The 54987-nt window shown below is 64.9% G+C and carries 60 protein-coding genes, 1 tRNA gene and 4 pseudogenes (1 of these 65 only partly in view); 36 read left to right on the top strand and 29 right to left on the bottom strand.

Annotated elements, in window-relative coordinates:
* The 13 genes from rpsM to GTW51_RS14995 all read left to right on the top strand — a co-directional run.
* Positions 1–319 carry the 3' portion of a 30S ribosomal protein S13 gene (gene rpsM, locus GTW51_RS15055; RefSeq protein ID WP_163044852.1) on the top strand. It extends 50 nt beyond the left edge of the window, so 319 of the gene's 369 nt are visible here — the last part of the coding sequence; the start codon falls outside the window, past its left edge; its stop codon occupies positions 317–319.
* 80 nt (positions 320–399) lie between these two features.
* Positions 400–789, top strand: coding sequence for a 30S ribosomal protein S11 (rpsK, locus tag GTW51_RS15050; RefSeq protein WP_163044851.1), 390 nt, complete (start codon positions 400–402; stop codon positions 787–789).
* 204 nt (positions 790–993) lie between these two features.
* On the top strand, positions 994–2022 hold the full coding sequence (locus tag GTW51_RS15045) for a DNA-directed RNA polymerase subunit alpha (RefSeq protein ID WP_163044850.1): 1029 nt from the start codon (positions 994–996) through the stop codon (positions 2020–2022).
* Positions 2023–2162: 140 nt separating this feature from the next.
* Positions 2163–2585 (top strand): 50S ribosomal protein L17, encoded by a 423-nt coding sequence (rplQ, locus tag GTW51_RS15040; RefSeq protein WP_163044849.1) that lies wholly within the window; start codon positions 2163–2165, stop codon positions 2583–2585.
* Positions 2586–2707: 122 nt separating this feature from the next.
* A complete protein-coding gene (locus GTW51_RS15035; protein WP_163044848.1) occupies positions 2708–3730 on the top strand; it encodes an NAD-dependent epimerase/dehydratase family protein in 1023 nt (340 codons plus the stop codon).
* Between the two features lie 249 nt (positions 3731–3979).
* Positions 3980–4153, top strand: coding sequence for a hypothetical protein (locus tag GTW51_RS15030; protein ID WP_163044847.1), 174 nt, complete (start codon positions 3980–3982; stop codon positions 4151–4153).
* Between the two features lie 119 nt (positions 4154–4272).
* Positions 4273–5835, top strand: coding sequence for a Do family serine endopeptidase (locus GTW51_RS15025; protein ID WP_163044846.1), 1563 nt, complete (start codon positions 4273–4275; stop codon positions 5833–5835).
* A 1-nt stretch (position 5836) separates the two neighbouring features.
* Complete coding sequence (locus GTW51_RS15020; protein WP_163044845.1) at positions 5837–7186, top strand: replication-associated recombination protein A; 1350 nt, start codon at positions 5837–5839, stop codon at positions 7184–7186.
* Positions 7187–7428: 242 nt separating this feature from the next.
* Positions 7429–9036 carry a BCCT family transporter gene (locus GTW51_RS15015; protein ID WP_163044844.1) on the top strand — a complete coding sequence of 536 codons (1608 nt, stop codon included), beginning with the start codon at positions 7429–7431 and terminating at the stop codon, positions 9034–9036.
* Between the two features lie 224 nt (positions 9037–9260).
* The gene (locus tag GTW51_RS15010; protein WP_163044843.1) at positions 9261–10241 is read left to right on the top strand and encodes an RluA family pseudouridine synthase; all 981 of its coding nucleotides are present in this window, start codon (positions 9261–9263) and stop codon (positions 10239–10241) included.
* Positions 10241–10948 (top strand): HAD-IA family hydrolase, encoded by a 708-nt coding sequence (locus GTW51_RS15005; protein ID WP_163044842.1) that lies wholly within the window; start codon positions 10241–10243, stop codon positions 10946–10948. Before GTW51_RS15010 ends, GTW51_RS15005 begins: the two co-directional genes overlap by 1 nt.
* A gap of 71 nt (positions 10949–11019) precedes the next feature.
* On the top strand, positions 11020–11745 hold the full coding sequence (locus tag GTW51_RS15000; protein WP_163044841.1) for an ATP12 family chaperone protein: 726 nt from the start codon (positions 11020–11022) through the stop codon (positions 11743–11745).
* A gap of 83 nt (positions 11746–11828) precedes the next feature.
* The gene (locus GTW51_RS14995) at positions 11829–13361 is read left to right on the top strand and encodes an acyl-CoA carboxylase subunit beta (protein WP_163044840.1); all 1533 of its coding nucleotides are present in this window, start codon (positions 11829–11831) and stop codon (positions 13359–13361) included.
* Between the two features lie 15 nt (positions 13362–13376).
* Here the strand turns inward: GTW51_RS14995 and GTW51_RS14990 are convergent, their stop codons facing one another.
* Positions 13377–14336: a sensor domain-containing diguanylate cyclase gene (locus GTW51_RS14990; protein WP_163044839.1), complete on the bottom strand. Its 960-nt coding sequence runs from the start codon at positions 14334–14336 to the stop codon at positions 13377–13379.
* Between the two features lie 233 nt (positions 14337–14569).
* A complete protein-coding gene (locus GTW51_RS14985; protein ID WP_425483258.1) occupies positions 14570–15025 on the bottom strand; it encodes a YaiI/YqxD family protein in 456 nt (151 codons plus the stop codon).
* A 78-nt stretch (positions 15026–15103) separates the two neighbouring features.
* Between GTW51_RS14985 and GTW51_RS14980 the strand changes: the two genes are divergently transcribed.
* Positions 15104–16057 (top strand): DMT family transporter, encoded by a 954-nt coding sequence (locus tag GTW51_RS14980; RefSeq protein ID WP_163044837.1) that lies wholly within the window; start codon positions 15104–15106, stop codon positions 16055–16057.
* 9 nt (positions 16058–16066) lie between these two features.
* Here GTW51_RS14980 and GTW51_RS14975 read toward each other — a convergent pair whose 3' ends face one another.
* Positions 16067–16423: a helix-turn-helix domain-containing protein gene (locus tag GTW51_RS14975; protein WP_246233167.1), complete on the bottom strand. Its 357-nt coding sequence runs from the start codon at positions 16421–16423 to the stop codon at positions 16067–16069.
* 159 nt (positions 16424–16582) lie between these two features.
* Here GTW51_RS14975 and GTW51_RS14970 point away from each other — a divergent pair, with 159 nt between their 5' ends.
* Entirely contained in the window at positions 16583–18595 is a 2013-nt protein-coding gene (locus GTW51_RS14970; RefSeq protein WP_163044835.1) for an acetyl-CoA carboxylase biotin carboxylase subunit, read from the top strand.
* Here GTW51_RS14970 and lipB read toward each other — a convergent pair.
* The gene (gene lipB / locus GTW51_RS14965; RefSeq protein ID WP_163044925.1) at positions 18579–19349 is read right to left on the bottom strand and encodes a lipoyl(octanoyl) transferase LipB; all 771 of its coding nucleotides are present in this window, start codon (positions 19347–19349) and stop codon (positions 18579–18581) included. The two genes, GTW51_RS14970 and lipB, sit on opposite strands and share 17 nt — an antisense overlap.
* 165 nt (positions 19350–19514) lie before the next feature.
* Here lipB and GTW51_RS14960 point away from each other — a divergent pair.
* Positions 19515–19599 (top strand) — tRNA-Leu (locus GTW51_RS14960).
* An 80-nt stretch (positions 19600–19679) separates the two neighbouring features.
* Here the strand turns inward: GTW51_RS14960 and GTW51_RS14955 are convergent.
* The 9 genes from GTW51_RS14955 to GTW51_RS14915 form a co-directional block, all read right to left on the bottom strand.
* A complete protein-coding gene (locus GTW51_RS14955) occupies positions 19680–20708 on the bottom strand; it encodes a tyrosine-type recombinase/integrase (RefSeq protein ID WP_163044924.1) in 1029 nt (342 codons plus the stop codon).
* A gap of 193 nt (positions 20709–20901) precedes the next feature.
* Positions 20902–21180 carry a hypothetical protein gene (locus GTW51_RS14950; RefSeq protein WP_163044834.1) on the bottom strand — a complete coding sequence of 93 codons (279 nt, stop codon included), beginning with the start codon at positions 21178–21180 and terminating at the stop codon, positions 20902–20904.
* Between the two features lie 10 nt (positions 21181–21190).
* On the bottom strand, positions 21191–21376 hold the full coding sequence (locus GTW51_RS14945) for a hypothetical protein (RefSeq protein ID WP_163044833.1): 186 nt from the start codon (positions 21374–21376) through the stop codon (positions 21191–21193).
* A complete protein-coding gene (locus tag GTW51_RS14940) occupies positions 21373–21615 on the bottom strand; it encodes a hypothetical protein (RefSeq protein WP_163044832.1) in 243 nt (80 codons plus the stop codon). The genes GTW51_RS14945 and GTW51_RS14940 overlap by 4 nt, the downstream gene beginning before the upstream one ends.
* Positions 21612–22295, bottom strand: a complete 684-nt coding sequence (locus tag GTW51_RS14935; protein WP_163044831.1) for a hypothetical protein — start codon at positions 22293–22295, stop codon at positions 21612–21614. Before GTW51_RS14935 ends, GTW51_RS14940 begins: the two co-directional genes overlap by 4 nt.
* Positions 22292–22582, bottom strand: coding sequence for a hypothetical protein (locus GTW51_RS14930; RefSeq protein ID WP_163044830.1), 291 nt, complete (start codon positions 22580–22582; stop codon positions 22292–22294). The genes GTW51_RS14935 and GTW51_RS14930 overlap by 4 nt, the downstream gene beginning before the upstream one ends.
* Before the next feature lie 11 nt (positions 22583–22593).
* Positions 22594–22746 carry a hypothetical protein gene (locus GTW51_RS14925; RefSeq protein ID WP_163044829.1) on the bottom strand — a complete coding sequence of 51 codons (153 nt, stop codon included), beginning with the start codon at positions 22744–22746 and terminating at the stop codon, positions 22594–22596.
* A gap of 722 nt (positions 22747–23468) precedes the next feature.
* On the bottom strand, positions 23469–24173 hold the full coding sequence (locus GTW51_RS14920; RefSeq protein ID WP_163044828.1) for a S24 family peptidase: 705 nt from the start codon (positions 24171–24173) through the stop codon (positions 23469–23471).
* Between the two features lie 7 nt (positions 24174–24180).
* On the bottom strand, positions 24181–24393 hold the full coding sequence (locus tag GTW51_RS14915; RefSeq protein ID WP_163044827.1) for a hypothetical protein: 213 nt from the start codon (positions 24391–24393) through the stop codon (positions 24181–24183).
* Between the two features lie 240 nt (positions 24394–24633).
* Between GTW51_RS14915 and GTW51_RS14910 the strand changes: the two genes are divergently transcribed.
* Positions 24634–25236, top strand: a complete 603-nt coding sequence (locus GTW51_RS14910; protein ID WP_163044826.1) for a hypothetical protein — start codon at positions 24634–24636, stop codon at positions 25234–25236.
* A gap of 48 nt (positions 25237–25284) precedes the next feature.
* On the opposite strand, the gene GTW51_RS14905 is transcribed toward GTW51_RS14910, so the two are convergent.
* Positions 25285–25512, bottom strand: a complete 228-nt coding sequence (locus tag GTW51_RS14905; protein WP_163044825.1) for a hypothetical protein — start codon at positions 25510–25512, stop codon at positions 25285–25287.
* A gap of 166 nt (positions 25513–25678) precedes the next feature.
* Between GTW51_RS14905 and GTW51_RS14900 the strand changes: the two genes are divergently transcribed.
* Together GTW51_RS14900 and GTW51_RS14895 are read left to right on the top strand one after the other, a co-directional pair.
* Positions 25679–27004, top strand: a complete 1326-nt coding sequence (locus GTW51_RS14900; RefSeq protein WP_203566106.1) for a DUF7146 domain-containing protein — start codon at positions 25679–25681, stop codon at positions 27002–27004.
* The gene (locus GTW51_RS14895) at positions 27004–28815 is read left to right on the top strand and encodes a DNA primase family protein (RefSeq protein ID WP_163044824.1); all 1812 of its coding nucleotides are present in this window, start codon (positions 27004–27006) and stop codon (positions 28813–28815) included. The genes GTW51_RS14900 and GTW51_RS14895 overlap by 1 nt, the downstream gene beginning before the upstream one ends.
* A gap of 420 nt (positions 28816–29235) precedes the next feature.
* On the opposite strand, the gene GTW51_RS14890 is transcribed toward GTW51_RS14895, so the two are convergent.
* Entirely contained in the window at positions 29236–29787 is a 552-nt protein-coding gene (locus tag GTW51_RS14890; RefSeq protein ID WP_163044823.1) for a hypothetical protein, read from the bottom strand.
* Between the two features lie 155 nt (positions 29788–29942).
* Here GTW51_RS14890 and GTW51_RS14885 point away from each other — a divergent pair, with 155 nt between their 5' ends.
* The 5 genes from GTW51_RS14885 (at position 29943) to GTW51_RS14865 (ending at position 35401) form a co-directional block, all read left to right on the top strand.
* Positions 29943–30785 (top strand): hypothetical protein, encoded by an 843-nt coding sequence (locus GTW51_RS14885; RefSeq protein WP_163044822.1) that lies wholly within the window; start codon positions 29943–29945, stop codon positions 30783–30785.
* A 94-nt stretch (positions 30786–30879) separates the two neighbouring features.
* Positions 30880–31461 (top strand): hypothetical protein, encoded by a 582-nt coding sequence (locus GTW51_RS14880; protein WP_203566105.1) that lies wholly within the window; start codon positions 30880–30882, stop codon positions 31459–31461.
* Between the two features lie 228 nt (positions 31462–31689).
* Entirely contained in the window at positions 31690–33093 is a 1404-nt protein-coding gene (locus tag GTW51_RS14875; protein ID WP_343034023.1) for a site-specific DNA-methyltransferase, read from the top strand.
* 29 nt (positions 33094–33122) lie between these two features.
* Positions 33123–33692 (top strand): hypothetical protein, encoded by a 570-nt coding sequence (locus tag GTW51_RS14870; protein ID WP_163044821.1) that lies wholly within the window; start codon positions 33123–33125, stop codon positions 33690–33692.
* Positions 33692–35401 carry a terminase gpA endonuclease subunit gene (locus GTW51_RS14865; protein ID WP_163044820.1) on the top strand — a complete coding sequence of 570 codons (1710 nt, stop codon included), beginning with the start codon at positions 33692–33694 and terminating at the stop codon, positions 35399–35401. The genes GTW51_RS14870 and GTW51_RS14865 overlap by 1 nt, the downstream gene beginning before the upstream one ends.
* 636 nt (positions 35402–36037) lie before the next feature.
* Here the strand turns inward: GTW51_RS14865 and GTW51_RS14860 are convergent.
* Positions 36038–37339: a PRC-barrel domain-containing protein gene (locus GTW51_RS14860; protein ID WP_163044819.1), complete on the bottom strand. Its 1302-nt coding sequence runs from the start codon at positions 37337–37339 to the stop codon at positions 36038–36040.
* Between the two features lie 447 nt (positions 37340–37786).
* Here GTW51_RS14860 and GTW51_RS14855 point away from each other — a divergent pair, with 447 nt between their 5' ends.
* A complete protein-coding gene (locus GTW51_RS14855) occupies positions 37787–38314 on the top strand; it encodes a hypothetical protein (RefSeq protein WP_163044818.1) in 528 nt (175 codons plus the stop codon).
* Positions 38315–38754: 440 nt separating this feature from the next.
* Here the strand turns inward: GTW51_RS14855 and GTW51_RS14850 are convergent.
* Together GTW51_RS14850 and GTW51_RS14845 are read right to left on the bottom strand one after the other, a co-directional pair.
* A pseudogene (locus GTW51_RS14850) lies at positions 38755–39495 on the bottom strand (ATP-dependent DNA ligase); the annotation flags it as partial.
* A gap of 79 nt (positions 39496–39574) precedes the next feature.
* On the bottom strand, positions 39575–39904 hold the full coding sequence (locus GTW51_RS14845; protein WP_163044817.1) for a hypothetical protein: 330 nt from the start codon (positions 39902–39904) through the stop codon (positions 39575–39577).
* 68 nt (positions 39905–39972) lie between these two features.
* Here GTW51_RS14845 and GTW51_RS23980 point away from each other — a divergent pair, with 68 nt between their 5' ends.
* From GTW51_RS23980 to GTW51_RS23975, 3 genes and pseudogenes are all read left to right on the top strand, one after another.
* Entirely contained in the window at positions 39973–40302 is a 330-nt protein-coding gene (locus tag GTW51_RS23980) for a WGxxGxxG family protein (protein WP_246233162.1), read from the top strand.
* 226 nt (positions 40303–40528) lie between these two features.
* Positions 40529–41287 carry a TerC family protein gene (locus GTW51_RS14835; protein WP_163044919.1) on the top strand — a complete coding sequence of 253 codons (759 nt, stop codon included), beginning with the start codon at positions 40529–40531 and terminating at the stop codon, positions 41285–41287.
* Positions 41288–41343: 56 nt separating this feature from the next.
* Positions 41344–41806, top strand: a pseudogene (locus GTW51_RS23975) (SOS response-associated peptidase family protein); the annotation flags it as partial.
* Positions 41807–41826: 20 nt separating this feature from the next.
* On the opposite strand, the gene GTW51_RS14825 reads toward GTW51_RS23975, so the two are convergent.
* The 4 genes and pseudogenes from GTW51_RS14825 to GTW51_RS14810 form a co-directional block, all read right to left on the bottom strand.
* The gene (locus GTW51_RS14825; RefSeq protein ID WP_163044815.1) at positions 41827–42636 is read right to left on the bottom strand and encodes a M48 family metalloprotease; all 810 of its coding nucleotides are present in this window, start codon (positions 42634–42636) and stop codon (positions 41827–41829) included.
* A 135-nt stretch (positions 42637–42771) separates the two neighbouring features.
* The gene (locus GTW51_RS14820) at positions 42772–42942 is read right to left on the bottom strand and encodes a hypothetical protein (protein WP_163044814.1); all 171 of its coding nucleotides are present in this window, start codon (positions 42940–42942) and stop codon (positions 42772–42774) included.
* A 292-nt stretch (positions 42943–43234) separates the two neighbouring features.
* Positions 43235–43441, bottom strand: coding sequence for a hypothetical protein (locus GTW51_RS14815; protein ID WP_163044813.1), 207 nt, complete (start codon positions 43439–43441; stop codon positions 43235–43237).
* Between the two features lie 167 nt (positions 43442–43608).
* Positions 43609–44931: pseudogene (locus GTW51_RS14810) on the bottom strand (ATP-binding protein); the annotation flags it as partial.
* Between the two features lie 18 nt (positions 44932–44949).
* Between GTW51_RS14810 and GTW51_RS14805 the strand changes: the two are divergent.
* Positions 44950–46115, top strand: a protein-coding gene (locus GTW51_RS14805; RefSeq protein WP_163044811.1) for an IS3 family transposase whose coding sequence is annotated in 2 segments (ribosomal slippage) — positions 44950–45214 and positions 45214–46115 — 1167 coding nt in all. Because the reading frame shifts where the segments join, the coding sequence is not laid out codon by codon here.
* Between the two features lie 55 nt (positions 46116–46170).
* Complete coding sequence (locus tag GTW51_RS14800; protein ID WP_203566104.1) at positions 46171–46347, top strand: hypothetical protein; 177 nt, start codon at positions 46171–46173, stop codon at positions 46345–46347.
* Between the two features lie 322 nt (positions 46348–46669).
* On the opposite strand, the gene GTW51_RS14795 is transcribed toward GTW51_RS14800, so the two are convergent.
* The 4 genes from GTW51_RS14795 to GTW51_RS14780 form a co-directional block, all read right to left on the bottom strand.
* Positions 46670–47038 (bottom strand): MarR family winged helix-turn-helix transcriptional regulator, encoded by a 369-nt coding sequence (locus tag GTW51_RS14795; protein WP_246233180.1) that lies wholly within the window; start codon positions 47036–47038, stop codon positions 46670–46672.
* A gap of 151 nt (positions 47039–47189) precedes the next feature.
* Positions 47190–47504 (bottom strand): hypothetical protein, encoded by a 315-nt coding sequence (locus GTW51_RS14790; RefSeq protein WP_203566103.1) that lies wholly within the window; start codon positions 47502–47504, stop codon positions 47190–47192.
* Positions 47505–47685: 181 nt separating this feature from the next.
* Complete coding sequence (locus GTW51_RS14785; RefSeq protein ID WP_203566102.1) at positions 47686–47940, bottom strand: hypothetical protein; 255 nt, start codon at positions 47938–47940, stop codon at positions 47686–47688.
* A 196-nt stretch (positions 47941–48136) separates the two neighbouring features.
* Positions 48137–48712 carry an SH3 domain-containing protein gene (locus tag GTW51_RS14780; RefSeq protein ID WP_163044807.1) on the bottom strand — a complete coding sequence of 192 codons (576 nt, stop codon included), beginning with the start codon at positions 48710–48712 and terminating at the stop codon, positions 48137–48139.
* 172 nt (positions 48713–48884) lie between these two features.
* Here GTW51_RS14780 and GTW51_RS14775 point away from each other — a divergent pair, with 172 nt between their 5' ends.
* Positions 48885–49121: an acyl carrier protein gene (locus tag GTW51_RS14775; RefSeq protein ID WP_163044806.1), complete on the top strand. Its 237-nt coding sequence runs from the start codon at positions 48885–48887 to the stop codon at positions 49119–49121.
* 94 nt (positions 49122–49215) lie between these two features.
* Positions 49216–49851 carry a hypothetical protein gene (locus tag GTW51_RS14770; RefSeq protein ID WP_163044805.1) on the top strand — a complete coding sequence of 212 codons (636 nt, stop codon included), beginning with the start codon at positions 49216–49218 and terminating at the stop codon, positions 49849–49851.
* Between the two features lie 316 nt (positions 49852–50167).
* Here the strand turns inward: GTW51_RS14770 and GTW51_RS14765 are convergent, their stop codons facing one another.
* Positions 50168–50707 (bottom strand): hypothetical protein, encoded by a 540-nt coding sequence (locus tag GTW51_RS14765; protein ID WP_163044804.1) that lies wholly within the window; start codon positions 50705–50707, stop codon positions 50168–50170.
* 228 nt (positions 50708–50935) lie between these two features.
* Here GTW51_RS14765 and GTW51_RS24335 point away from each other — a divergent pair, with 228 nt between their 5' ends.
* The 4 genes and pseudogenes from GTW51_RS24335 to GTW51_RS14755 all read left to right on the top strand — a co-directional run bounded on the left by GTW51_RS24335 (position 50936) and on the right by GTW51_RS14755 (position 52899).
* Complete coding sequence (locus GTW51_RS24335; RefSeq protein WP_281354610.1) at positions 50936–51058, top strand: hypothetical protein; 123 nt, start codon at positions 50936–50938, stop codon at positions 51056–51058.
* A 4-nt stretch (positions 51059–51062) separates the two neighbouring features.
* The gene (locus GTW51_RS23970) at positions 51063–51641 is read left to right on the top strand and encodes a hypothetical protein (protein WP_281354609.1); all 579 of its coding nucleotides are present in this window, start codon (positions 51063–51065) and stop codon (positions 51639–51641) included.
* Between the two features lie 10 nt (positions 51642–51651).
* Positions 51652–51909: pseudogene (locus GTW51_RS23965) on the top strand (hypothetical protein); the annotation flags it as partial.
* 600 nt (positions 51910–52509) lie between these two features.
* Positions 52510–52899, top strand: coding sequence for a four-helix bundle copper-binding protein (locus GTW51_RS14755; protein ID WP_163044803.1), 390 nt, complete (start codon positions 52510–52512; stop codon positions 52897–52899).
* 179 nt (positions 52900–53078) lie between these two features.
* Here GTW51_RS14755 and GTW51_RS14750 read toward each other — a convergent pair whose 3' ends face one another.
* On the bottom strand, positions 53079–53852 hold the full coding sequence (locus GTW51_RS14750; RefSeq protein WP_163044802.1) for an isocitrate lyase/PEP mutase family protein: 774 nt from the start codon (positions 53850–53852) through the stop codon (positions 53079–53081).
* Positions 53849–54889 carry a bifunctional transcriptional activator/DNA repair enzyme AdaA gene (locus GTW51_RS14745; protein WP_163044801.1) on the bottom strand — a complete coding sequence of 347 codons (1041 nt, stop codon included), beginning with the start codon at positions 54887–54889 and terminating at the stop codon, positions 53849–53851. The genes GTW51_RS14750 and GTW51_RS14745 overlap by 4 nt, the downstream gene beginning before the upstream one ends.
* Positions 54890–54987: the final 98 nt, after the last annotated feature.

Here is a 54987-nt window from a genome sequence, read left to right as displayed (position 1 = left end):
CGCTCTGCAGTACATCCATGGCATCGGCTCGACGTTCGCGAAAGAGATCGTCGAAAAGGTCAATCTCGGCGAAGAGCGCCGGGTGAACGACCTCACCGATTCCGAGGTTCTGCAGATCCGCGAGATGATCGATCGCGACTATCAGGTCGAGGGCGATCTTCGCCGCGAGACCGCGATGAACATCAAGCGTCTGATGGATCTCGGCTGCTACCGCGGCCTGCGCCATCGCCGCGGCCTGCCGGTGCGCGGCCAGCGCACCCATACCAATGCCCGCACCCGCAAGGGTCCGGCAAAGGCCATCGCAGGCAAGAAGAAATAATTCGCGGCGCGCCTTCGGGCGCGCTGTCGGTGTAGCCGCTGGAATAACGGCGGTGTCGATATCAACAGGACCGAGTTTATATGGCTAAAGAAGCACAGCGCGTTCGTCGCCGCGAACGCAAGAATATCACGTCGGGCGTCGCCCATGTGAGTTCGACCTTCAACAACACGCTGATCACCATCACCGACGCGCAGGGCAATACGATTGCCTGGTCCTCGGCCGGTGCGCAGGGCTTCAAGGGGTCGCGCAAGTCGACGCCGTTCGCCGCGCAGACCGCGGCTGAAGACGCAGCCAAGAAGGCCCAGGAACACGGCATGCGCACTCTCGAGGTCGAGGTGTGCGGACCAGGTTCGGGCCGTGAGTCGGCGCTTCGCGCGCTGCAGGCAGCGGGCTTCACGATCACGTCGATCCGCGACGTTACGCCGATCCCGCACAATGGCGTGCGTCCGCGCAAGAAGCGCCGCGTTTGATCTGATCCGGCTGCGACGGGCTTCGGCCCGTTTCGCGGCCGGTCGAGGTTGCGGCGGTCGGCGCGCGCCTCTCGGGCTGCGCGCCGAAGCATAATTCAAGCCGAGAAGCCGGGTCCGATCGCCCATGCGATCCGACCGACAGGCTCCGGTATCAGAACCATCGCCACGATTGGATAGTGGCGAGGAAACTGGAAGGCATCCGTCATGATTGCTAGCAATTGGCAAGACCTCACCAAGCCGAACCAGGTCGTCTTCAAGAACGGTGGAAGCCGGACGAAGGCGTCGCTGACCGCTGAGCCGCTGGAGCGCGGTTTTGGCCTGACGCTTGGCAACGCGCTCCGCCGCGTTCTCCTGTCGTCGCTTCAGGGCGCGGCCGTCACGGCCGTCCAGATCGACGGTGTCCTGCACGAGTTTTCGTCGATCCCGGGCGTCCGCGAAGACGTGACCGACATCGTTCTGAACGTGAAGGAAATCAACATCGGCATGCAGGGCGAAGGCCCGAAGCGGATGGTCCTTCGCAAGTCCGGCCCGGGCGTCGTTCGCGCCGGTGACATCCAGACCGTCGGTGACATCGAGGTCCTCAACCCGCAGCACGAGATCTGCACCCTCGACGAGGGCGCCGAGATCCGCATGGAATTCACGGTCGACACCGGCAAGGGCTACGTCCCGGCCGATCAGAACCGCGCTGAAGACGCGCCGATCGGGCTGATCCCGGTCGACTCGCTGTTCTCGCCGGTCAAGAAGGTGTCCTACAAGGTCGAGGCCACCCGCGAGGGGCAGGATCTCAACAAGGACAAGCTGACCATGTCGATCGAGACCGATGGCTCGATCACGGGCGAAGACGCGGTGGCCTATGCCGCCCGTATTCTCCAGGATCAGCTGGCGGTGTTCATCAACTTCGAGGAGCCGCAGCGCGACCAGCGCGCTGGTGCCGGCGCCGACGAGCAGATCGCCGAACTGGCCTTCAACCCGGCGCTTCTCAAGAAGGTCGACGAACTAGAGCTTTCGGTTCGTTCGGCCAACTGCCTGAAGAACGACAACATCGTCTACATCGGCGATCTGATCCAGAAGACCGAAGCCGAGATGCTCCGCACCCCGAACTTTGGTCGCAAGTCGCTGAACGAGATCAAGGAGGTTCTTGCCTCCATGGGTCTCCACCTCGGCATGGACGTCACCGATTGGCCGCCGGAGAACATCGACGATCTGGCCAAGCGCTACGAAGACCAGTACTGAGCATGCACTGCCGCTCCCGGCCTCGACGGTCGGGAGCGTTTTCAATCATTTAAAGGAACGGCGGCCTGTCGCTAGTCGGCAGGGACGCAAAGATCCCGACCCCCGGCCCTGGAGCCGGTAGACTTCCCGAGGAAAATCCCATGCGCCACGGCAAAGCCGGACGGAAACTAAACCGAACCGCCAGTCATCGTAAGGCGATGTTCGCCAACATGGCGGCGTCCCTGATCCTGCATGAGCAGATCGTCACCACGCTGCCCAAGGCGAAGGACCTGCGTCCGATCGTCGAGAAGCTGGTGACGCTCGGCAAGCGCGGCGATCTCCACGCGCGCCGCCAGGCGCTCTCGAAGGTTCGCGACGGCTCGGTCATTCCGAAGCTGTTCGACACGCTCGCACCGCGCTACGCGGACCGCCAGGGCGGCTATTGCCGCGTCCTGAAGGCCGGCTTCCGCCGCGGAGACAATGCGCCGATGGCCGTGATCGAGTTCGTCGATCGTGATCCAAACGCCCGCGGCGCCATCGACCGCGATCGTCTCGAGGACGAGGGCCAGGACGACGCGTCCTGATCCATTCGGTTGATCCGAAAATCGCTATCGACGGAGGGGCCCCAGCGGCCCCTTTTTCATGTCCGCAGATCGGCGATCATCCCGCAAAGCTGTTCGACATCCGGGCACATGAGGAACTGAGCATGGCGAGCGACACAGTCCTGATCACGGGCATTTCTGGCTTCATCGCCAAGCATGTGGCCCTGATCCTGCTCGAACGGGGCTACACCGTCAGGGGCACCGTGCGGTCTTCCGCCAAGGGCGAGGAAGTCCGGGTGACGCTGGCCCGCCACGGCGCAGCCGTCGACCGGCTCGAAATCATCGAAGCTGACCTTCTCTCGGATGCGGGGTGGGCCGAGGCCGCCGCCGGATGTCGCTTCGTCGTCCACATGGCATCGCCTTTCCCGATGGCGCAGCCGCGCGACCGGTTCGCGCTGGTGCCTGCCGCACGGGAGGGGACGCTGCGGGTGATCGGCGCCGCGCGGGACGCCGGGGTCGAGCGCGTGGTGATGACCTCGTCTATCGTCGCCGTCTATCAGGGCCACGGGAGCCGCGCCGACGCGCGCTACGGCGATGCGGACTGGTCGAACACCAACGATCCCTCCGTCGGTGCCTACGCCGTGTCCAAGACCGTCGCCGAGCGGGCCGCCTGGGAGGCGACGCGCGGGACAGGCCTGGAACTTGCCGTCATCAACCCCGCCTTCGTTCTAGGCCCGCTGCTCGACGCCGATGCCGGCACCTCGGCGATGCTCATCGCCATGATGATGCGCGGGCGCACGCCGGTCGTGCCGGATGTCAGCTTCGGCATCGTCGATGTCCGGGATGTGGCACAAGCTCACATGGCGGCGATGGAGACGCCGGCGGCCGCTGGGCATCGCTTCATCCTGTCGGCAGGGACGCGATCGCTGATCGAGATCGGCCGCCATCTTGCCGCGGCCGATCCCACCTTGCGGCGGCGGGTGCCGCGATTCGTCCTGCCCGACTACGTGGTCAGAATGGCGTCGAAAGTGTCCGCGCAGGCTCGTCTCCTGGTGCTGGAGCTTGGCCGCGCGAAGGATCTCGATGCCGATCCTGCCCGGACAAATCTCGCCATTGTGTTCCGGACGCCGGAGGAGGCCATCGCCGCGACGGCTGCCAGTCTGCGCGAATACGGTCTCGTGCGTTAAGGCGTTGAAAACGTGGAGGGTCTGACGCGGTCTAGTGCGTTAACTGCTCAGCGCGCGAAAGCCGTGAGTGTGGCGCAAAAGTCATCGTTGGCGCCGGCTTGGCGTGCCATACGAGCCACACGGTTCGAGGAATTCTGAAAATTCGGCGGAAACACGGCAACCAAATGGCCGCCCGGGCATTTTCGACCCCAACATAGGGACGTGCGCTGCGTCACAGTGGCGAGCTTTTACACGGGTTAAACTACTTCCATGCACGATGTGACCACGAACAACCTCAAGGGGCCTTCCACCATGCGCCGGACATTGCTGACGCTTCTCGGTGCGGTCGCCGCATTCGGCGTGCTGACGGCCAGCTACGCGACGGCAGAACTGCCGGAGCAGGCGCCGAGCGCCATCACCACCGGCACGACCGATCTGCGATAGCAGCCACAAAATCGACCAAGCTTGTGATAAGGGGCCCTCGTGGCCCCTTTTTCGTTGTCGGTCCCGCGTAATCCGCCGGGCCCAGACGACGCGGGGCGCTGTATAACGACAGGCGGGTCATGCGTCCGAACCAACTTTTCAGAATACTCCTGGTCACGCTCGTCGCCATTCCTTCGCTGCCGCAGGGCGCGGTCGCAGAGGAGGGGTGGAGCCTGCGCGGCCTCGTCCAGAGCCTCTTCGGCGAGGGCGATGATCCCGCTACTGGCGAAGGGCCGTACCCAGATCCAACCGTACCGCGCCAGCCTGACGCAGCAAGCCCGGTTCCGGCTGTGCCGGTTCCTGGAGACGCGGTCGGCGCGGACCGACGCGTTCCCGGCGGCAATGCCGAGATCCAGCTGTCATTCGCCCCGCTGGTCAAGGAGACGGCGCCCGCTGTCGTCAACGTCTATGCCGCCCGCGCCGTGCCGGCGCGCCAGTCGCCCTTCGCCAACGATCCGTTCTTCGGCCAGTTCTTCGGTCAGCGCTTCGATTCGCGCCCGCGCATGGAATCTTCGCTCGGCTCCGGGGTGATCGTCGATGCGACGGGTCTGGTCGTCACCAACAACCACGTGGTCGCCGACGCCGACGAGGTGAGGATCGCCTTCGCCGACGGGCGCGAATTCCAGACCACCGTTCTCCTCAAGGACGACAAGGTCGATCTGGCAGTGCTGAAGATCGACGGGGAGGGCCCGTTCCCGATGCTGGCCATGGCCAATTCCGACGGGCTGGAGATCGGCGACCTGGTCCTGGCCATCGGCAATCCCTTCGGGATCGGCCAGACCGTCACCAACGGCATCGTCTCGGCGCTCGCCCGCACGCATATCGGCGTCAATGATTTCGGCTTCTTCATCCAGACCGACGCGGCGATTAATCCCGGCAATTCCGGCGGCGCGCTCATCGACATGCAGGGGCAACTGGTCGGGGTGAACACCGCCATCTTCTCCCGGTCGGGCGGGTCCAACGGAATCGGATTTGCTATCCTCTCCAACATGGTAGCGAGCTTCGTTCGTGCAGCCCGCGAAGGCGATCGCTTTGAGCAGCCGTTCCTCGGCGCGGGCTTCGCGCCGGTCACGCCGGACATCGCCGAGGCGCTGGGGCTCGATCGTCCGACAGGTGCTCTCGTTCATGAGGTCGGCGGCGGCACGCCCGCTGCCGAGGCGGGGCTGGAGGTCGGAGACGTCATTCTGACGGTCGGCGACGTCGCCATCGACAGTCCCGATGCGCTCGGCTATCGTCTTGCGACGACGGGCATCGGCGGTGTCGCGAAGCTGCAGATCCTGCGCGGCGACGAGCGCCTTGCGTTGGATCTGCCGCTGCAGCCGGCACCCGAGACGCCGCCCCGCGACGAACGCGTCCTCGGCGGAGACACGCCCTTTGCCGGCACGACCGTGCTCAACCTCTCGCCGCGCGTCGCTTCCGAACTGGACCTGCCGATGAACAAGACCGGCGTCGTGGTGACGGCGGTCGCCCGGGGCTCCTACGCCGCGCGGTTCGGCCTCCGTCCCCGCGACATCCTGCTGACGCTGAATGGCGAGACGATCGAGTCGACAGAGGCGCTGGAAACGATGCTCGGTGGCCGTTTCCTGGGCTGGCGCTTCGAACTCGAGCGGGACGGTCGCCGCATGGCGCAGATGGTGCGCTGAGATGAGTGATCTTTTCGGCGATGCCCCCGCCGCACCCCACGGCTCTCCACGCGCTGCCGTCGCGTCGGACGACCGGTCGCGCCCGCTTGCCGACCGGCTGCGGCCTCGGACGCTGGGCGAGGTGGTCGGGCAGGAGCATCTGACCGGCCCGGACGGGGTGCTGTCGCGCATGCTGGATGCGGGAAGCCTCGGCTCGATGGTGTTCTGGGGCCCGCCCGGGACCGGCAAGACCACCGTCGCCCGATTGCTGGCGAGCGAGGTCGACTACGCCTTCCAGCAGATTTCGGCGATCTTCTCCGGCGTCGCCGACCTGAAGAAGGTCTTCGAGGCGGCGCGGCTCAGGCGGACCAACGGTACCCGGACCCTGTTGTTCGTCGACGAGATCCACCGCTTCAACCGGGCCCAGCAGGATTCGTTTCTGCCGGTGATGGAGGACGGCACCGTCGTGCTCGTCGGCGCGACGACCGAAAACCCTTCGTTCGAGCTCAACGCGGCGCTGCTGTCGCGCGCCCGTGTCCTGACCTTCCGGTCGCACGGACCGGAAAGCCTGACGCGGCTGTTGGAACGGGCCGAGGAGGCCGAGAGACGCAAGCTGCCGCTCGACGACGAGGCACGGCTGGCGCTGGTGAGGATGGCGGACGGCGACGGCAGGGCGATCCTGACACTCGCCGAGGAGGTCTGGCGCGCGGCGAAGACTGGCGAAATCTTCGACGCAGCGACCGTCCAGGACGTCGTGCAGCGCCGCGCGCCGGTCTATGACAAGAGCCAGGATGGCCACTACAACCTGATCTCCGCCTTGCACAAATCGGTGCGCGGCTCCGACCCGGACGCCGCCCTCTACTGGCTCTGCCGCATGCTGGATGCCGGCGAGAACCCGCTCTATCTCGGCCGCCGGCTCGTCCGCATGGCGTCGGAAGACATCGGCCTCGCCGACCCGAACGCCTTGAATGTCGCCCTGGCCGCCAAGGACGCCTACGATTATCTCGGCTCGCCCGAGGGCGAACTCGCGCTGGCAGAGGCGACGGTGTATCTGGCCGCCGCACCCAAATCGAATGCCGTCTATGTGGCGTACAAGGCGGCGATGCGCGCCGCGCGCGAGCACGGATCGCTCCTGCCGCCGAAGCACATCCTCAACGCGCCCACCCAGCTGATGCAGAGCGAGGGCTACGGTTCGGGCTACGCCTACGACCACGACGCGCCGGAAGCGTTCTCTGGCCAGGATTATTTCCCAGAGGAAATGGGCCGGCAGGCGTTCTACCGTCCCACCGATCGCGGCAGCGAAGCACCGATAGGCGAGAGGATGGCGCATTGGGCCCGGCTGCGCGAGACGGTGAAAAACAACCGTCGTTAGACCTATGGCCAGGATTTTCTTGCCGTCTCATGCAGAAAAAGTCGCCGCCGGGCCACAATCTTGCCTGAAATCGTGTATGACGCGATGGGAGGCCGGGTCTTTGCGCCGCCTCTAGACGCGCGCGCCACCACGACCGCCACCAATTTTTCGGCCGAATGCACCGCGCTGCCTCTGGCAGGCGGTCGCTTGCCGTGGCCTCGGGCACTGCCCGGCTGCACTGCCAGAACCGAGACGAGGAACCGATGAGCACCGAAGAGACGCAGATTCCTGAGGAATCAGTGACCGAATATGAGGTTGGCCAGGATAACCTCCAGCGGTTCGGCCTCGACATCCACAACCCGGTATTCCCCATCTCGGCTGCGGTGATCATCACCTTCGTCGCGCTGACGCTGCTGTTTCCTGAAGCTGTCGACGGCTTCTTCGGCTGGCTTCGCCCGGCGATCACCTCGACCTTCGACTGGTTCTTCATCCTGGCCGGCAACATCTTCGTGCTGTTCTGCCTCTATCTCGTGCTGTCGCCGCTCGGAAAGATCCGTCTCGGCGGCAAGGATGCGCGTCCCGAATTCACCTATTTCGGTTGGTTCTCGATGCTGTTCGCTGCGGGCATGGGCATTGGCCTGATGTTCTACGGCGTTTCCGAGCCGATCACCCATTTTACCGCTTCGCTGGAAGGCGGCAGTGCCGCGCCGCTTGGCGGTGCCGTCGGCAACGAGCTGGCATCGCGCCGCCTCGGCATGGCCGCCACGATCTATCACTGGGGCCTGCATCCCTGGGCGATCTATGCGGTCGTCGGTCTGGCGCTTGCTTTCTTCAGCTACAATTGGGGCCTGCCGCTGACCATGCGCTCGGCCTTCTATCCGCTGCTCGGTGAGCGCGTCTGGGGCTGGCCTGGCCACATCATCGACATCCTGGCGGTTTTCGCCACGCTGTTCGGTCTCGCCACCTCGCTGGGGCTCGGTGCCCAGCAGGCCGTCGCCGGCCTGAACTATCTCTTTGGGATACCGGACACGCTGTTCAGCAATATCGTGCTGATCGTCCTCATCACCGGCGTCGCGCTGCTCTCGGTGCTCGCGGGTCTCGATGCCGGCGTGAAGCGGCTGTCGCAGATCAACATGGGCCTGGCGCTGCTGCTTCTGGCCTTCATCTTCGCGGTCGGCCCGACCCTCGTGCTGGTGCGCGGCTTCTTCGGCAATGGCTGGGAGTACATCAGGGAGCTCATCCCGCTGTCCAATCCGTTCGGCCGCGGCGACGACGCCTACCGCACCGGCTGGACAACCTTCTACTGGGCCTGGTGGATGAGCTGGTCGCCCTTCGTCGGCATGTTCATCGCCCGGGTTTCCCGCGGCAGGTCGGTGCGCGAGTTCATCACCTGCGTTCTCCTGATCCCGACGATCGTGTCGGTGATCTGGATGACCGTCTTCGGCGGCACGGCGCTGACCCAGACGATCGCCGGCTTCGATGGCATCGTCGATGCCGCGCTCGAGGTGAAGCTCTTCGTCATGCTCGACCAGCTGCCGCTGTCGATGATCAGCTCGTTCGTCGGCATCGTGCTGGTGATCGTGTTCTTCGTCACCTCGTCGGATTCCGGCTCGCTGGTGATCGATACGATCACCGCGGGTGGCAAGATCGACGCGCCGGTGTCTCAGCGGGTGTTTTGGGCATCGTTCGAAGGACTGGTGGCGATCGCACTACTTGCCGGCGGTGGCCTGGCGGCCCTGCAGGGAGCGGCCATCACGACCGGCTTCCCGTTTGCCTTCCTGCTCATCGCGCTGTGCTGGTCGACCTTCCTCGGCCTGCGCGCCGAGCGCCGCAAGCCGTTCCTGGAAAACGTCCGGGCGGAAGCAAGCTAGCCCCGGAGCCGCCACGTCGGCGGGGCACGGTCGGCGCTTGCGTGCCGACTATCCCCGCCGGGCGGCTGACGGTATAGAGGCGCAATGATGGAATAGCCCGGTCGCTATCGGCGGAGTGCTCTTCGCACCGCCGGCGTCCGGGTGTCGCGGCCCCGCTTGCGGGGCCGCTTTGGCGCATGTGGCGGTATGATCCGTCCGAGGCGCCGGGAAGGATTAGCCGGATCATGGCATCGGTCGAACAGAAGCGCGTGGAAGACGACGAGGCGGGCCTGCGCCTCGACCGGTGGTTCAAGCTGCATTATCCGGGCCTCGGCTTCGGTCATCTTCAGAAGCTGTTGCGGTCGGGGCAGGTCCGCGTCGACGGCGGTCGCGTGAAATCCGATACGCGGGTTGCGCCGGGCCAGATGATCCGAGTCCCGCCGATCGGCAGCGACGCCGCGCGCCGGGTCGGACCGCTGACACCCAACACGATGCGCGATCGCAACGACACCGACGTGTTGTCGCAGATGCTGATCTACGAGGACGACAAGGTCCTGGTATTCAACAAGCCGGCGGGCCTGGCGGTGCAGGGGGGCTCGGGCGTGTCGCGCCACGTCGACAAGATGCTCGAGGCCTGGCGCAGCCGGAAGGGCGAGAAACCCCGCCTGGTACACCGGCTCGACCGCGACACGTCCGGCGTCCTGGTGGTCGCCCGCACGCGCGGCGCGGCGACCGCGCTGACCCGCTCGTTCCGCGAACGCGACACCAAGAAAACCTACTGGGCGATCGTAAAGGGGGTTCCGGTCCCGCATGACGGCCGTATCTCGACCTACCTGGTCAAGGAGCAGACCGAGGACGGCGACCGCATGCGCGTCGCCAAGCACGGCGAGGAGGGCGCGGACCACGCGCTGACGAACTACCGCGTGATCGAGAACCTCGCGCAGAACTTCGCCTGGCTGGAGATGGAGCCCTATACCGGCCGAACCCACCAGCTGCGCGTCCACGCCCTGCATCTCGGCCATCCGATCCTCGGCGATCCGAAATATTTCGAGCACGACACCAATTGGGACTTCCCGGGCGGCGTCCAGAAGAAGCTGCATCTCCATGCGCGGCGGATCGTGATCCCGCATCCCGACGGCGGCCTCGTCGACCAGGTCGCGCCATTGCCGCCACACATGGTGCAGACCTTCAATCTCTTCGGCTTCGACGAGGAGCTCGGCGACTGATGAAGGCCATTTTGTTCGACTGCGACGGCACCATCGCCGATTCCTTCGGCGTGATCTGCGACATCATGCGGCGGACCTTCCTCGCGCACGGTCTCGATGCGCCCGAGGATGCTGCCACGCGCGACATTATCGGGCTGTCTCTGGACACCGCGATCGGCCGCCTGCATCCGGGAGTCGACTCGCTGCTGCTCGCCTCCCTGGTTACCGGCTACCGCACGCAGTTCCGCGCGGCGCGCGCCGAACCGGATTTCCGCGAAGCCCTGTTTCCCGAGATGAAGGGGCTGATCGATCGGCTGTCGGCGCGCGATTCCCTGCTCCTCGGCATGGTCACCGGCAAATCCCGCCGGGGCGTCGCAGCGATCTGCGAAGCCCACGACATGACGGCGGCGTTTTCCGTGGTTCGCACCGCGGACGACTGCCCTTCCAAGCCACATCCGGCGATGGTGCTGGAATGCTGCGAGGTGCTCGGCGTCGACGCTGGCGAGACGCTGGTGGTCGGCGATTCGATCTATGACGTCGAAATGGCCCGCGCTGCTGGTGCGACGGCATTCGGCGTCGCATGGGGTACCCATCGACCGGACATGCTGATCGCCGCCGGTGCGGCCGCTGTTGCCGGTACGCCGGCGGAACTCGATCGACTGATCGAAAGCTGGCACGACGGCGCCCTAACGGCGCTTCCGCGGGAAGCCCGGGCCGCGCTGTCCTGACCCGGCCGCTCCCGCAACGCTGAAGGTCTGTCTGTGTTTCCGATGGTTTCACTATCCCGACGAGTGACGCGATGAGCCAATCGATCGATCCGCGCCCGGAACTTCCCAAGCGCTTCTACACGGACGTCACCGTGGCGGAAGGCGAGGGTGGTCACGCCATCCTCCTCGACGGAAGGCCGGTCAAGACACCCGCCCGCCGCCCGCTGGCGATACCGAGCCGAGCCGTCGCCGATGCGGTTGCAGCCGAGTGGGACGCACAGCGGGAACGCATCGACCCGGCGACGATGCCCGTCACCCGCCTCGCCAACACGATCGTCGACGCCATCGCCGACAATCCGACGCCGGTGCGGGACGACGTCGCCCGTTATGCCGAGACCGACCTGTTGTTCTATCGCGCCGGGGACCCCGCGCCACTAGTCGAGCGCCAGCACGAACAATGGGACCCGATCCTTGACTGGGCGCATCAGCGGCTTGGCGTGCGCTTCCTGCTCGCCGAGGGCGTGATGCATGTTGCCCAGCCGGCGCCGTCGCTGGCTGCGGTGGCAGGCCACCTTGCCGAAATCGACGACCCGTTTGCCGTCGCGGCCCTTCACCAGGTGACAACGCTGACCGGCTCGGCACTGCTGGCGCTGGCACTGGCCGATGGCCATGTCGGCGCCGAAGAGGCCTGGGCGCTGGCGCATCTCGACGAGGACTGGAACATCGAGCAGTGGGGCGCCGACGCCGAAGCCGAGGCACGACGGGAGTTGCGCTGGCAGGAGATGCAGGCGGCGGCGCTGATTCTCGCCGGCCGTTAAGCCGGCTGACCGGTGAAGTTCGCCTCTGGTTGTGCTAACGGCCATCGGCGGCGCCGGCGACAAGGCGTTCTGGAGGAAAGCCGATGCGGGACATGCTGGGGGAACTCGAGGCGCGGCGCGAGCGGGCCCGGCAGGGCGGCGGCCCGGCGCGGATCAAGGCACAGCACGCCAAGGGCAAGCTGACGGCCCGCGAACGGCTCGACGTCTTCCTCGACGAGGGTTCCTTCGAGGAATTCGACATGTTCGTCCAGCATCGCGGGACGGATTTCGGCATGGCCGACCAGACCATCCCCGGCGACGGCGTCGTCACCGGCTGGGGCACGGTGAACGGCCGCACGGTCTTCGTCTTCGCCAAGGATTTCACCGTCTTCGGCGGGTCGCTATCGGAGGCGCATGCCGAGAAGGTCCAGAAAGTCCAGGACATGGCGCTGCGCAACCGCGCGCCGATCATCGGCTTCTACGACGCTGGCGGCGCCCGCATCCAGGAGGGAGTCGCCGCGCTCGGCGGCTATGCCGAGATCTTCCAGCGCAACGTGCTCGCCTCCGGCGTCATTCCGCAGATCTCGGTGATCATGGGTCCCTGCGCCGGCGGCGACGTCTATTCCCCGGCGATGACCGACTTCATCTTCATGGTCCGCGACACCTCCTACATGTTCGTCACTGGTCCCGACGTCGTGAAGACCGTGACCAACGAGACCGTGACGGCCGAGGAACTCGGCGGCGCGTCGGTGCACACGGTGAAATCCTCGATCGCGGACGGCGCCTACGACAACGACGTCGCCGCGCTCACCGAGATGCGCCGGCTGATCGATCTGCTGCCGGCCTCCAACACCTCGCCGGTGCCCGAACTCGCCTTTTATCAGTCGGTGACCGACGAGGATCCCTCGCTCGATACGCTGGTGCCGGACAACGCCAACAAGCCGTATGACATCAAGGAGCTGATCGCCAAGACGGTCGACGAGGCGGATTTCTTCGAGATCCAGGCGGCGTTCGCCAAGAACATCGTCACCGGTTTCGGCCGCATCGAGGGTCGCACCGTCGGCATCGTGGCCAACCAGCCGATGGTGCTGGCCGGGGTGCTGGATTCCGACGCGTCGCGCAAGGCGGCTCGCTTCGTGCGGTTCTGCGACTGCTTCTCCATCCCGGTCCTGACCTTCGTCGACGTGCCGGGCTTCCTGCCGGGCACGGCGCAGGAGCAGGGCGGCCTGATCAAGCACGGCGCCAAGCTGCTCTTCGCCTATGCCGAAGCGACGGTCCCGAAGGTCACGGTGATCACCCGCAAGGCCTTCGGCGGCGCCTACGACGTCATGGCGTCGAAGCATTTGCGCGGCGACATCAACTATGCCTGGCCGACGGCGCAGATTGCCGTGATGGGCGCGAAGGGCGCCGCGGAGATCATCCACCGGCGCGATGCGGCTGATCCCGAGAAGCTGGCGGAACACACGCGCGAATACGAGGAACGGTTCCTGTCACCCTTCGTCGCCGCCGAGCGGGGCTATGTCGACGAGGTGATCATGCCGCATTCGACGCGGCGGCGGGTCGCACGGGCGCTGGCGATGCTGCGCAACAAGGATCTCGAAAATCCCTGGAAGAAGCATGACAACATTCCGCTCTGAGCGTCTTTGCGAAACTCAGGCCGCGGCCCGGCACTGCGCGACGATGAGATTGCGACCGCGCTGCTTGGCGGCATAGAGCGAGGCGTCGGCAGCCGCGATCAGATCGGCGGGCGTGTTCATCGCCAAGTCGCGACTGGCGGCCCCGATGCTGATCGTCACGCGATAATGCGGCGACGCATCGGGGTGAGGGATGGCGGCGCGGTCCGTCGCCTCCAGTATCCGGTGCGCGACCGAGAGCGCGGCGTCGATGCCAGCGTGTGGCAGGACGACGGCAAATTCCTCCCCGCCGTATCGGGCGACGAGGTCGATCTCGCTGCGGGTCTCACCGCCGATGATCCGCGCGATCCGCTTCAGGCAATCGTCGCCGCACTGGTGACCGAGACGGTCGTTGTAGATCTTGAAATGGTCGATATCGATCATCAGCAGCGACAGTGGCTGGCCGGACAGCGCGGACAAAGCCCATTCGCTTTCCACCCGCTCGTCGAAGGCCCGGCGGTTGGCGATGCCGGTCAGCCCGTCGAGGCTCGCCAGGAGCTCGAGCGCCAGTTGCGCTTCCTTCTGCGCCGTGATGTCACGGAGGGTCTCGACGACGGCGATGAGCGTCCCGTCGTCGGCGCAGATCGGCCCGGCATCGATCGCGAGATAGCGCCGGCCACCGCCGGAGGGGAACACGCACCAGTTCTCGGCGGATAGAGCGCCGGTCTGGCAATCAAGACTTCGGTCGATCTCGTAGAATTCCGCAACGCGCGACGGTGCGCCTTCTAGAACGAGGTCGGCCAGGCATCGGCGCTGCTGCTGGTAGAAACCGGTCCAGTGATGCCGTGTGCCAAGGACCGCTGATGAAGCTACGCCGGTCATGCGTTCGCAGGCGCGATTCCAGATGATGACCCGACCGGCGGCATCGAGCACGAAAGTGGGGACGACCAGATGCTCCATCAACTGCACGGCGAAGGTGTGGCTTTTCGCTTCGCGCATCATCTCATCCACCCATCCCGTTCCGTCTGTACCGTTGCATCGCCATTATTGGGACAGAGGTCTTAACGAATCCTCTTTCACTATAATGGCATTCACACAGTCTTGGACGATCTGAAGGATCGGCAGTTAAGTTGAATTCTCCGTTGGGTCATTTTCGGGCAGTTGCGTGCAGTGCGGGTAGCTGGTCATTGTACGGCAGGGAACGATAGGGCCTGGTCGCGCGGGCCGGCCCGTCAGGACGGTGATCTTGATCTTCGCAGGATCAGCTCGAGTGCCTGACGGAACCGCGATCGGTCGGCGGCGGTAAAGGAGGCATTGTAGCCTTTGCTCTCGCCGGTTTCGCGCAGATGCTGCTTGAAGGCCCGCATGGAAAGCGCTGAACCGATTGATTCGGTCGTGAATTCGCGTCCTGTCGGGCCGAGGGCGGCGGCGCCCGCTTCGAGGGCCCTGGCGGCGAGCGGAATGTCCGCGGTGATGACGACGTCGTCCGGCGCCGCGGCGTCCGCGATCCAGTCATCGGCAGCGTCTGGGCCTTCCGCGACGACCACGATGCGCGCATCCGGGTAGCGGGATGGACGCATCCCTCCGTTTGATACAAGGAAGGCCTCGGCCTCGTGGCGCAAGGCCACTTCGATGGCCTCGTCCTTCACCGGACAGGCGTCTGCATCGATGAGCACCTTGCGGGACATCAACTGAGTCTCCGCGCGGATGCTCGCCCGGAGATCTTCCCCGGTGACGAGGAGGAACACGACGTGGCATGAAGAGCCATGACAACACTTGCCAGAACCTTCGAGAATACCCCGGCCGAAGTGCTGCGTGGCATTGCCATCATGATCGCCGCGGCGGCGTTCATTCCGCTGCTCGACGCCTTCGGCAAGCTGCTCGTCACGACGTACCGCGTCTCGCCAGGCGAGGTCGCGCTGTTCCGGCTGGTTCTGCAGGCGGGATTGATCCTGCCGGTTCTGCTGGTCGCCGGCGGACGCACCGGCCTGGCTACCACGCATCTCGGGCTGAACCTCCTGCGGGGGGCGCTGCTCGCCTTTTCCGGTGTCGCATTCTTTGCGGCCCTCGAGTTCATGCCGCTGGCCGATGCGTCGGCGGTGTTCCTGATCCAGCCGATGATCGTCACGCTCCTGTCGGGAATGCTGCTGAGGGAGCCGGTTGGCTGGCGACGAATCGCGGCAGCCGCCGTCGGGTTTGTGGGTGCGCTCGTCATTGTCCGTCCCAGCTATGCGATATTCGGCGTGCCATCGTTGTTCCCGGTGGTCGCGGCGGTCTGTGCCGCCTTGTACATGATCGTCACTCGCAAGGTCTCACCCGGCGCCAGGCCGTTGACCATGCTATTCTACTCGGGCCTTGGAGGCAGCGTTGTTCTGTCCGCGGTGATGCTGGTGGCCCTGCCATTCGATGTCCCGGCGCTGCGTCTAGTCTGGCCGGCATCCGGCGAAGTTTGGCAGCTGCTGTTCCTCACCGGCTTCATCGGTGCGATCGGCCATCTGCTGTTCATCCTCGCCTACCGCCTGGCGCCCGCGTCGGTCCTGGCGCCTTTCGGCTATGTCGAGATCGTTTCGGCCGTGCTCCTCGGCTACCTGATCTTCGGGGAGATCCCGGACGGCCCCAAATGGTTCGGCATGGCGATCATCGTCGGCTCGGGCCTGTTCATCTATGCTCGCGAGAAGCGCGTCGCCCGCAACAGACCGCCGCCGCCCTTGGTGCACTGACCAAGCGCCTCAGCCTGGAGCCGCTTCACCCTTTTCGAGTCGCGCAATCTCGCGGTCGATGCTGTCACGGCGGGACCTGAGGGCGGCAAGGCGATCGGCATGATCGGGACCGGGCGCCGGATCCTCCTCGGGCGCGGCGCCATAGCCGCCGATCAGCCAGGCGGGGCTGACGCCGAGTATCCCGGCGAGGGTTATCAGCTTGTTGGCGCGCGGCTCGGCGCGGTCGCGCTCCCATCCCCGCATGGTCTCCGGCTTCACGCCGAGGCGCCCTGCCAGCTCGGCCGTGGCCATGCCGAGCGTCTCGCGGCTGCGCTGTATCCGGCCACCCAGCGTATCGTGGTCCTTGCGATCGGTGATGTTTTCCAATTCTTCCTCCCGGTCCGGCAGGCTGATCATCCATGCCCGTGGCTGCCAGCCGATACGGAGGCAGAACAGGTGTCGGGCGACCTTGCCGCCTCTGGCTTGCAGGAACTTGCTGCAAAGGTCAAAACCATCGCCCGCCTATGACCAGCCGGAGCGCCCGCGATGTTCAAGAAGATCCTGATCGGCAATCGTGGCGAGATCGCCTGCCGGGTCATCAGGACGGCGCGCGCGATGGGCGTGTCCACGGTCGCCGTCTACTCCGATGCCGACCGGCATGGCGTGCACGTCCGGATGGCCGACGAGGCCGTGCACATTGGCCCGGCACCCGCCGCGGAAAGCTATCTTGTGGCCGAGAAGCTTCTCGCCGCTTGCCAGGCGACCGGCGCCGAGGCGGTGCATCCGGGCTACGGCTTCCTGTCCGAGCGGGCCTCGTTTTGCGAGCTTCTGGAAGCGAACGGCATCGTCTTTATCGGCCCCAAGCCGCGGGCAATCCGCGCCATGGGCGACAAGATCGAATCGAAGCTGTTTGCGCAGAAGGCCGGCGTCAGCATCGTTCCCGGCCATCTGGGCGTCGTCGAGGATGCCGACACCGCCGTGCGGATCGCCGAAGAGATCGGCTACCCTGTGATGATCAAGGCCTCCGCCGGGGGCGGCGGCAAGGGCATGCGCATCGCCTGGAACGCGGGCGAGACGCGCGAGGGTTTCCAGTCTTCGGCGAACGAGGCACGGAGCGCCTTCGGCGACGACCGCATCTTCGTCGAGAAATTTATCGTCGATCCGCGTCACGTCGAGATCCAGGTCCTGGCCGACTCCCACGGCAACGCCATCCATCTCGGCGAGCGCGAATGTTCGATCCAGCGGCGAAACCAGAAAGTGGTGGAGGAGGCGCCGTCGCCGTTCCTCGACGCCGCAACGCGCGCGGCGATGGGCGCCCAGGCGGTCGCGTTGGCCAAGGCGGTCGACTACCAGAGCGCCGGCACGGTCGAGTTCATCGTCGACCGTGACCGCAACTTCTATTTCCTCGAGATGAACACGCGCCTGCAGGTCGAGCACCCCGTCACCGAACTCGTCACCGGCATCGATCTGGTCGAGGAAATGCTGCGGATCGCCGCCGGGGAGACGCTGCGTTACGCCCAGGACCACATTCGTCTCGATGGCTGGGCGGTGGAGAGCCGGATCTACGCCGAGGACCCGTTCCGCGGCTTCCTGCCGTCGATCGGCCGGCTGACCCGCTATCGGCCGCCGCAGGAAGGCAGCGCCGGGGAGATCACCATCCGCAACGACACCGGCGTGCGGGAAGGGTCGGAAATCTCGATGTATTACGACCCGATGATCGCCAAGCTCTGCACCCACGCCCTGGATCGTACGGCCGCTATCGATGCGATGGGCGCGGCGCTGTCGCAATTCGAGATCGAGGGCATCGAGCACAACATCCCGTTCCTCGCCGCCCTGATGCAGCATCCGCGCTGGCGCGAGGGACGGATCTCGACCGCCTTCATCGCCGAGGAATATCCGGATGGTTTCGAGCGGCCGGCGGCCTCGGCGGCGACGCGGCGTAAGGCGGCGCTGATCGCCGTTTCGATCGAGATCGCCCGTAAGGTCCGCCTCGACAGGCATATCGACCGGCTGCGGGAGCACTCCGGAACGGCGCGCCGCGAATGGGTCGCGAAGATCGACGACGACTACTTTCCCGTCGCGGTCGACGCCGAGGCGGGCGAGGGTGCCCGCTCGGTGTTCGAGATGAGCCTCGACGGCGCGACCAGCCGGTTGACCACCGACTATCGCCCCGGTGTCTCCCCGTGGTCAGGCACCATCGACGGTGTCGCCGTCACGGCGCAGGTCCGTTCCGCGCGGGAGGGAGTGCTGCTGTTCCTCGACGGTCTCTGGCTGCCCTGCCGCGCCATGACGCCCCGCATTGCCGAACTCGACAGGCTGATGCCGGTGAAGCTGCCGCCCGACACGTCGCGCCTGCTGCTCTGCCCGATGCCCGGACTGGTCGTGTCGATCGCCGTTTCGGAGGGTCAGGCGGTCAAGGCCGGCGAGACGTTGGCGGTGGTGGAGGCGATGAAGATGGAGAACATCCTCAGGGCCGAGCGCGATCTCACCGTGGCGAGCCTCAAGGCCAAGCCGGGAGACAGCCTGGCGGTCGATGCGGTGATCATGGAGTTTGCGTGACCGGCTGACGCGCGTCGACGGTTGGGCCGAAGACGCGCACGAAGTTCTGGCGCAGCAGCATGTCGACCTCCGGCATCGTCACCGGAATGCCGAGATCGGCAAGGCTGGTGACGCCACTGCCACGGATCCCGCACGGCACGATGCCGGCGAAATGGTCGAGATCCGGATCGACGTTCAGCGAGATGCCGTGAAACGTCACCCAGCGGCGCACGCGGATGCCGATGGCGGCGATCTTGTCCTCGGCGACGACGCCCTCGATGCCACTGGGGCGCTCTGGCCGGCATACCCAGACGCCGACGCGGTCCTCGCGCCGCTCGCCGACGACCTGGAATTCGCCGAGCGTGGCGATGATCCATGCCTCCAGCGCCGCCACGAAGGCGCGCACGTCCTGCCGGCGGCGGGTGAGGTCCAGCATCACATAGGCCACCCGCTGGCCGGGCCCGTGATAGGTGTATTCGCCGCCGCGACCCGTCGCGAAGACCGGCAGCCCGCCGGCGTCGACGAGATCGGTATCCTGGGCGCTGGTGCCGGCCGTATAGAGCGGCGGGTGTTCGAGAAGCAGCACCGCCTCCGGCGCCGTTCCGGCGGCGATCGCCTTTGCCCGCTCCTCCATCGCAGCCACGGCATCGGGATAGGGCGTCAGGCCCTCCAGAATCAGCCACTCGACCGGCGGTGAACCCGCGCCGGCGGTGAATCGCTCGGCGACAGTGGCGAGTCGGGCCGTCGCACCATCTTTGTCATTCAAGGCATCCATGCGGTTCATGTAGCGATCCCCAAGCACCGGGAAAAGCGGCATTTCCTGCCGGTGGAGCGCGTCCAGCCGAATTCGCCGCACCATAAGGCGAAAGACCTTGTGCCTCCCGGTAAGTCTTGTTACATGCCCGCCACCGACGGCCTCGCGGCTTTCGGTACACGGCGTGCGGTCGTGGCGGAATTGGTAGACGCGCAGCGTTGAGGTCGCTGTGGGGCAACCCGTGGAAGTTCGAGTCTTCTCGACCGCACCACCTTATTTATAAGGCATTGAAGGGAAAGCAGTTTTTCCCCTCAACCCCGCACCTGCTACCAGGGTGCGGGGATAGAGTGTTCACCCGGCGTTCCGATCGAGTTTGCTGATGGCGCCTTTCGCCAGTCGGCGCCGGTCGGCGGCGCGGGTGTAGAGCGAAGCCATCGCGCCTCCCTGCCAGCCAAAAATCGCCTCCAGTTCTGCAACCGTAGCGCCAGCGTTCGCCGCGCGCGTGGCGCCGATCTTGCGGACGCCATGGGCCGACTTCTGGACCTTCGCCGAACGGCAGGCCTCGCGGAAATCGTTGCCGAAGGTTTCCTTGGTCAAAGGCTGGCCGCGCTCGCCGCAGATATAGGCGAGATCTCCGCAAGGCCCTGCGGCGAGCGTCACGGCGAGGACCGGGAGAATCGGGATCGTTACCTCCACCGTGTAGCGGCTCTTTTCGGTCTTCAGCGTGATCACGCCGTCGCTGACGTGCTGGCGTCCGGAGCGCACGGCGTCGCCGCGGCGAAGACCCGTGTAGAGCAGGACGTCCAGCCAGACACGCTGGCGCGTGCCGATCGGCCATCGGGCCTCGTAGCGGTCGACGTCGTCCTCGGTCCAAACCGGAAAGCCGTCGGTCTTCGGTCGTGCCGGGTTCTTCACCCCGGCGGTCGGGTCGACCGCGACGTGTCCCGCCTCGAGGGACCAGCGGAACAGGCCGCGCATGGCGTCCAGGAAGTTGCGCGCCTGGGCGGGCGTGGCGGCGCGCTTCTCCCGACCGGCGACGATGACGGCCTTCGTCATCGCCTGGTAGGGCTGCTTACCGACATTGGCGATCACGCCCTTGAAAATGTTCTCTCGCTGGCGCCGTGTGGCAGCCGAGAGCGTAAGCCAGCCGCCCGTCTCGCGGTATCGGGCAATCAGCCATTCCAGCGAAGCAGCGGAGACGGTAGCGCTTTTCGGCTGCAGCTCGTCGTTCACGGCGGCAGTGTAGGCGGCGGTGAAGTCGGACGATCCGTATTCGCCCTTGATGCGGATCCGCGGTCCATTCCCCTTGCGCACATACCAGACGACCGTGCCGTGGCGGGTCGTCTCTCGCAGCAGGTAGGGCGGGCGCTTGCGCGGCATGGCCGACACTATGGCACCAAATCGCTCGGCCACTCAATCCGCGGCTCCGCGACGATTCCGAGCGGCCGTGCCGTCAGGTGCACGACCAACGTCCCGTCGGGGCGGACCTCCACGTCGGAGGCGCCGGCCTGTTTCGCCGCGCGAATCGTCCGTGCCACATCGGCCTGCGTCAGGACCGCGCCACGTCTGGGCATCAGCTGGAACCTTCCTTCTTCAGCGCGGACCGTCCGGCGCGGTTGATCTTCAGCCGCGGGTAGTGGCCGGCATGATCGATGCGGGCGAGGCCCTGATCTTTCAGCACCAGGCCGGTGCCGGTGTCGACGTGGTCGGCGATGCCCCTGAAGCCGCCGGTGGTCCGCGCCAAGCCGAGCGGCCGTGCGCGGTGGAGCGCCTGCAGTGCCCGGCGGATGGCCGGATCGAGTGGCGCCAGTGCGGCGGGTCGGCCGTGTGGTTGGTGGTCAAGCCGGGTCATCGTGGCGGCGTCAATCCGGGGTGCCGACTTCGGTCAGCGTCGGGTCGGGCTTCGCTGGCAGGTCGTGGGGCAGCACCTGCGCCATCTCCATCGGCATGCCGGCCTTGCGGGCGGCCTCGTCGAGCCAGTCCAGGATAGCCTGCGGCTCGGTGTCGGCGCGCTCGCATTTCAGGACGGCGGTCACGAGCATCTTCATTGCTTCCGCCTGTTCTGTTCGAGGAAGGATTTGACGGCGGCGCGGTCCAGCGGCGCCTGACCGGGGCTGGTGAGCAGCTGCTGGTGCAGTTCGACGTCGAGGATCCGGATGCCGTCGACGCCCGCCCGCCGCCACTCGATCGCCACAGCGCTGCAGACGGAGTCGACGAATGCGCCGAGATCCGGGAAGGCGGGACTGAAGCTGTCGCAGACCGCGATCTGGGCGAGGCGGGTGGTCACGCCGCGTCTCCTTCGCGGACGCGACCGGGGCGGGCGGCCGGGCTGGGGCAGAGGCGGTCTAGTGTGAGGATGAAGCGCTCGGCGCTCGTGCCGGGCGCCCATGGCTTGATCCGGCGACGGCGTAGCTTCAGCGTCTTTGCCTGCTCTACGGATTCTACCCAGCGGCGCGGCGGCGGAAGCATCAGGTCGCGGCGCTCGGTCTTCAGCGCGCGGACATCGAAGAGCTTGACGATGGCCCGCCCGCGATCATCGATTGGCGGCAGGCCGGCGGCGCGATGGATTGCCCTGTCGAGCCGCTCCTCGATCCGCCGCCGTAGGGTCCGCCAGCGGGCAATCTGCGCCTCAACGATCATGTCGGGGACGCGCGCTTCTGCGGCGACGCTGGCGAACTCGGCCTCGATCGCGGCCTTGGCCGGGGTCGGCGTGTCGCCGAGATACGCCTCGTGCGCGTCGTGCAGCAGGCACCAGGCGGCGAGCGTCGGGTCGCCGGTTTCGTCTTCGCAGTCCTCTGCCATTAGCACCGAGTGCTGCGCGACGGAGAACGGCGTCGCGGTCTGCCCGGCATAGCGATTGATCTGCGCCAGGGCGTGGGCAATCTCGCTGTAGAGATGCTCCGGCTCGACGACGGGCGTGGCGAAGTCGAGCGCCCGGCCGGTGACGGTCTGGCACCAAGCGGTCATTTCTCTGCCCTGCCCATAAGTGGCAAGCCGCTGGCGGGGACCCCGGCGGTGCGAACGCCGGCCAGCTGGCGCGCGGCGTCGCCGTGCTGCTGCAAGTCGTAGGGCGTCCAGCCGAGGCCGATGAGGTCTGCGTCCGTACAGTTGCCGTCGAGGCCTCCGGCTATGTCAATCATGTCGGCTGCCATCGTCTCGAAGGGGGATTCGGTCCTGCCGCAAAGCAGGTTGCCCGCGCGAAGGTGGTCGCGCGCTGTGATTTCCTGCGGCGTCATGGGGCGTGTCTGGATCATGGGGAGGGTCCTCAATTGAGGTTGGCCGCCAGCCAGCCAAGACCGAGGCCAAGGGCGACGGCGGCAAGCGTGGCGATCAAAAGCACGGGGATGGCGACGAAGAGGTCGACGTAGCGCCGCGGCGGCGCGGCGTCGAAGGGACCGGACGTGAAGCACTCCGGCAATCGATCGGGGGGCGTGTGGCCGGCACAGACCAGTCAACGCCGAGCAGGCCGGTGGCGATTTTGTCGGCGCCCGCCTCGGAAAAGACGTCGGCCGCCGCCCAGGAAGGAGGAGGAGCGACGACCGATGATCCGTCAGCCTTGGGAGGAAAGCCGACGGATAAGCCGCCACGCCCGGGAGAAGGCGGCGTGGCGGATGCGATGCGCCGATGCGCAATCGGGGAAAGGGCTGCGGACCGCATAAAAGCTCCCAACGGGGTTCGATGAGAGCGAAGGCTAAGTCGGATAAATCCGACTGTCAATCGGAAAAGTCGGGTTAATCCACGGGCGCCGGCGCGAGGCGGAAAAGCTAGCCAGGGTCAAAATACGACTCGACTCCTACGCGCCAGTGAGGAATCTATCCGTGAACGAAAAGAGAACAAATGCGGGAGCGGCGTGGCGTTGAGCGCTCGGCGAAGTGACGAACGACTGTGGAGCCGGGCGCTAGCCTGTTCGGAAACCTGGGGCGACCGGCTGCTGATCGAGTTGTCATCGGTCCAGGTGCGGTGCGACGACTGCGGGCACTCGCGAGTGCTCGGGCCCTCAAATCTTCGCGACGCGGGCGGTCTCGGCGTTCACACCTACCGCGACCTCGCTGCAAAAATCAGGTGTGGGAAATGCCCTCGTCAGCCACTGAACGATCGGAACCTGACGCTCCGGCCGGCCTGGCGCTGTGAGGCTACTGCCTAGACAGGAGCGTGGAAGACGATCTTGTGGACGGAAAAGACGCGGCTGGTCTCGAAGGTGAGGTCCTCCGTCTCACCGTCGTCGGGATTATGCTGCTTCAAGCGCAGCATCTTCGAACTCTGCGACACGAACTCCTTGATATAGGTGTGGGGAGCCTCGTCGCTTGCTTCTTCGAAGATCTGTACGACGACATCATCTCCTGCGCGGACCGGCTCGTGAGGGTTGATCCAGACGGCCTCGCCGGCTTTGAACCTGGGCTCCATCGAGGTGCCGTAGACCTTCACGGCATATGCGCCTTCGACACCCAGAAGGTTTGGGGGGCGGAACAGCCGCCCGACCTCGGATCCGTTGAGAACGAAGCGTCCGTTCGGCCCCGTTACCGACTGACCCAGGAGCGGAACGGTCTCGCCTTGAGGAAATCGCTCATAGCGCGGTGGAAAGCTGGCATTCGGAATGGGGGCGGGAGCGGGGTGGAGCCGAGTTTCGTCGCCTGGCTCGTTCTGAGCAGACCATACCCACTCTAACGTAGCGTCCAGCCCCCTTGCCAGGCGCTCAACGTTGGGGCCGCGAACCGACTTTTTCCTGCCGCTCAGAATGTCGTGGATGAAGGTCCGCTCGAGCCCACCGCGTCTGGTGGCCTCGGCAGGGGTGCGACCAAGCTCGCGAAGCCTCTGCTCCACATTGGCTTTCAAAGGATACTCCATGTCGGATTTATCCGACAAATTGCGCAACCATGCTACTCGGAATTATATCGGGAAAATCCGTTTGATCAATCGGAAAAATCCGACTATCATTTCGGGCTATGGAAAACGAACTTCGCTCCCATTTGGCCGCCTGTTTCGCCGCCTTCAGTGCTGCCTCGTCATTGTCAGCATCCACGATCGCCCGCGCCGCCGCAGGCGATTGGCGGTTCTTCGAGCGCATCCAGACGCACTCCTTCACCGCTCGGAAATATGATGATGTCTTGAGCTGGTTCTCGACGAACTGGCCCGAGGGCGCGGTCTGGCCACAAGGTGTGCCCCGACCCTCGGAAGAGCCTCAGACCGAGGCGGAGAGAGTTGGCGGGTGTGCGCTTGCTCATGATGGCGAAACTGCGGCAACCAGGTTCAGCGGTCATGCAATAAATGCGCGCCACGCCGGTGCCGCGCTGCGGAGCGCAGCCAAATGAGCGCCGCCGACCCGAACTTCATCGCCTTCGCTCAGATCCATTTGCAAGCCGATCCGCTCGGCGCCTTCTGCGTCGCCGATGCCTTCGCCACCTATGCTGCCTTCACCCGGCGGCGTGACGCCGTAATGCTGTCGCGCGCGAATTTCGGCGCGCTGCTGACGGCGATGGCTCGGAGCGTCGGCGGTGGTCGCGAGGGCGACCGGATCTCAGCACTGTCGCTGATGGCGCCGGTTGCCGCGCCGGCCTGCGAGGCGGTGCGTACAGCGCCGTCGGTGCCGCCGATGCCGAGCGCCCAGCGGCTGCGCGTGCCGATCCTTCCGCCCCTTCGACGGGCACACGTCTCTCAGGATGAGGCGCTGCCCGTCCTTCGACAGGGCGGCGATGCCGTCGACCGGTTCCTGGCGACGCGGCTTGCCGAGCGGCCTGGCTATGTCGTGGCGGTGGAAACTTTGCGCAAGCTGGTGCGGTCGGAAGGCCTGCGCTTCGCCGAGGTCGTCGAGCGCGCGAAGGCGCGCTGCCACCAGGTACGCAAGAACGCCTGGGGACCGGACTTCCTGACCGATGCCCAGCTGATCGATGCGAGGGAGGCAGCGGAGTGAAAGCTAACGAGCGTCGAACCGGGGAACGTGAAACGGCACAGGCATCCGCTACGAGGGCAGTTCCCGCTGGTTGCGGAAATAGTCGTGCAGCTCGTCCTCACTCAGATCGAGCATATAGGTCACGTCGGCCGCCGAGAAGCCGGCTTCGAAGGCGAGGCGGATCGCGTCACACCGCGGCGTCCCCAGCACGTTCGGCACGGCGTAATCCCTTCGGTGACGAAGGTCATTATGTGTCTGGCTTTGCGTGGAATGAACCGTCTGCAGATGCGCTGACATGTCGAACTCCTGTTTCAGAGCCGCCCGAGCGAACGCAACACTTCTCGACATGGCGGGGAGAGGAAGCGCTGTTCGTCTTCATCTATCGCTATGGCGGTCATCGTCTACCTCGAATGCGGTTTAGGCGTGTTCGCTGCAATGCGAAGCGCTCAGGCGGGGACGTACGATGAGCGCACAGCGGATCTCGAGCGCCGCCGACCTGTTCATCGAAGAGGCCCGCGCCGTGTCGATCGCCGAGGCGGCCGAGCGGCTGGGGGTGGCAGGGCTGAAGCCATCGGGGACCGGCGAGAGCGTCGGACCCTGCCCGACCTGCGGCGGCACCGATCGGTTCTCCATCAACACGACTAAGAACGCCTGGAACTGCCGCGGCTCGGTCAACGGCGGCGGACGCGACGCGATCAGCCTCGCGGCGCATCTCGGCGGCCACGCCGTCAAGGGCCGTGACGGCTTTCTCGCCGCCTGCGCCGACGTTCTCGGCCGTCAGGTGCCGGACGGCGAGCCGGAGACGGAGGGAGCGCGGGCGGCGCGCGAGGCGAGGCTGGCTCAAGTTCGCGCCGTATCGGCGGCGAAGGCGGCGCGGCAGCAGAGCGAGGCCGGCGCCTATCGCGACCGCGAGCGGGCAAAGGCGCGGGGCAAATGGGGTGCGAGCGCGGAACTCGCGGCGGCAGCCGGGACGATGGTGCGGCGCTATCTGGCGCTGCGTCTCGGTGGCCACGCTCTGCCAGCACTGCCGTTTCTCCGCGCACTCGGCGCCGAGCCCTATTGGCAGGGCGACGACGAAGCCGGGCGCAGTGTCGCGATTCACGAGGGGCCGGCAATGGTCGCGCCTTTCGTCGATCCGCAGGGCGCCGTCATGGGCTGCCATCTGACCTGGATTGATCTCGCCGCACCGAAAGCGCGGCCATTGCTGCGGCAGGGCGCCGAGCCGTTGGCGACCAAGAAGATGCGCGGGTCGAAGATGGGCGGGCTGATCCCGCTCGTCGGCTGGTCGTTTGCCCCGCCCTTAAGCGGCAAGCCGCTGGCGGGGGCCTCGGGCGACCGGATCGTGCCGGAGCCGGGCCGAACGCGCCTGGTGATCGGCGAGGGGATCGAGAACACGCTGGCCGTCGGCATTGCGGAGGGCTTCCGCCGCGACACGCTCTACGCGGCTGCCGGCGACCTCGGCAATCTCGCCGGCCCCGCCGATCCAAAGTGCAACTTCGCGCATCCGTCGCTGACCCGGCCTGACGTGAATGGCAAGCTACGGGCACTGCGCGTGCAGGGGCCGGTGCCGAAGCCGGGGCAGGGTCCGGGCGACGCGGTGCAGGTGCCGGGCCAGGTCGACGAACTGCTGCTGATCGCCGATGGAGATTCCGAGCCCTTTGCCACCGGCGCGGCGATGCTCCGCGCGAAGGCGCGGCTCGAGACGGCCCATCGCGTTGTCGCAATCGCCTGGCCGCCGGCGGGCGCCGACTTCGCGGATCTGCTGACCCGAAGAAGCGAGGCAGCTTGATGGCGCCGAGGGGGGATAATTCCGGCCTCGAGGCCGTGCGGGCGATCCTTGCCGCGGCAACCGCTCAGGCATCGTCGGCGGGCCTCGATGCGCCACCGGCAGAGCCCGAAGCCCGCGAACCCGTTGCTGCCGGCACGGTCGTCGTCAACGGTCGCGAGTTGCCGCAGGCCGGCGATCCGGAGACGGTCGAGGATTTGGTCACCGCCGCCAGCGCGCACCTGCACCAGTCGGACACCGACAATGCGATGCGGCTGATCATGCATTTCGGCCGTGACCTGCGCGTGATGGCGCAGGAGAAGGCCAAGGCGCCGCTGTTCGTCGTCTGGACCGGCACGCACTGGGACACCGCTAACGGGCGGCCTCGAGCGGAGCGGCTCGCGCAGCGGCTTGGCGACCGCATCCTCGGCGAGCTGCAGTTCCTCTCGCCGTCGAAGAAACAGGCGGCCGTCCTGGAGGCGGCCGTGGCGGTTCGTGAGAAAGCCACCGACGAACTGTCGCCCTCGGACAAGCGCATCCTCAAGAATGCCGAGGCGATCGAGAAGGGCGTCGCTGGCGCGCGTAAGACGCGGCGTGACTTCGCCATATCGTCGAAGAACAAGAGCCGCATCGACAACATGCTGTCGGGCGCGGCGCCGCACGTCCTGACCGATCCCGACGAATTCAACGCCGACCCGCTGAAGGTAGCTGTGAAAGGCGCGACGCTTACCTTCTCGGTGGTGACCGAGCGCGAGGTGAACCCTGCGGCCGAGCGCGACGACGCGCCGGCGGAGACGCCCAGCCATATCGACGTGCGGCGGTCGAAGCTGACCGTCACCAAGGGGCATCGGCGCGAGGACCTGATCAGCGAGCTGGTTCCCGTCGCCTACGGCAGGCTGGCGCGCTGTCCGAAATGGACGGCGTTCCTCGAGGAATACCTGCCGAACGCGGAGGTGCGCCGCATGGTGCAGGTGGCCTTCGGGCTCGGCCTGCTCGGCGTCACCGTACAGAAGCTATTCTTCCACTACGGCTCGGGCGCCAACGGCAAGTCCGTCTGCATGGAAGTGATCTGCCGAGTGCTCGGCGAGGCGGCTGTGACACTGCCCTCGACCTCGTTCTTCGGCGGGCCCGGCCAGTCCGGCGGCGCGACGCCGGACGTCGCGCGGCTGCACGGGCGGCGCCTGCTGCGCGTCAAGGAACTGCCGCAGGGCGAGGATCTGCGCGAAGACCTGGTGAAGGAGCTGACCGGCGGCGAGGCGATCACGGTGCGCGACCTCTTCGCCGGCTACTTCGACTTCCAGCCGATCTTCACCGGCCACATGTCCGGCAACAACTATCCGAAGATCACCGGCACCGACAACGGCATCTGGCGGCGCATGGCCGTCGTGCTGTGGCCGAAGACCATCCCGATCGAGAAGCAGCGGGACTTCGAGGAGGTGGTTTCGGATTTCGAGCCCGAGCACCCCGGCATCCTCAACTGGCTGATCGAGGGCGCGCTGATCTATCTGCGCGAGGGCCTACACGTGCCCGACGCTGTGACTGCCGAGACGCAGAAATACCGCGACGAGATGGACCCGACGGCGGGCTTCGTCGCCCGCTGCGTCCGGCCCAAGCCGGACGACGAGGTGCTGGCTCGGGCCTTCTACCAGGCCTACTCGGCCTGGGCGGAGAGCGCCGCCGTCAAACCGATATCGGAGACCGCCTTCGGACGGATCATGGCCAAGAAGTTCGAGCGGCGGGACGACCGCGTTCGCCGCTATGTCGGCATCACGCTGATCGACGTGCCGGCGCGCGAGGTCGGCAGCGACTACCCATCCGGGTATGGCGGCGGATAGCGCGCCGTGACCCACCACATCAGCCGAAACGGTCAAGCCATTGAACCAGTTTAGGTTTCCTGTTCGTTTCGCTGGCCATCGCTCGACCTTAGCACGCCCGAACGCGCGAGGGTCTGCGATGGCTAGAGAGGGTCGCGAGCGTTCACAAAAGGGGTTCGGGGGCCTGCCCAGCAAGGAACTGCGATGGTCTGCGATGGTTTTCCGGCCCCTATGACACACGACGGGGTGAGGGGGGATGGCGGCTTCATGTCTATAGGAACAGCCATAACCCTCGCCAATCACCACAACATGCTGAAAGCGCTGATGAACAACCCTCTCTCAAACTATCGGAAACCCTCTCTCAAACCCTCGTAACCCTCGCAAGAGAAAGGAACTGGAATGAAACGGATCAGGATAGACGCGCTGCTGGCAACTCGAGGGCTACGGCGGATAAGCGAACCAGCTAGCATCCTGCGGGCTGTCTTGAACGAGCCGCAGATCCGACAGCGCGGCCATGATCTCCGTCTCGAGCTTGTGAATTTCTTCGAGGGAGATCCACCGGCGCTGGTCCAAGCTGTCGAACTCCGAGAGATACTGGTCCATGACAATCTCGGCGTATTCGATCGTGGCGCGGACACGGGCAAGGGCGCTTTCCGTTTCTTCGACAAGGTCAGGATCGGCGCGGCCAATCGCGAGCGCCGTCTCTGCGGCCTTCAGCACTCGCACCGCCATTCTCCGGCATGCGGCAGCTTCCTCCTTAACCGAGGTCGCCAGGCTCTCGACGTCTTCGGCCGTCGCCGGCGGCTGAAATCTGCCGGAGAGGATCGTTGCTCCGGCTGCCGTAGCGGTTCTGCTGGCGAGGGCTGCCGATGCCGTCCTTCTAGGCCGAGCTGGCGCCGTCTTCGCGGGCTCTGCCGGATCCCTGACTTTGCGGAAAAACCACATGACGGCAAAGACTGCAGCAAGCGCGGTCAGCCCAACCCACCATTCCATATCGAACTCTCCACTGCTGTGGCTCTGAGTCGACAACACCCTGCCGCTTGCTTCGATCCATCGGTGCTCCGCGCTGCACCCTATTCCAGGAAGCTCGGGAAGGGCCTGATTAGGGCCGCAAGCAAGAAATCTGGAACGAGTGAAGGCGGAAGACGATGAAACGGATCGGAATCGAGGCGCTGCTGGCATGGGCCTATCGGCAGGAACTTCCGAAGGCGGGGTCTGGCACGGTGCGCGGCCATGCCGGGCCGGGTGCCGGCATCGGCGGCTGGGACATGGTGGCGGACTATGGCGAGCTGCTGGCGCTGATCGACACGTCGAACGCCTGGGGCTGCGTGCCGGACTTCGGGATCGAGGACTATCCGCACGAGGACGCGGTGACGGTCGGCCAGGCGGTGGCGGCGCTGGCTGATGCCAGCTTCGAGCCGGCGCCGGACTACGACGTGCTCGCCGACCTGGTGCTCGAGGATGGCAGCCTTCTGACCGTCGAGGAGCGGGACGACTGCCACGTCCGCGGGCTGGCGATCGCCCGGATCAACGAAGGGCGGATGCCTGCGACGGTGGTGCGGATGGCGATGCTGGGTGCGGCGCCGGGGTGGACGAACTGGCCGGTAGCGCGCAAGCGGGTGAGTGGTGCGAACGGCCGCGACGTTTGGGTGCGGCTGGTGACGCGGGCGGGGCCGGACGGCGAAGCGGTGACGGTGGAGATGGACGGCTACGATCGCCAGCGGCAGCGCCCCTATCCCGGCGCCGTCCTGAAGACACGACTGACGCCCGATCCAGTGCAGCTCGTGGTCGATCGGGTGGAGTACCAGGCTTGGGTGCTGGCGCTGGGCGCGCTCGTCGCCGATCTCGACGGGAAGCTGACGGCGCACGCGCTCGACGGGCTGGATTGCGCCCTGTGGCCCTGGGAGGGCGAGGCAGCGCGAGTCGCGCCGCGGGTGCTTCTTGCGGGAAAAGCGCAGGACGCGCGAACGCGAGGCTCCTGTGCCGCTTGACATGCGGGCGGAATTTGGTGCATCCCTTGAACACTGTAAAAGTTCAAACGCCTCGGCCCACCAGCCGGGGCGTTTTGCGTTTCGGGGGTGCCGCATGGCCCTGGTGATCCGCTGGACCGATGCCACCGGCCTTCGCCGTCTCGGCGAGGCGATGCGCGGTTTGTCGCCGAAGGCCTTCAATGTCGGCGCGAGCCGGGCGTTGAACCATTCGGGCAAGATCGCCCGCACCCAAGTGCGACGCGCTCTCACCAAGCAGACCGGCCTGAAGCGCGATGTCATCGTGCGGGCGGTGAAGGCCTCGGCCTCCAGCCCGTCGGTGCTGCGCTACCGGATGGAAGGCGCCGGCGGCGACATCGCGCTGAAGTACTTCGCCCCCCGCGAGATCCGCCGGGGTGTCTCGGCGGCGCCGTTCGGCAAGCGCGAGGTATTCGCCGGCACGTTCCTGAAGGGCGGGCGGTTCCCGGGCCGCAAGGCCATCGGCAAGTTCGGCGGCAACGTCATGAAGCGGCTCGGCTCAGGCCGGTACCCGGTCGAGGCGCAGCAGTCGGGCGTGGTCATTCCCGCCGAAATGGTGAGAGGCCAGACTGCCGATGCGTTCACCTCGACGATCGGCCAGCGTCTGCCGTCGCGTCTCGATCGCGAGATCCGTCGGATGACCAAGGGCGTGATGAGCTGAGGCCTCGCCTCCGCCGCCGCCGCGACTGTGGCGACGCTGAGACAGTTTCGAGGGGTGTGGCGACGGGGAGACACCCCTAGACCCCCACCCCCCGGTTAGGGACCGTGCCCCGGGATGGCCAGGGGGTCGGCGCGCTGAGCCCCCGAAAAGCCACCAGTTTTTGGCCCTGAAAACAAGGTTGACCCGGTTGACCCGGTTGACCTTCTGGAGTTGACCGCCTTGTCGAATGTGACCGCTGAAAATTCGGGCGAAACGGAAGCCGTAGAGGCGTTTCGCGCCGGGCTCTGTCTGCTCGAGCAGCTGGTCCCGTACGAGCGGAACGCCCGCAAGCACTCGGCCGCCCAGGTCGAGAAGATCGTCGCCTCGATCCGCGAGTTCGGGTTCACCAATCCGCTGCTGGTCGACGTCGCTGCAGGGAACGGCATCGTCGCGGGCCATGGCCGCCGCATGGCGGTCAAGAAGCTCCTGGCGAAGGGCGAGACCATCCGCACGCCTGGCGGCCGTGCACTGCCGAAGGGCATGGTGCCGTTCATCGACTGCAGCGGCTGGTCGGACGCGCAGCGGCGCGCCTACATCATCGCCGACAATCGGCTTGCCGAGGACGCCACCTGGGACGAGGAATTGCTCGCCTCGGAGCTGGCCTCGCTCGCCAAGGATGGCGGCCTCGACATGGCGCTGACCGGTTTCGACATGGGCGAGCTGGACAAGATCCTCGGCCGCCTGCAGCGCGGCGGTGCGGCCGACGGCGAGGACGATGTTCCCGAGGTGCCGGTGGTGCCGATCTCGCGCCCCGGCGATCTGTGGCTGATGGGGCCCCACCGTCTGATCTGCGGTGACTCGACGTCGGCGGCGTCCGTCTCTCGCCTGCTGAACGGCGTCGTGCCGTTGCTGATGGTCACCGACCCGCCCTACGGCGTGAAGTACGATCCGAAGTGGCACACCGAGGCCGGCTATGGCTCGAAGGGCCAGGCGAACGGCGTGGTACAGAACGACGACCGTGCCGACTGGCGCGAGGCCTGGGCGCTGTTTCCTGGCGACGTCGCCTATATCTGGCACGGCGCGCTGCATGCTGGCGTGGTGCAGGCCAGTCTCGAGGCTTCGGGCTTCGCGGTCCGCTCGCAGATCATCTGGGTGAAGCAGCGCCCGGTGTTCTCGCGCGGCCACTACCATTGGCAGCATGAGCCGGCCTTTTATGCCGAGCGCACCGGCGAGGGCGATGCCGGTGCCGAGATCGTGCACGACCATGAGCTGGGCGCCTACGTCGTGCGCGTCGGGCGCACCGGCCATTGGAACGGCGACCGCCGGCAGTCGACGGTCTGGCAGATCGACCACATGAAAAACGACACCGGCCACGGCACCCAAAAGCCGGTCGAGTGCATGCGGCGGCCGATCCTGAACAATTCCTCGCCGGGGCAGGTGGTCTATGACCCGTTCCTCGGCTCCGGCACCACGCTGATCGCCGCCGAGACCGAGGGGCGGGCCTGTTACGGCTCCGAGCTGTGGCCGGCCTATGCCGACGTCATCGTCCGGCGCTGGCAGGAGTTCACCGGTCTCGAGGCGACGCTGGACGGCGACGGCCGCACCTTCGCCGCGATCGTGGCCGAGCGCACCGCCGCCGCCGAGGCGGCCTGAAGGGCTGAGCCATGGCGGCGGATGGTCTGATGAGCCAGGTCGAATACGCGGCGCACCGCAACGTGTCGAAACAGGCAATCGGCAAGATGATCAAGTCGGGCAAGATCCCGACGACGGTCCGCGGGGGGCGCAAGATGATCGACGCGGCCGAGGCGGACTTCGCGCTCGGCGAGAACCGGATGCGGGTCAACTCCGACGACGAGGATCCGCGCGACGCCTTCGGTGCTGGGTATGCGCCGGGGATGGGGCCGGGGTCTGGCGGCGGCAACGCGGCGGCCTCGAGCGCGTCGTCGGGGCTCACCAAGGCGCGCACCGCCAGCGAGGTCTACCGGGCCAAGATCGCCGAGCTGGAATTCAACGAGCGCGTCGGGCAGCTGATCCGGGTCGACGATGCGCGCAGGGCCATGGAGCGTTGCGCCGAGATGCTGGTCCGCGGGCTCGACCAGTTGCCGACCCATGCCGACGATCTGGCGACGGCGTTCTCGAGGAACGGCGTCGCCGGGCTTCGCGAGGCACTCAAGGGCGTTTCCCGCGATCTGCGGCAGACGCTTTCCGACAACATGCGGCTCACGGCCGCCGACGATGAGGGAGACGACTAATGGCGAAACATCCGCGCGCGCTCGCTCTGATCGCCGGCATCTTCGCCGGCATGCTGGCGCCGGTGGCGCCGATGACGCCATCGGCCTGGGCCAAGGAGCACCTGGTCGTGCCGGACGGGCCGCGCGCCGGCTCGCGCTGGGATCTGTCGCTGACGCCCTACGTGCCGGAGATCATCGACGCGCTCGGACCGGATTCGCCCCACAACATGGTGGCGGTCCGCAAGTCGGTGCAGACCGGCATCTCGGTGGCCGGCATCGCCCTGGTCGGTTCCTATATCGACCGTGCGCCCTGCCGCATCGGCTATGCCGTCCCGCGCGCCGACGATCTCGCCGAGTTCAACCGGGAAAAGCTCGGGCCCGTCATCGAGCAGACCAAGCCGCTGAAGGCCAAGGTCCGGTCGCAGATCGGGCGCTCGGGGCAGGGCTCGACGCAGTCGTCGAAGCGCTTCCCCGGCGGCTCGCTGGCGCTGCTGAACGCGGGCGCCGCAGCGGATTTGCGGTCCAAGACGCTGAAGGTCGGCATCGCCGACGAGGTCGACGAGTGGGAGTTCGACCTGGACGGCCAGGGCGACGCGCTCGACCTCTATCTCGGCCGCTTCACCGCCTTCCATGCCACAGCCGACTGGCGCTTCCTGGCGCTGTCGACACCGACGCTCGCCAAGACGTCGCGCATCAACGATCTGTTCGAGAAGGGCGACCAGCGCTTCTGGCACATCGCGTGCCCGGGGTGCTCGACCGAGATCATCCTCACCTATGAGCATCTGAAGCACGACGTTCGCCCCCCCTACCGCGCCTTCTATGCCGCGCCCTGCTGCGGTCGCCCGATCGAGCACCATGAGAAGGCGTCGCTGGTCCGCGCCGGTCGCTTCATCGCGACCAATCCGGACGGGCTCTATCCGTCCTTCCATGTCGACGCGCTGATCTCGCAGCTCACCACCTGGGATATGGTCGCGGCCAAGGCCGTTGCGGCCCAGGGCGACGAGCGCAAGGAGAAGACGTTCTACAATCTGTGGCTCGGGCTGCCCTACGAGATGCGCGGCAACGCGCCCGAGTGGGAGCGGTTGATGGAGCGCCGCGAGGCGGGCCTGAAGCGCGGCGTGGTGCCCGGCGAGGGCCTGATCTTCGTCGCCGGCGACGACGTCCAGCACAACGGCATCGTCGTCGAGGCGGTGGCCTTCTCCGAGGATCGCCAGAGCTGGTCGATCGACGCCGAGTTCCTTGACGGGACAACGGACGATCCGAAGGCCGGCGCCTGGCTGAAGCTCGAGGAATTCCGCTCGCGGACGTTCCGCGACGTATTCGGCCAGGATCGTCGGATCGAGGCGCTGGCGGTCGACGCCGGCGACGGCGGCCGCACCACCCAAGTGCTCGAATGGTGCCGTCAGCACGCCGGCGCCTTCGCCATTCGCGGCGTGCATGGCCGCGGCGTGCCGGCGATCGGTCTGCCGGCCAAGAAGTCCGTCACCCGCGGCGGCAAGCGCCAGCGCTATGGCTCGACGATGGCCTGGCCTGTCGGCACCTGGGGGCTGAAGTCTGACAATGTCACCGAGGCGTTTCCTCGCTTCTTCGGTATAGGGTTCGAGCCGGACGAACTCGTCAGCATAAGCGCTATTCGAAACGTATTCGGAGATTTCCTTCCGGTGATTCCCGCAGGAAATGAGCGAAGGAAGGGATCTTGGCGGCTTCAAAGACAAATCGATTATGATTGACGCGGTGCGTCGGCGCGACCGTCAGAGCTAGATCCTATATATGAGACAGTTCTGGCTGCGCCCGGCCCTCGTGGATAGGCATCCACATGCACTGTTCGTCCGCGTCGATCTCTGCACGCACCCGTGGCCATAGAGCCTATTTTCCGTTGGCAATTACGAATGCGTCCCCCGAGGGACCATCTCTGCGTGCGGCCCAATACCAGTCGTTCATGTACACCCTCCTGAATGGTCCGGACGAGGTAACTAGCATTGCTCGTCGACAGCAAGCGGGCCACGGTCCCACCCGGTCTATCCAATGAGCATGTAGGGTACCCCACGGGGGCCTCGGTTAAACTCTGGCATGAGAGGGCGGGACCGGTCCGAGAGGTCAAATTCCGCGCGCCCGAAAAACTCTCCAAGTGCCCGCAGAAGGCTGTCGTTATTTTCCGACTGGGCCACCGGAAACCAATCGCTACGCGGATTTAGCCAGAGAACACAGGAGAGGCATCTGGCTGTTCGGATTTCATCAGGAAGAGGCTCGCGTCTCAGGTTGTCCTGGAAGGCTAACGGAACAAACGTAAGGATAATCGCCTGCTCGTGGTAGCCTTCGGATGCCAAAGAGGCCGGCCACCATGACCGGCCTCTTGTGGTATCGTGTTAGAGAGTGCCAATCTCGACCTGCTCGTCGGCCGCATATTCCGGGGCCGACGATGCGTCGAACTCCGGCAACGCCTCAATATCTTCGTCGGTCATGCCCCGAAGGAGAAGTTCGTCGCCCCGCATGGACATTGCGTCCAGCGGCAGTGCGACCTCACGCTCGCCAAGACCGAGGAAGCCGCCTTCGGAGAGCACCGCGTAGATGCGCTGGTCAACGAACACCAGACGCTCGACCTCACCCAAGTCCTCGTCGGCGCCGTTGACGACGTTGCGACCAATGATTTCGGATGCGGCGACAGTCGTCGGTTGACCGGCTTCCATCGGCTCTTCGCCGGCGCGAAGGCTGGCGAACTGATCCTGGCCCTGCGCCGGGCCGGTGGCAGCGGCGCCCTCCGTTGCAGCGCCACCCTCAGCGGCGGTAGCGCCTTGAGTTGCAGCGACGCCCTGCGCTGCAGCAGCGTTTCCGTCCATCTTTTCTACCTGGATGTCCGGCTCGCCCGACTGGGTGTACTGAATGTTCGGCTCGCCGGTCTCGGAGAACTCTATCTTCGGCTCTGCCTGCTCGTAGCTGACAGCCGGCTGGCTTTCCTCGATGTTCACCGTAGCGCCGTCAGAATCGCCGCCCTCCTGGGTCACGATCGGCTGGCCCTGCTGAACTTGGATGTTTGCGGAGCCCTGCTCCTCGACATCCACCGTCGGCTCATCGACCGCGATCTGCGGCTGGCCCTGCTCGACAGAGACCTTAGGCTCCGCCTGACTGACCGAGACCTGCGGCTCAGGTGTCGTGACATTGACCTCGGGATCCGGCATGCGGACGATGATCTGCGGCTGCGGCTGATCGATCGTGATCGTCGGACGCGGCATCTCGACGCGAATGGTCGGCTGCTGCTGACGTACGATGATTTCCGGCTGCGCCTGCTGGACCGACACCGTCGGGTCTTCCTGGCTGACGGAAACCTGCGGATCGGCTTGGTCGACGGTGACCGTCGGCTCCGGCTGCGTCACGACGATACGGCCGCCGGTGGCGGTTAGATCGGCGCCTTCATTTTCCTGAAGTGCGCGTTCGGCTTCTGCAAGCCAAGGGGCGCAGACCGTCGCATCGTCCCGCTCGACGACCTGGCGGGCACCGACGACGAACTCTTCATTGAAGAGCTCGGCATTCTCATCGTTCAGGACGCGGAGTCCTTCACAGGCGTCCACGTTGCCAGCGGTCTGTGCGGCATCCTGCGCATTCGCGGCCCCTATCAGTGCGCTCGTCCCGAGCAGCGACGCCGCGATCATGGATGTAAAGCGATAGGACATTTTTCTAATCCCTGCCGTTGTTGATGGTGGTCGGTAAAGAGGCGGTGCGGGAGACGGTTCCAAAGAAAGCCGCTCATGGCTTTGGCGAGGCATGGGCGATCGATCGATCCTCCCTGAGCGCGAGGTGCAGAACGCGCGGTAGTGATTCAGGAGAATTAAGCATTCTCGTCCTTCATCGAACGTGGTGGACCGAAACCGAACTGGCGGCGATCCTCGGCGTCGCTGGAGCTCTTTGGCTAGGCGCTCTCTGGGTCAACGGCCATCACCGCAGAACGCCGGTGGTCCGATGCCTGGCGGCCGGGGCCGGCTGTATGATGTGGTCTTAGATAGCCGTCCTTCTCGTGACGCACGCATGGACGAGTGGCGTCGCATCGACGGGCATTGCCGCGTACGGCGCCCTCGCAGTCTTCGACCTGATGTCCTGCTAGCGGAGCGCGGCGGATGCCTATGACGCCCATGTCCTCGGAAAACTTAAAGACAGCTTGGCGGGACGTGGGAATAACGGTTGAAGGCATCAGCGCACTCGTCGCGGCCCTCGGGGTCATCGTCACCGTGCTCTACGGAATCCACAAAGCATCATCGGGGGCGACCAGGGCGGTGACGCAGGACAGTGGTTCCGACCTGCCGAGCATGGTCACCCGCTATCTCAATATGCTGTCGAACATCGACAAGAACCTCGGCGCCGCAGTCGACATGCTGAAGCGGAATGACGGCTCGCTGGAGCAGGCCGTCGAAGTGGTCAACGCGATCCGCCGCTCGCTCGACGGGACCAACCTCCGCCAGGAGAGCATGGTCGACGAGTTGGAGAAGATCGAGCGGACCATCTCCCGGATTGAGCAAGGGCAGGGCGCTGCTGCCCAGCACGTCGCCGCGATGAAGAGCCACGTTGAAGTGCAGGTGCAGATCCTCGCGCAAATCCGGGAGGAGATCAAAGCTCTCCGCGGCTCGGAGTATCAGCGGCACCGATCGAGCTAGCCTCTCCCCCGTCGTTGATCTGCCGCGCCCGCGCTGCCCTTGATTGGGTGGCGCGGGCTTTTTGCGTTGAAGCCACGCGATCCACGTTCACGATGAACATTTCGACCTGGTGGTCGTTCTCGATCAAAGGGAGGAACATCATGAGCGACTTGCCCAACGATAAAACTGATCCGCTGAAGCCGGGAGATGAAGCAGCCCCGGGGACTCCTGGAAGCGGAGAGAATGTTTGTCCCGCGTGCGCTGGCACCGGCCAAAATCAAGGAGAGCCCTGCTTGCGCTGCTTGGGAACTGGAATTGTACAGGAGGGGGTGGGAGGCGGCTGATTGATACCAACGACGGATCTATGACCCGCTACCTTGCGGTAAGATGAAGACTTCCGCGTGATCCGCCGCGTCACGCAGCCCCTTAAAGGACGCGTGGCGGAGCTTCCGTCGCCCCCGCGACGGCTCATCGCCGATGACCACGAAGCTGTCACTCTGGATGCACTTGATCTTCAGCCAGTCGCCGCGGCGGCCGGTCCGATAGGGCGCCTAGCGTTCTTCGCGATGATCCCTTCCAGTCCGTGCTCGCATGCGGTCCGCAGCAGGTCCGCGCCCTCCTACCTGGACCTCCTCCGATAGCCGGATCGTACCCGTCTCGTCCCGAAGGAGATCCTCGAGCAGATTTCGGCGTTCGACGAGCGCCATCCCTGAGATGTCGTGCTCGTCGAAATAGAGAAGGTCGAAGGCGTAGAAGATGACTTCGGCCCCGGTGATCCGCTTGCCGCCCCGTCCACCGAGCGCCTTCTGTAGCGCAGAGAAGTCCGACCGCCCCTGACTGTCGAGGACAACTGCCTCGCCGTCGAGGATGAAGGAAGGAGCGTCGAGTTCGACCGCCGCCTTCGCGATCGAGGGAAACCGCTGCGTCCAGTCATGACCGCCTCGGGTTAGAATGCGAGCGGCCATGCCGTCTACATGGACCGCCAGGCGGTAGCCGTCCCATTTGATCTCAAAAGCCCAGTCAGGCCCAGCCGGCGGCTTGGCAGCAAGCAGTGCGAGGCACGGATCGATCCGATCCGGCATCGGGTCGAAGGGAAGCTGCGGCTGCTTCGGATCGCGCCCCGTCGGCTTCCTGTCGCGGGCAATGATATCCGGCTCCTGCTGGAGACCGATCGACTTCGGAGGACGGGAACGCTTCGCCATCCCCCCATTGCGCCAGAAACTGCTTAAGAGTTGGCGATACCGAGCCCCGGCCGCTGCTATGCTCTCCTTCCGGCACTGCTTATAGGTCTTTCACCCTTGGGGACGCCGGGGCCGCAACGACGGTCTCTTCAAACGCCTGCGCGGCCTGCACTGCCGCCATTCTGAGCGGCTCGCTTTTGGCGGATTTGTCGTAAAGTCCAGGAGCGCCGAGGGAAGCGGAGAGGTATCGTTCCGTGGCCGTCCGAACCGAAGCGGCGGCTCGGTTTACCTCCGGCCCCTGCTCAACGCATGCCAGCGTGTTGGCGATGAATGCGCTCAGGTTCTTCCGCAGATCCCCTACAGCCGCCGCGTTCCGCCGCTCGAGACGGCTCGTTATGTATTGAGCCGAGTCACGGGCATTCTCGGCCATGCGCTATTCCTCCCAAGATTCATGTTCACGCTGCGTACATACAGATTTTCGCACGCACTTCACGGTACATGCGCGGGAACGATCCCGACTTCCTTGCATTTCAGCTGCCAGTGAACACCGGAGAAAAATCAATGCGACGCAATCCTCTCTATGCCGCAGCACTCGCTGCTGGACTTCTCGCCGCGACCGGCACTGCTGCTCTCGCTCAGGCGACAGCGCCAGATACTGAAACGGTACAGCCAATGACGAACCAGAACGACGACGACGACGGCTTCGATCTGGGGTGGCTGGGGCTAATCGGCCTCCTGGGCCTTGCAGGTCTGGCTGGACGTAAGCGCGACACGCATGTTGAGACGGTGACCCGCCCGGTTGATCCGGCAAACCGCCCGCGCGTCTGACCTCACCTGCCCATCACCGATATTCCAAAGCCGTCGCCCCTTCACCGGGCGGCGGCTTTCTTTGTTGCTGGCGCTACTTTCGTTGGACAGAGTACAGCGACGGCGGACGGCTATTTCTTCAAACGGCACTGGTTCAAAGTAACCACCGCCACCATCTAGCGCCGGCCCGGGCGAAGGTGTCGCAGGCGGGTATCCTCTCGCGTGACCGGAGCCTGACGTGGCCGACATGTTCTCCTTCCTTGCCGATCCCACCGCCTATGTCGCCCTTTCGACGCTGGTGGTCATGGAGATCGTCCTCGGCATCGACAATCTCATCTTCATTTCGATACTCTCCAACAAGCTGCCCGAGGGCCGGCGCCAGAAAGCCCGATGGCTCGGCATTGGCCTCGCATTGATCCTGCGGCTCGGCCTGTTGTCCACGGTCGCATTCATCGTCCAGCTCACCGAGCCGTTGTTCGAGGCCTTCGGTGACGGCTTCTCCTGGCGCGACATCATCCTCATCGCTGGCGGCCTGTTCCTCGTCTGGAAGGCGACCCGCGAGATCCATCACTCGGTGGATCCCGTGGACCACAAGGACACAATGGTCGGAAACGCTGTGTCGATCACCTTCGGTGCGGCAATCTTTCAGATCCTGCTGCTCGATCTGGTGTTCTCGGTGGATTCCATCATCACAGCCGTCGGCATGACCGATGAGATCGGCATCATGGTGATCGCGGTTGTCGCGGCGGTGGCGGTGATGCTGTTGGCGGCCGATCCGCTGGCGCGCTTCATCGAAGCCAACCCGACCATCGTGATGCTGGCGCTGGGCTTCCTGTTGATGATCGGCACGACGCTGATCGCAGACGGCTTCGGCTTCCACGTGCCGAAAGGCTACATCTACGCGGCGATGGCCTTCTCGGCGCTCGTGGAGTTCCTGAACATCCTGGCGCGTCGCAAGCGTCAAAAGGATGCGGCGCTGCACGGCGACGGAGGAACCGTCGCTTAGGCGTCACCCTGCGGCCGTGTCTCGACGCGATCTCGTCTCCGAAGTTTGCGCTCTAGGGCAAGAAGACCGATCCCGGCGCCACCAACATCCGTCGGACCAACAGCCCGCACTGACGGCGCTGGGTTGGGCCTGCCTACCGCTACGTCGTGCCGCTGACGTCGTTCTGCGAGTACGACACCATCGACGGCAAGAAGATGCGAACCTGGTTCGCTCGGGACGAGAGCCAACCCTTGATGGTCTTCGCCGGCATCTGGACGAACTCGGACCAGCGTGGGGAAGGTGAAGGAGGTGGAGGTGAACGCCGACCTCTACGGCTTCCTCACTACGGAGCCGAATGCAGCCGTCGGGCCGATCCACCCAATGGCGATGCCGGTGATCCTGACAGAGCCCGAGGAGATCGAAGCTTGGATGCGGGCAGATTGGGCAGAGGCGTCGGCGCTGCAGCGGCCACTGCCGGACGATGTGCTGCGGATCGTGGCGCGTGGCGAGCGGAAGGACGGGGAGGAGGCGGGGAGTTAGACAGTGCGGCAGCCGTCGGACTAGCTGGACGGCCCGGGTAATGGCGGGCATCCCGCCTGTTCGCGGACGGTCATCGCCTCGGCGAGGTGACTGGACAGCTGCACCATTCTCGTCTCGTTGGCGGGATGCGTCGACAGGATCGCGGGCAAGCCCCGACTAAGCGCGGCCATGCGCTGCCAGACCTCTGGTGCCGCACGGGGATCATAGCAGGCCTGTGCCATCAGGATCATCCCGATCCGGTCGGCCTCGCTCTCGTGCGTCCGCGAGAAGGGCCTGAGAATCCCATACTCCGCCCCCAGTCCGAGTGCGCCAAAGATGGCCGCCTGCGTGGCAGGATCGCCATCTGAGAAGAACAGGGAGGCCGCAAATTGGCCCAGCCGTGTGAACTCCTGCTGCGTTAGGCGCTCCTCCGGATGGCGGGCGATCACGTGTGCGAGTTCGTGTCCGATCACCGCGGCGAGCCCGTCTTCCAGCCCCGTGACCGGCAGCAGCCCGGTCTGGATCCCCAGGTTGCCGTTCGGTAGCGCGAAAGCGTTCGGCGACGGTTCATCCAAGACCGCGACATCCCAATGGTAATCGCGTCCGGCCAATTTGTTCGCATGCGGGGCGAGGCGGGCCACGATGCTCCGGACCGCATCGACCGCAACGCCATCGTCGACGACCGACTCCTGGGCCAGGACCTCATCGAATGCCCGCTCGCCTAGGGACGCAGAGGTTTCGGCGTCAACTCCGATCACGTGCCAGCGGTCGGTGTGCGGGACCGTCTCCCAGCCGGACACTAGCGTCCAGGCCGCGCTCAGGACGGCAAGAGCGAACGAGAAGATGTACACAGCGGACCCATCACGGAGTAAGCGCACAGGGGCGCTGATCGGCATTCATATAGGAGGCTTCGACAAGACAGGTATGGCCCCAGCCATACATCCCCGCTCCGGTCAGCGGTCCAGAAACCGCGGCGCCATGTCCGGCTAATGTCGGTAGCCCGTCTGGCGCTCGATCTCGCGCATGACGCTGTTCCAGTAGCGGCGGCGGTGGCGGGTAACATCATCATCGACCCAGCGCGCATCCTTCTCCGCCGCTCGCCGGCGGTCGCAGGCCTCCGACCAGGCGTCCCTGGTGCCGTGCATTGCCAGGAGCACGGTCACCTCCTGCCGGATTTCGGCGGAGGGTCTGAAGAGGCGGAGGAGCTGCCGGCGGATCATGCGCGAGCCGAGAAAGTGCCGGTGTCTGGGCTGATTGTCATGTCCGCCCGCACGCGGAGGCCGACTGTGGCGGCGACGCCGCCCTGGCGCAGTACCTCAGAACACGCCGAGAATGACCATCACCACAACGCTCAGGATGATGGAGATTATGATGGAGCCCAGGCAGCCGATGCCGTTGGAGAAGAAAAGGAACATCCATCGCACCCGCTGTTAATCGCCGTTCGCCTGCTTAAGAGTCTGCTTGCAGCGTCGTCACGCCGGCAGAATTGCTCTCTTCCCTCAGTGCCGCGGCAACGTCCTCAGAAGACAAGCCCAACACGTGGTGGCGCTCTAATAGCTGCGAAGTGGTGCTCGCGACATCGAGCGGTAGCAGATTTTCACTAGCATCTGAAATGATATCGGCAATGTCGACTGCCACCTCAAGATTGTGCCCCATGTCTATCTTCCCGACGTCGAGGGTGAATTCGCGTGCCGACGCTGAACATGTTGGCCGCCACGGAAAGTGCAGCATCACGGAGAAGGTTCCCCCATCTGGTGATGCGGATCCGCCGGATACTCTAGGCAAGTATGGGCGCTCTAGCTCCAACTGGAGCGGGGGCTCGCCTAATGTACTGATCCTACGGCCTGGGCTACGGCGGCGGCAAGTTTCGCCGCCCGAAACGGCTTGTCGAGCTTCAATAGCCCCTCGTCTGATCCTGGGGGCAGTTCTGCGTAGCCGGTGGTTAGTATCATCGGAGTATCGGGCCACCGGGTCCTGATGGCTTTGGCGAGTTGCGTACCGGTCATGCGCGGCATGGCGTGATCGGTGATGACCAAATCTACAGCTTCTTCGCGCTCAAGTACGTCGAGCGCCTCCGCTCCGGACGTCGCCTCGAACACGCGGTGTCCCATGTCCTCAAGCATCACTACCGTGTTCATCAGCACCAGCGGATCGTCGTCCACGGCGAGAATGGTCAAGCACACTGTGGCCGGCTCTGCAGGCTGCGGCTGAACCGACTCTTCCTGCGGATGGGTCGCTGCCGCGGCGACGGGTAGGTGAATTTCCGCCGTGGTGCCCTTTCCCTTTCGGCTCTTCAGCGTGAGGCCGCCGCCCGACTGCTCCGCAACGCCATAGACCATGGATAAACCAAGGCCAGTTCCCTTGCCGACACCTTTCGTGGTGAAGAAGGGATCCGTCGCCCGTGCAAGCGTTGTCTCGTCCATACCTTCACCAGTGTCGATAATTGCGAGGCAAACGTAGCTCCCGGGGCTCAGCCTACCTTCTTCGCCGGCGGAAACCTCCTTTCGGCGCGCTGAGATCGTGATGGTCCCACCGCCGGGCATGGCATCTCGCGCATTCACCGCGATGTTGAGGAGCGCCAACTCCAGCTGATTGGTGTCTGTCAGCACCGGCGGCAGGATCAGAGGGAACTGCGTCTGGATTTCGATCTCGGCTCCGACCGATCGCTCCAGCAGACCAGCCATGCCGGCTACGAGGACAGGTAACGAGACCGGACTCAACTCCAGGGTCTGGCGGCGGGCAAAGGCCAGCATGCGCTGCGTCAGCGCGGCACCGCGCTCGCCTGCAGCAATAGCGTTGTCGAGCAGGGGCGTGATCCGTCGATCCTCGGGAATCCGCTTGCGCACCATTTCCAGGCTGCCGAGGATCGCCATCAGAAGGTTGTTGAAGTCGTGCGCCATGCCCCCGGTGAGCTGACCGATCGCCTCCATCTTCTGCGACTGGAACAAAGCCTCCCGAGCCCGTTCCAGAGCTTCCTGATGTTCCTTGCGCTCGGTCAGATCACGCGTGACTTTGGCGAATCCGACGAGATTGCCATCCATGTCTCGGATGGGATCGATCACGACATACGCCCAGAAGCGAGAGCCGTCCTTGCGAACGTGATCCTCCCCCATTGAACGGGTCCATCCTGAAGTATGGTTTTGACCATGAAGGAGGACCGCGAGATGGCCCGAAAGAGACACAAGCCGGACGAGATCGTTACGAAGCTTCGGCAGGTTGAAGTCCTGCGCGGACAGGGAGTGGCGATGCCCGATGCCGTTCGCCAGATCGGCGTGTCGGAGCTGACCTTCTACCGCTGGCGCAAGGAGTATGGCGGGATGAGCCGTGACCAGCTCCGCCAGATGAAGGATCTGCAAAAGGAGAACGAGCGGCTGCGCAGGGCGGTAGCCGATCTGACGCTGGACAAGCTGATCCTTTCGGAGGCGTCCCGGGGAAACTTCTAAGCCCCGCGCGTCGCCGCGCCTGCATCGATTACGTCCGCTCGGTTCTGCCGAAGAAGGTCTCCGAACGCCGGGTCTGCCAAGCCCTTGGCCAGCATCGCTCGACGCAGCGGCGCCGGCCCCATGGCCGGGATGACGAGGGGCAACTGACCGAGGACATCGTCGAACTCGCCCGTCGCTATGGTCGCTACGGCTACCGCCGTGTCGCCGCGCTTCTGCGCAGCCAGGCGGGTTGGGTCGTCAACGACAAACGGGTCGAGCGCATCTGGCGGCGCGAGGGGCTGAAGGTTCCCGCCAAGCAACCCAAACGAGGCCGGCTCTGGCTGAACGACGGGTCCTGCATCCGCCTGCGTGCCGAGCGGCCTAATCATGTGTGGTCCTACGATTTCGTCGAGGACCGAACCCATGAAGGGAGAAAGTACCGAATGCTGAACGTGATCGACGAGTTCACCCACGAGGCGCTCGCCATCCGGATCGACCGCAAGCTCGATTCCACCGATGTCGTCGACGTCCTGACGGACCTCTTCATCCTCCACGGGGTGCCGGAGAACATACGGTCCGACAACGGCCCCGAGTTCATCGCCAAAGTCGTGCGGAAATGGATCGCCGACGTCGGGGCGAGGACCGCTTACATCGCGCCCGGAAGCCCCTGGGAGAACGGCTTCGTCGAAAGCTTCAACGCTCGCCTGCGCGACGAGCTTCTGAACGGCGAGGTATTCTACACTCTCGCCGAGGCCAAGATCATCGTCGAGAGCTGGCGGCGCCACTACAACACCGTGCGTCCGCACTCCTCGCTCGGATACAGGCCACCGGCGCCGGAAGTCTTCCTGCCGGCATTCGCCTCAGCGCCCACACCCCGCTCGCTGGCCCAACGGCCGACGATCCACTAACATTCAAACCGGACCCGTCAGTGGGGGCGGATCAGTCATGTTGGGAGATATCGATATGAGCGAAAAGCAACCCAAATCCCCAGGCGGCTGGGATGCAAAGATTAATGGCGAAGGCGCAACCAAGGACGCGGCCGGCAAGGCAATGGGCTATGAGGACGCTGACGCGCAGAAGCGGGAAGATCGCGTGGCGCGTGAGAAACGCGAAAAGCCAGGCTCCGGTTCAAACGAGTAGCAGAGTTTCGCTCTCGCCGGCGTTGTGAGTTTTACCTTGGCCCGATAAGCTTCATCTTGCCCCGCCGGAAACGGTACGAGGCAGGAGCGCACACGGCCCCACCAGCCCGCGCGCTTGGCGCCCTGCCTCACCTCTGCGCGGCAGGGCGCGCTTCAGCGCCTACCACCGCTACTCCACCCGTTTTGCAGCGTCCGTTTCATGCCGAGAGCCGGACTGACGCTCGATCTCACGCATGACGCGGCACAAACCGGATGTCTCACGTAGGATACGAAAGCCGGCGCTGTCCGAAGGTAACCCGGCGGTCCCTCACCGTCAGCCGAACTTAACGAAACCGCCGAAGCCGGGTGCTCAGGATCTCCTCGATTCGCCCGAGATCCTGTTCCGCACCATCTCGGCTCGGCATCTCCTGGAACTCGTTCTCTACCCGTTGCCACACCTCACGGATGCGGCACTGCATCTCCGTGCCTGCGGGAGTAATGCGGACGACAGTGCGACGAGCATCCCTTGCGTCTTCTACCCGCTCCACCAATCCGGAAAGGGCGAGGCGGGTCAGCATCCTGGAAACCGTGGATGGTCGGACGCGCAGGGTATCCGAGAGGGCCGAAACCCGCGTCGGTTCGTCGGGGTTGAGCGTTAAAAGCAGTTCGTCCTGCCCGGGATGAAGGCCGATTTCACCCAGTCTCATGCCCATCAACAACCGTATCGATCTGCTGATTGACATGAGCGTGGGCAGAAGCCCGATTGCCGATCGTGGCTTGGTACAAGGTGCTTGTTTCACGCTGGCTCCTGGGACCTGAAAGGCTGCGGATTGCCTCCAGTGGTAGCATAGTCTATCGCGTCGCCTACTCTACTTGATGGCAATACCTTGTCTGGCGCTCAATCTCACCGATCACGCTGTTCCAGTAGCGGACGCGACGCTTTAGCTCAGCAGGTTCCAGCCAGCCGACGTTCTCTTGAGCGTCCCGCCGACGCTCCTGCGCCATCAGCCATGCGCCTTCCGGACCATGTAGGGTGACAAGCGCTGTGACCTCCTGCCGGATCTCGTCGGAGGGGCTGAAGAAATGGCGAAGGCTCATGACTGAACGAACGGCGTGCCGGTGCCCTGCTTGATGGTCGAGTTCGCCCTTAGGCGCATGCTGACGTTCCGGCTCCCGCATCGGGCACATCGCACCGGCGCCTTCCAGCGGACATAGGTTTGATCGCGGCCCCACGTTCCAATCGCGCGGGAGAGGGTTAGGTCAAGATCTCGATGGCAGTCGTCGCACGCCCAGGCGATGCCCATGCCCGCGTCGGCCAGATCGCCGAGGGTAGAGATGGTGATGGAGCGGAGCACAGGCTTTAATCCCCCGCGACCTCCGCAGGCACCTCGCCGTGCCGCACGAGGATGATCGGCTCTTCCAGGACTTCGCCGGTCTCGACGTCGACTGTCTGCTCGACCGCCACCACGCCGACGAAATTGCCCAGCCGCTCGCCATCGCGGTCTGCCCGAAGCTTGGCCTCGGCTGCCGTCTTGAACTGCATGGTCTGCCCGTTCATCAGCCGGCGGCCCTGTTTCACGAGTTGCTGTACGACGTAGAGCTTCCTAGCGGACATCGATCATTCCTTCGGCCGGGTCGGTGCGCCCAGGAGCAAGGTCGCCAGTACCATGGGGATCTTGGCCGCTCTCGGTTCACCAAATCCATCTACGCCGCGTCAGCATATCCGCGCCACGAGCAGATGGCCCGATGGTGCGCACCTACGGGATCGGCGGCTGTGGCGTGGGCCGTCGTGAGGGGCGCAGTTCTTAGCTTCACATGAACGGCAACCAAGGCCAATTGCCCGAGAGGCTGACCTTTTCTCCCGGATAGACTCCCCACAGCTTGCTCTGATCAAGGTAGCCCGCGAGGGCCGGCTTCCCAATCTCGACCTGGCACCATTGCCCGTCGCACTGGAAATCGCGAAGCAGGACACCGCTGGCAAGCTTGGCAATAACGTGGCCATCGACACTACGACGGGACCTCAGACGCGCGTGGCCGTCAATCCACGGCGCGACCTCGGCGGTTCGCTCGCCGGACAGGAGAGCGTCGTGGATCCAGCCACTCTCTCCATCGCTGCCTCGGATGCGCCGCCAGTTCCCGAACTCCTGAAACACCTCGAGCGGTATTCCGGTGCGGACATAGGTCCAGACGATCCCGTGCGACACACCCGGGCCACGACGCACGTTCGCAGTATCCGCGTCGAGGGAAACGAAACGAGGAAGCGCGACTGCTGAGTTCGCCTCCGCGCCCTGAAGCGTTCCTTGCAGGAGGCTCGCGAGACAAATCGCTCCGACAAGGATCCGGATCATCTGGCGCCGCGATGATCCAAGGAGAAGATTGTTCAGCATGGTGATTCCTACGGCCCGCATCCCTATGCCCTCCTAACGGCAGAGCATTCCCGGCCCGTTGCGTGAGGAGCGTGTTTGGTTGGACGGAGATCTGACTGCTGGACGTCGCAAGCCTCAATTTCGCGATACAAGCCTTCTACGGAACGCTCCTTCAGAAGCCTGCGAGGAAATTATGAGCGACACCGAAGAACGAGTAAAAGCCATTGTTGCCGAACATCTCGGTCTGGACCCAACAAAAGTAGAGTCCAACAGCGAAATCAGCGATGACCTGGGCGCCGACAGCCTTGAGGTCGTTGAGTTAGTCATGAGGTTCGAAGAAGAGTTCGGAATCGATATTCCCGATGACGAAGCGGAAAAGATAGTCACTGTCGATCATGCCGTGAAATTCCTCGACTCCAGACGATCTTGATGCGCCCGCCGGCCGCCGGACGATATCCCGCGCGAAGGTCTCGAACGGCTGCTCCGTCCGGCCCTTCTCTCCCAGCTCAGGTGGAGAACAACCAGTGATCGATTGGATCAAGGCCAACTATGAATTGATCAGTATCGCTATCAACGGGGCGATGCTGCTCGTTTGGATCGGCTACCTTCAGATATTCGTCCGAAGTTTTCTCCGGCAGACCCGCCCGAAGATCCTGATTAACCGCGGCGGCGGCGCAACTCTCGAGGCTCCATGCCTCGTTAGCAACATGAGCAGCGACGTCATCTATGTGGAGAGCATAATCATCCGCCTCCAGACCGCCGACAACGACTGGACCTGTCCGGTCACCGAACTGGATGGGATCGAGGAGTGGGAAGAACCGTCGGACTTGAACCTACGGACGCGACAGGGCCCTCTGGATGCCGGCAAGGTCAGGAACATGGGGACGTTCCGGACAATCATTGAGCATGCACTACGGGCGGGCTCTCAGACTCCCGAACTGGGGACCGATCATTGGGAGCGACTGAAGCGCTTCGATGTCCGAGTAATCGCCACCTACGGTTCCGAAGACCTCCCCGTTGGAGCGAACCGCTGGTTTAAGCTGACTTGGGAAGGAGGAAAAGCGACCATGCGCCCCGAGACCGCCGGCACCCTGCAAATCCGCTCCCACCGTGAGCGCCGAAAGATATCGAAGATCCTGGACGCGGAGGTTCAGGACTGACGGAGATGGAGGAAGGTCGACGAATGGATGCGGGCGGAATGGGCCGAGGTGTGCTCGACGTGGCCGGTGCCAATGTCCGGCATAAGACGATCGGGCAGCAATTATGCGGCGTCCACCGCTGCATGCACGAGCCTAAAGCAATTCTTGCCGTCCAGACGGTAGGTTTGGGCAGGCGGCGGCGAGCGTACACAGCCCACAGCCGGCTCATTGAGCCCACGGGCGGCTAATCCCGAGGAGGACGCCCGTGCATGACACTTCCCGATAGCGCACAGAGAGAACCTCTCCCCCGCACTGCTGCAATTTGACCCCGCAGACCTCACTGTGCCGTTGTGGGGCTGTGGCCCGATCTGCTTTCGCCAATATTGGGCTTGCGTCGCCAGAATTCACACTCAGGCCAGCGCGGCCCCGATGGGCTGATCTTCATTTCCGTTCCTGCGATTTCCAACTTCGCCGTGCCGCCGCCTCTGCGGGCAGCTTCCTCGAAGCCTCGCGAAACCGCCGCCACCGCTACCTGCAGCTCCGTTCCGGCCAGCCCTGACAGTGCCCCGGCGCAAGCAGCTTGATACTCGGATCGCACTTGTGTCGTGGGGATCACTTCGAGGTTCCAGCCACGGGCGCGCAACCGGGCGCCATCAACCACCGCGTTACAGCGCAGCGAACTGGGGCACTCGACGACACTGAGATCCTCAGACCCCTCCGGCGAAAGTTCCGCAATTCCAAGGACTGCATCCTCGATGTTGGACCGAACAGTTGACTGAGTTTCGGCATGTGCGGCCTGTGGCAGAACACCGGCGAAAAGGCCGATCAAGACCGCCCGGGCCGGGCATTTGACAATCCGCGAGATTAGGCCGGACATGGTACTGTCAGGCCAATGAGACGAGGTTTCATGTTCGCTCTTTCTCTTGCTTAGGTTGCGCATCCGGCAAACGAAAACGCGATCACATTGCCCCTGTTAGTGGCTCCACTGCAAGACTCTAGGGCAAAGGAGCTCAATTCCCTAACTCTGCCAGGATCACGTCTCAGGAATGGGACGGTCCAATGAGCGACTACCCACTGCTATCCAACACTCACTAGGAAGCGATGCATGAAGAACCGCGATTGCCAGCGGCTGGAGCGCTATGACGCCTCCACGTCGAGCTACACGATCATGCAGATCACCGACGAAGATCGCCAATCCCAGGTCACGCTTGAGGACGGCGAGACGTAACTTCATGGCGCGGCTGCGCTACGACCGAGTGCCTCGCCGCGTCGATGCCGCCGAGGCGGTTCGCTATAGCTTTGAGCACATCCCGGACGACGAGGGCGGGGAGGTGCATGTCTACTCCAAGTTCGGAGAGGTCGACATCGACACCTTCCGTGGCGGCGAGTTCTCCGAGCTGCTGAAGGGGGAACGCCACATGCTCGTCTTCGATGATCGCACGGGAATTGTCGGCGAGCTGCGCGGCCCCGACCATATGATCATCCCGCGCCAGATGCTGATGACCGGCTCCGGTGACGAAGCCCAGAAGGGCTTCAAGTGCGAGTGGGCAACGCTCTACGGCGACGAGCTCGTCGTCGGTTCCCACGGAAAGGTTCGCCGCGAGGAATGGATCAAACGAATCGGGCCGCAGGGCTACACCGTCCGAAGCGAGGACTGGAGCGAAGCTTACCGCCGTATGCGCGAGGCATGCGGCGTCGGCGAGAGGGGCTACGTCATCCACGAGGCGGCGGAGTGGCACTCCCTATCGCGAGCGCTGGTACTTCTTTCCTCGGAAAGTCTCCACAGAAGCCTTCCACGAGTCGACCGATGAGCGCGAGAGGGGCAACAATCTGCTGATCGAGGCGGACGCGACTTTCTCGCACATCGAGGTCTGCCCGGTCGGAGCGCGGACACCCGAACGTGGGCCATCGTCGATCAAGCTGGTGCCGGGCCACCCGGACGAATTTATCTACATGAAGTCGGTGGAACTCGGAGGACTAACCGAGAGCTGGATTGGCGCCGCGGACGTCGCCGGCAACGTGTTGGCAGACGAGGAAAAGCTGGGTGACTTCAAGTGCGAGGGGATCGAGTTCGCCTGAAGAGGGCGTGACGCAGGCTCGGACGGTTACTTCTCGTCTCCCCCATCCTCCAGGCCCGGACACTCGCTGAAGCTCTCCGCCCACGGCTTCGGCTTCCTCTGACGAGCAAAACCATCGCTCACCAGAACTCTCGTTGTTCTGGGTCCGCCCGTAGTGTTCCTGGCTAAGGACGTGGAAGATCTGCCCATTGCGGCAGATTCTGCCTTTGATTGGGCCATTCGAAGACGGGCCTACGTGGGGAATAGTGGCTGACACGCGCGCCACGATGGCGCGCTCGCCTATTCGTCCTGACCCCTCTCAAGCTGGCGTGCCTGGTCGGCCAGACGCTGCCAATTCTTACGGGATTCCTCATGCCGCTGTTGCTGGCCCTCTGTCACCGCTTCCGAAGCGTCGATCTCGGCCGCGTCCGCCCTGGCTTGGCATACGGTGCTGCTGATCACCCTGCCTCGACCCGAACTCCCCATCAGTTCGATCTCCCGGATCTGACCATGTTGCATCCTTGAGCGAGGGCTCGACGGCTATTCGGATCAAAATCGGCCACTGCCCGTTGCCCAGTGTGTCCCCACTGCGAGTGGGCATCCGAAGCAACGGAGTTTCCACGTGTCTATTGAGAAAATGATCCACCTCCACCCTGACGTAGGTCAGGATTTGAACGAGGCCCTGGCGACGGCGGCCCGCCATTCCATGCTTTGTTCGCTGTTCTGCACGTCGTGTGCAGACGCCTGCCTGGCCGAAGAAATGGACATGCGCCAGTGCGTTCGCACCTGTATGGATTGCGCGGATATCTGCAGCGCCACGGCCCATCTTGCCGTGCGCCGGACAGGGCAGAATGTCGAACTGCTTCGGGCGCAGCTTGAGATTTGCATCAAAGCTTGCGAAACCTGCGCGGCCGAATGCGGGAAGCACGATCACGAGCATTGCAAGCTGTGCGCCACCATGTGCCGCGAATGCGCTGATGATTGCCGCAAGGCACTTGCGACCGTTCACTAAGTCGGTGGCCTCGTCTCGTTGTGTTGGCAATCGGGACGAGGTTGATGGCTACCTGTCGAGATCTTGGGTCCTCAACCAGACCGAGCGGCAGCTTACGACCCGAGGCAGACATTGCCACTTTCCCAGCCGATGACCCAAAACGAGCGGAAAGGCGACACTCGGTCAAGGGTCTTTGGCCTTCATGCGGCCAGAGCGGCAGCCCTTGCGCGGCGCTCTAAATCAGCCGTCATTGTGAAGAAGGGAGCAGGCCCGAGGCTTATCCTGGAGACGCCGAGCTTCACGAACTCGCGAATTCGGACCGGATCGTCCGGCGCCATCACGTTTATCGGCAAGCTCGCTCGTTCGCAGAGCTTTCGAACGAGCACTATGTCGGCCAGCCCAGGAACGAAGAACCCGTCCGCTCCCGCTTTGGCATAAGCCTTCTCACGCAGCAACGCTTCGTCCAGCAGGGCGGCGTGGTCGATGCTTGCCTCCGCCTTCAGGAACACGTCGGTGCGGGCATTGATGAAAGCGGGCACCCCGGCATCGTCGGCGGCCTTCCGAACCGCTTCCAGTCGCTCGACCTGCTCGCGAACGGAATAGAGTCCTAAACCGTTTACGACCTGATCCTCGAGGTTCAGACCGACGACGTTGAGTTGGAGTAGTCGCCGGACGTTTTCCGTGACCAAGGCGGGTTCAACGGCATAGCCGCCCTCGAAGTCCACGGTGACGGGCACGTTCACATTGCGCACAACTCGCCTCACCACCGCCAGCACGTCGTCCAACGGCATCTCCTCGCCGTCGCCATAGCCCTGTGCTGCCGCGACAGACCAACTCCCGGTAGCGATCGCCTTCGCTCCAGAACGCGCAACCACCGCCGCGCTGCCGGCATCCCAGATGTTGTAAAGGACGATCGGCTCGCCTCGGACGTGGAGGCGTCGGAATGCGAGCGCCTTTGCAGTGATGGAGGTCAACGGGTGGTCTCCTGATTCAGTATCTTAAGTTCGCGCTCGATCTCGATCAGGCGCTGTTTGCGCCATAGACCGCCGCCGTAACCGGTCAGCGCACCGTCCGACCCGATCACCCGGTGGCACGGGATTACGAGCGCGATCTGATTGGCGCCGTTCGCCCGCGCCACAGCTCGTGTGGCGCTCGGGCGCCCGATCCGGCGGGCAATGTCGCCGTAGGATCGCGTCTCACCAGCCGGGATCTCGCGCAAGGCGTCCCAGACCTGCTGGGTGAAGGCGCTGGCCGCTAGAGCCAACGGCGTCTCGAACCGATCGGACCGGGCCGCGAAGTAGGCCGCAAGCTCGGATGCCACCTGTTCGGCGGGCGCCGTCGCACCGATCCCGATCGAGCCTTGCGTTCCCGCCTGCAAGCGTTTGAGTTCCGCTGGCAAACCCTTGCGGTCCACGAACTCCAGAAGGTGGAGATGCTGACGGCTGCCGATTGCAATCATATCGCCCAGCGGCGTCGGGATCCATGTGGCTTTCAGATGCCTATCCATCCGCAGGTCTCCCGGCGCGCATCCCAGGAGCCGGGCGAACGCGGCGCGGAAGGCGCTGGGAGACTCGAAACTCGCCTCCTGTTGGGCCGTGATAACCTTTCCGCCGCCAGCCAGCATCTGGAAGCCCTCACGAAGGCGCCGCTGGCGCGCCATCTCGAGGAAGGTCATGCCGAACTGGCGTTTGAAGCTGCGGCGCACCGTGGTCGAGTCATACCCGAGCCGCTCCAAGTGTTGCTCGGACCAACGCAGGTCGGGCCGCTCGTCCAACGCGTGCAGAAGGGCGCCGATCATCGGATCAGACAAGGCAGCAGCCTGCATGGGATGGCACCTCTTGCAGGCTCGATAGCCGGCCTCGACGCATTCCCCGATCGTCGGGAAGAAGGTGCAGTTCTCTGCCTTCGGCTTACGGGCCGGACAGGTCAGGCGACAGAAGACGCCTGTCGAGGACACACAGACGAAGGCCTGCCCGTCGTAGTGAACCGCACCGGGTTTCCCGGAGGCCATTTGGTTTGAGTCCTACGCGGCGATGGGCATGGCCTCAAGCTGCGCGTAGTAGGCGGCTTCCGCTTCTGCGGGCGGGATGTTTCCGATCGGCTCGAGAA

Origin of the sequence: Aurantimonas aggregata (assembly GCF_010500835.1) — a bacterium.
GTDB classification, from domain to species: Bacteria; Pseudomonadota; Alphaproteobacteria; order Rhizobiales; family Rhizobiaceae; genus Aurantimonas; species Aurantimonas aggregata.
The sequence above is the reverse complement of the archived record's forward strand: the minus strand, read 5'-3'. Positions and strand labels throughout refer to the sequence as shown.

Coding starts and splice junctions, on each gene's coding strand:
- rpsK (WP_163044851.1), top strand. CDS start 400: ATGGCTAAAGAAGCACAGCGCGTTCGTCGCCGCGAACGCAAGAATATC.
- GTW51_RS15045 (WP_163044850.1), top strand. CDS start 994: ATGATTGCTAGCAATTGGCAAGACCTCACCAAGCCGAACCAGGTCGTC.
- rplQ (WP_163044849.1), top strand. CDS start 2,163: ATGCGCCACGGCAAAGCCGGACGGAAACTAAACCGAACCGCCAGTCAT.
- GTW51_RS15035 (WP_163044848.1), top strand. CDS start 2,708: ATGGCGAGCGACACAGTCCTGATCACGGGCATTTCTGGCTTCATCGCC.
- GTW51_RS15030 (WP_163044847.1), top strand. CDS start 3,980: ATGCACGATGTGACCACGAACAACCTCAAGGGGCCTTCCACCATGCGC.
- GTW51_RS15025 (WP_163044846.1), top strand. CDS start 4,273: ATGCGTCCGAACCAACTTTTCAGAATACTCCTGGTCACGCTCGTCGCC.
- GTW51_RS15020 (WP_163044845.1), top strand. CDS start 5,837: ATGAGTGATCTTTTCGGCGATGCCCCCGCCGCACCCCACGGCTCTCCA.
- GTW51_RS15015 (WP_163044844.1), top strand. CDS start 7,429: ATGAGCACCGAAGAGACGCAGATTCCTGAGGAATCAGTGACCGAATAT.
- GTW51_RS15010 (WP_163044843.1), top strand. CDS start 9,261: ATGGCATCGGTCGAACAGAAGCGCGTGGAAGACGACGAGGCGGGCCTG.
- GTW51_RS15005 (WP_163044842.1), top strand. CDS start 10,241: ATGAAGGCCATTTTGTTCGACTGCGACGGCACCATCGCCGATTCCTTC.
- GTW51_RS15000 (WP_163044841.1), top strand. CDS start 11,020: ATGAGCCAATCGATCGATCCGCGCCCGGAACTTCCCAAGCGCTTCTAC.
- GTW51_RS14995 (WP_163044840.1), top strand. CDS start 11,829: ATGCGGGACATGCTGGGGGAACTCGAGGCGCGGCGCGAGCGGGCCCGG.
- GTW51_RS14990 (WP_163044839.1), bottom strand. CDS start 14,336: ATGCGCGAAGCGAAAAGCCACACCTTCGCCGTGCAGTTGATGGAGCAT.
- GTW51_RS14985 (WP_425483258.1), bottom strand. CDS start 15,025: ATGTCCCGCAAGGTGCTCATCGATGCAGACGCCTGTCCGGTGAAGGAC.
- GTW51_RS14980 (WP_163044837.1), top strand. CDS start 15,104: ATGACAACACTTGCCAGAACCTTCGAGAATACCCCGGCCGAAGTGCTG.
- GTW51_RS14970 (WP_163044835.1), top strand. CDS start 16,583: ATGTTCAAGAAGATCCTGATCGGCAATCGTGGCGAGATCGCCTGCCGG.
- lipB (WP_163044925.1), bottom strand. CDS start 19,349: ATGGATGCCTTGAATGACAAAGATGGTGCGACGGCCCGACTCGCCACT.
- GTW51_RS14955 (WP_163044924.1), bottom strand. CDS start 20,708: ATGCCGCGCAAGCGCCCGCCCTACCTGCTGCGAGAGACGACCCGCCAC.
- GTW51_RS14950 (WP_163044834.1), bottom strand. CDS start 21,180: ATGACCCGGCTTGACCACCAACCACACGGCCGACCCGCCGCACTGGCG.
- GTW51_RS14945 (WP_163044833.1), bottom strand. CDS start 21,376: ATGAAGATGCTCGTGACCGCCGTCCTGAAATGCGAGCGCGCCGACACC.
- GTW51_RS14935 (WP_163044831.1), bottom strand. CDS start 22,295: ATGACCGCTTGGTGCCAGACCGTCACCGGCCGGGCGCTCGACTTCGCC.
- GTW51_RS14930 (WP_163044830.1), bottom strand. CDS start 22,582: ATGATCCAGACACGCCCCATGACGCCGCAGGAAATCACAGCGCGCGAC.
- GTW51_RS14920 (WP_163044828.1), bottom strand. CDS start 24,173: ATGGAGTATCCTTTGAAAGCCAATGTGGAGCAGAGGCTTCGCGAGCTT.
- GTW51_RS14915 (WP_163044827.1), bottom strand. CDS start 24,393: ATGCGCTCGAAGAACCGCCAATCGCCTGCGGCGGCGCGGGCGATCGTG.
- GTW51_RS14910 (WP_163044826.1), top strand. CDS start 24,634: ATGAGCGCCGCCGACCCGAACTTCATCGCCTTCGCTCAGATCCATTTG.
- GTW51_RS14905 (WP_163044825.1), bottom strand. CDS start 25,512: ATGTCAGCGCATCTGCAGACGGTTCATTCCACGCAAAGCCAGACACAT.
- GTW51_RS14900 (WP_203566106.1), top strand. CDS start 25,679: ATGAGCGCACAGCGGATCTCGAGCGCCGCCGACCTGTTCATCGAAGAG.
- GTW51_RS14895 (WP_163044824.1), top strand. CDS start 27,004: ATGGCGCCGAGGGGGGATAATTCCGGCCTCGAGGCCGTGCGGGCGATC.
- GTW51_RS14890 (WP_163044823.1), bottom strand. CDS start 29,787: ATGGAATGGTGGGTTGGGCTGACCGCGCTTGCTGCAGTCTTTGCCGTC.
- GTW51_RS14885 (WP_163044822.1), top strand. CDS start 29,943: ATGAAACGGATCGGAATCGAGGCGCTGCTGGCATGGGCCTATCGGCAG.
- GTW51_RS14880 (WP_203566105.1), top strand. CDS start 30,880: ATGGCCCTGGTGATCCGCTGGACCGATGCCACCGGCCTTCGCCGTCTC.
- GTW51_RS14870 (WP_163044821.1), top strand. CDS start 33,123: ATGAGCCAGGTCGAATACGCGGCGCACCGCAACGTGTCGAAACAGGCA.
- GTW51_RS14865 (WP_163044820.1), top strand. CDS start 33,692: ATGGCGAAACATCCGCGCGCGCTCGCTCTGATCGCCGGCATCTTCGCC.
- GTW51_RS14860 (WP_163044819.1), bottom strand. CDS start 37,339: ATGTCCTATCGCTTTACATCCATGATCGCGGCGTCGCTGCTCGGGACG.
- GTW51_RS14855 (WP_163044818.1), top strand. CDS start 37,787: ATGACGCCCATGTCCTCGGAAAACTTAAAGACAGCTTGGCGGGACGTG.
- GTW51_RS14845 (WP_163044817.1), bottom strand. CDS start 39,904: ATGGCCGAGAATGCCCGTGACTCGGCTCAATACATAACGAGCCGTCTC.
- GTW51_RS23980 (WP_246233162.1), top strand. CDS start 39,973: ATGCGCGGGAACGATCCCGACTTCCTTGCATTTCAGCTGCCAGTGAAC.
- GTW51_RS14835 (WP_163044919.1), top strand. CDS start 40,529: ATGTTCTCCTTCCTTGCCGATCCCACCGCCTATGTCGCCCTTTCGACG.
- GTW51_RS14815 (WP_163044813.1), bottom strand. CDS start 43,441: ATGGGGCACAATCTTGAGGTGGCAGTCGACATTGCCGATATCATTTCA.
- GTW51_RS14800 (WP_203566104.1), top strand. CDS start 46,171: ATGAGCGAAAAGCAACCCAAATCCCCAGGCGGCTGGGATGCAAAGATT.
- GTW51_RS14795 (WP_246233180.1), bottom strand. CDS start 47,038: ATGGGCATGAGACTGGGTGAAATCGGCCTTCATCCCGGGCAGGACGAA.
- GTW51_RS14790 (WP_203566103.1), bottom strand. CDS start 47,504: ATGCGGGAGCCGGAACGTCAGCATGCGCCTAAGGGCGAACTCGACCAT.
- GTW51_RS14785 (WP_203566102.1), bottom strand. CDS start 47,940: ATGTCCGCTAGGAAGCTCTACGTCGTACAGCAACTCGTGAAACAGGGC.
- GTW51_RS14780 (WP_163044807.1), bottom strand. CDS start 48,712: ATGCTGAACAATCTTCTCCTTGGATCATCGCGGCGCCAGATGATCCGG.
- GTW51_RS14775 (WP_163044806.1), top strand. CDS start 48,885: ATGAGCGACACCGAAGAACGAGTAAAAGCCATTGTTGCCGAACATCTC.
- GTW51_RS14765 (WP_163044804.1), bottom strand. CDS start 50,707: ATGTCCGGCCTAATCTCGCGGATTGTCAAATGCCCGGCCCGGGCGGTC.
- GTW51_RS24335 (WP_281354610.1), top strand. CDS start 50,936: ATGAAGAACCGCGATTGCCAGCGGCTGGAGCGCTATGACGCCTCCACG.
- GTW51_RS23970 (WP_281354609.1), top strand. CDS start 51,063: ATGGCGCGGCTGCGCTACGACCGAGTGCCTCGCCGCGTCGATGCCGCC.
- GTW51_RS14745 (WP_163044801.1), bottom strand. CDS start 54,889: ATGGCCTCCGGGAAACCCGGTGCGGTTCACTACGACGGGCAGGCCTTC.